The organism is Turicimonas muris (genome assembly GCF_002221595.1).
Classification (GTDB): domain Bacteria; phylum Pseudomonadota; class Gammaproteobacteria; order Burkholderiales; family Burkholderiaceae_F; genus Turicimonas; species Turicimonas muris.
Genome location: NZ_NHMP01000001.1, coordinates 571,764 through 629,080, shown reverse-complemented (window position 1 = coordinate 629,080; position 57,317 = coordinate 571,764). Strand labels below are relative to the sequence as shown.

The window sequence follows — 57,317 nt, the reverse complement described above, 5'->3', positions numbered from 1 at the left end:
TGGGAGGTGCATTTGTTTTCCTTATTATTCGGCTTTTTCGGTTTTTAGTATTAAACAATTGTAGTTCCGATTCGAATAATTCGGACAAAATCCTCCAAGCTGTTTCATCAGCCGCTTGAAATATAGAATTCTAAGAAAAAGTCGATGAGAAACGAGCAACACAACTGCATCCAGAAAAATCAACTCCTCCTAGTCAGCCGATCGTAAGGAAAGATAAGCCGAAAAGATGTCAACCGTTGATTATTTTTATGATGACACTTCCTGCCACTTCACAAATTGCTTTTTCTCGATGGAATAAACGGGTACTGCTCTTATCTTTTCTTTTGAGACGGCCTCATCCCCATAATGTCTGCTGAGCATTTGAGCAACACCTTCTCTCAGCTTTTCTTTGGAGCTCTCTTCCCCTCGATCAATCTTAAGTTCTAGAATCCAGTGTCTTTCACCGGCTCTGACTTCTAAATCACTTCTTCCAAAGGCATTGTGATGCTCTATCTTCGGCTCAAGACCTGCACCAGCCATATACACCTGAACATAGGCTCGCAGGGAGGCCTCGTCTCTTACCGGATATTTGTAATAATCAATTGAAGAAAAAAGGCGGTTAAGAATGTGGAACAAAGATTCTGTATTTTCCTCACTTAGAACCTTCACAATAGGACCGGCTCCCACTTGGCCTGCAACTCTACCGCTCAAAAGTCTTTCCAAATATAGCCTGGCCATGGCACGGCGCACTTCAAGATTTGGATAATCGAGGTAAACCGTATCTCCGTACTCAACGGACTTGATTGTTAAATAGCCAGCCTGCACTAACAATCCCAAATCTGAAACAGTTTGGATATCGGCTGAACCAGACAATTCCGAAAGAGAAATTGTCTTCTCCCGACTATATTCTTCCGGATGTCGTAAGGCGTGAGACTTCAGATATTCCACTAATACGGAAGGCTTTCCTCCGCTTTCAAACCAATAATCAACCAGACCGTTCTCAGGATAAGAAAAGAAATTCAGCAATAACCACGGAGCAAAAACATGTTTGCTTGCTGTTCTTTCAAAACAAAAACCGTCGTATTGCCGAGTAAGTTTTTCCAATAATTCTTTGTCGCTGATATTCAACGTTGATGCCGCCTCATGTAAATAAGGTAAGAAATACCGTTGAATTTCGTCATGCGTATAACCTAACAACGTTCCAAATCCAACATCCAGCGTTAGATCTTTAAGGTTGTTCAGCTCAGAGAAAATGCTCGTCTTATTGAACTTCGTATTACCGGTAATAAAAACAAAACGCAGCGAACTGTCATTTGCCTTAATGACCGAATAAAACTCTGCCAAAAGACTTCTGATCTGCTCAAATAGAATGGGATCATTCAGGCACGACGTTAAAGGAGCATCGTATTCATCGATGAGAATGACTAGAGAAGAAGGTTCCTGTTCTTCCATCCAAGAAGACAATTGTCTGAAGAGAGAAAGTTCGGAAGATTTATATTCGAAACCCAAAGATGAAAATTTATCAATAATCAGGCCCGTAAGATCTTTACAAAATTTATTTAATCCGAAAAGAGGCTTGATCTCAGAGAAGTCCAATCTAACGATCTTGTACTCCTTGTGCTCTTTCCAGAGTTTCTCAATCGCCAGACCTTCAAAGTACTTGACTCCATATTTGAATAAAGCTTCGAATGTAGAAATAAGCAAAGATTTACCAAATCTTCTCGGACGAGAAAAAAAAATACTTTCTTCTTACCGAGGCAATTTTGTAGACCAGGTCAGTTTTGTCGACATAAAGCTGGTCCGCCATTCTCAAGGCTATGAAATCAGATGTTCCTAGCGGTAAATCTTTTATTTTTCTCTCGTCCATCGTCGCATCTCTGAATTGGCTTTATCTTTTCATTTTAGTTGAGGTTTGCCAAAAGAACCATCAACCAACAACTAGCTTGGAACTTCCTTTCTTATAGGAATTCCTCAAGACTACTGAGAAAAAGATTCCCACTTCAGAAAGTCCATTTTTTTTCCTTTCGGCAATACGCAAGTCGCATAACGCTCAAAATAGTCAAGAACAGAAAAATTCTGAAAAGATTCTTCTTACAAGGCACTTTTTGGATTAATAATTATTTTGCAGCCAAAATTTTTTAGGAGAAATAAATTGCAAAGACGCAGTCTTTTTAAATTCGCGGGTTCTTCCCTCGGGGCCATGTTATTCGGCTCTGCAATGGATGCAACCGTTGCTGCAGAACCGGAGTTCACTCCTCCGACAGCCAAGAAACCTATGCTGTTGTGCTTCAATGAAAACCCTCTCGGTCTGAGCGATGGTGCTAAAAAAGCTATCGAAGAATCTACATCACGAGCCTCACGTTATCCGTTTGCTCAAGTAGGCGCTATTAAAAAAGAATTGGCCCAATACATGGGTACTCAGCCGGATAACCTTCTTCTTACTCACGGCTCGGCAGAAGCGATTCGTGCTTCCGTCGAAGCCTACAACGTTCCGGGCAAAACCGTTTTTGTATACCCGGAATTGACTTACAGCGATGGTGCCGACGTTGCCAAGCGCAATCATATTCCGGTTAAGACAGTTAAGATGGGTCCGAACTGGAGCATCGATCTTGCCGCTCTCCGCAAACTTGCTGCTCAGCAGGCTAAGAGCAAGCATGTGATTGTCTATATCGTCAATCCGAACAACCCGACATCGACTATCGTCAACACACAAGCTTTGTTCGACTGGATCAAAACTAAACCAAAAAATACTTTCTTCATCTTGGATGAAGCATACGCAGAATTCGTTAACGATCCGTCCTTCAAGTCCGCCGGAGAATTGATTAAAGAAGGCTACAACAACCTGGTTGTTCTCAAGACATTCTCTAAAATCTTTGCAATGGCGGGCATGCGCTTAGGTTTTGCATATGCAGCCCCGGCAGTTATCGACAATATCGAAAACCATGTTGCCTATGAAGTTATGATGAACCAGGCGACACTTGCCGCCGCCACCGCAGAATTAAAAGACAAAGAATTCTTGGCTAAATCTAAGGCAATGAATGACGAATCCAGGAAGATTCTTCTTGCAACATTGGATGAACTTCACATTCCTTACCTGCCAAGCGAAACAAACTTCGTATTCATGGACTTGAAGGTTCCTCTGAAACCGTTTGCCGACCGCATGAAAGAAGAACACATCCTTGTGGGGCGGCCCTTCCCGCCAGCCACACAGTGGTGCCGTGTTTCTTTAGGTACGCCGGACGAAATGAAATACTTCGTTCAGAAGCTTAAAGAATTCCGTCAGAAAGGCTTCATTTAATTCCTTCTGATCGAGTAGAGGGTTGGGTTGCCCCGTCCCCCTCTCACAGCACCCACCGTACGGGTCCGTAGTGGGCGCTTCATTAACGAATCGCCATAAAGCGGAGAGAATATAACCCTAATCTGGCGAAACGGGCGTTCTTGATGGTCAGGTTCATGTGAGCCTGGCCCGAGTTCCACCATGCACCTCTGCCATTTACCGAACTTTTCCAGGCGGTCTCCGGGTCCAGACCTAGTTTGATCAGGTTCCGTTCTCTTGTCTTCGGTCTCTTCCAAGCAATCCAGATAAGTTTACGGAGATGGTGGCGAATTCTTTCGTCCATTTCACTCCAGTACTGCTTCCTGGTATCAAGACGATAGTAGTTCCTCCAACCCCTGAGGACAGGAGTTATTCTTTCTATCGTCGTCTTTAGGGAAGTTCCCCTTGCTGAGTGTAAGCTTCCCACGGCTCTTATCGAGCCATGGGAAGCTTACTTAGGAAGATTTTTGTCCTTCTTCTAAGGAAAGACTGAAAGAACTACTGCCTCCGAAAAAAACTAGGAGGCAGTTTTTTGATTGAAGAACTCTCTACGAAAAAAGATATTGGTTACTTAGCTCTGAGTTCTAAGCTTTTACTTAGCCTTTATACATTTAAATATGACTTCAGATTTAGCGTAATTAAAGCGTCCGTCATCTTTTACCGTAAACTGAACCTTTTCAAATTGTTGTTGACGCTCCTCACAAAAAATTTCAGCTTTCTTAATCAACTTATTGGTAAGAAATTGACCGGACCATTCAGTTTCATAGATTACAGATATTCTGAAACTGCCGTCTTGCAGCTCTTCAATAACCGGCTCCGGAGGAACTGTGGCACACGAGGTAAGCAGGAAAAAACCACATGCCAAAATGATTGTCAACAATGTACTTCTCATATTCACCTCCTTAATCCTATTCCATTGGTACCATTTGGACTTCAACCTTGGCTGGCATAAGTTCATGCATCCTTCTCATCTTCGGATCGACACTAATCCAACCGGGAATAAATACATTCAACGTATTTCCAAAGACGTACCAGGAAGTGTTCTTCGATTTCACTACTAAGTCCTGTGGCTGGAAGCCTCCTTTTTCCAGATGAATGTCATAAACACAGCCTTCAAAATACCCATGATCCTTATTTAATTCCACCTTGGCCGGTGTGTATCCTTCAAAAACTTTGTTGCCTTTATCATCAGTAATGGTGATAGAGCAAGTTTCAGGATTGGTAAGTACTTCAAGCTCTTGAGTCTCATGAGTCACTATGGAAGAACATCCGGCAAGAAGACCCGAACAAAACAAAGCTGAGATAGTCAAAATTTTTAATTTTTTCATAGACCATTTCAAGAGCCGGAGCTTTCCTCCGGCCCTCCCTTTTTTTAGAACAAGTATTCAAAACCTATATCGACTCGGTAATCAGTTTTAAGTTTGGAAGCAAAGCTTCTCTTCACGTAGAAGTGAGCAAACTTATCTTTCTTTTCAGAGAACGTATAGGTTCCGCCAGCGGAGACTTCTCCCCAAGTTTCTTTGAGATTGAATCTAGAACGGTTGGATGTACCATCATCAAGTTTGTAGGTGGTATCAAGTTTTCCGGCAAACTCTCGTAAGCCGTCGACTTTTACAAACGCCGAACCTTTCTTAGCTTCATATCCCAAAGCCACGCCAACTCGGCCGATTAAGCTATTAAGAGCCTTATGCTTAACGTTAACTTGGTTATTAGTTCTGAAACTTGAACCAAAGATTCTTCCGTAAACAATTTGCAACTGCGGATCTAGGTACCAGTCCTTCTTATCTCTAATGTAATGCTTGTTGCCGTACTCAGCGCTTAATGTATAGCCCCAAGTATGATCGCGGCCTTTGGTGTTGAGAAGCCTATCGCTGCTCCATGCCGAGAATTTGTTGGAGAAGCGGCTGACCTTACCTACCAAGTCAAGATATCCGCCATTAGAAAACTTTCTGACACCGTAAAGCCACCAGCTGGCCATCCAGTTATCGGCAGTTCCACCTCGGCTTAACTTCAGATCGCCTTCAGTGTAAGAAAGGCCGGTTCCATATATCCATTCGATGGATTTTTCACGTTTGCACGGGAAATTTTCTCCGTCTTTTTCTCTACAGCGATACTTATCAGAAAATTCATAGTAATTTCTATCTAAGCCGATTTGAATTCCACGGTAATTATCTTTGAAAGAATAACCGTTATGGCTGAACCTGTTGCGTCCGGCATATCCTCTGGCCCACAAACCTTCCAACTCGTTATTATCTCTAATCTCACCCAGTCTCTGATGGAGAGTATCAATCTCTTGGCGCCATGTGAAATAGTGGCTTAGAGAGACGGATTCAATAGACTTCATGGTTGGAGTTGGTTTTGGCTTCGGCTGAGGAATAGGAGTAGCCGGAATCAAAGGAATAGGATGTGTGAATCCAGGTTCCAAAGGCTTCCAAGGAATAGTCGGCGTCAGGTCAATGATCTCGCCGCGATACTTAACATCGGCAGGAACTCCTAGGGTTGTGTATTCAGCCAGGTCAGTAGCTGTTTCACCAACCAAAGAAACATCCTCGAAATACCATTGGGCTCTGTATGCTTCATTGACCACACCTTCTGGCAGGTAAACCCAACCGGCAGCCTTAGCAAACTGAGCATTCGGATCTTTCGGATCCCAGCGTCTTATGATTGGGTCACCATTGTCATCCTTCAATTCATTGCCGTCTTCATCGGTCAACTTATGCCATGTCGTGCCTTGAGATAAACCGAAGTAGCCCTCCTTGTAGTCATCTTTGATCATGATGGCTCCCTGGCTTCCCATGTTCTCAATGCCTTCGTTAGCGAAAATGCTGTTAGCGGCACTTCTGAGGAGCCAGAATATATTTGCCAGCTTCGCGTCATCTCTAGCACCGGGATATCCGGGATAATGGCTTTCACCTTCGCATTTACCTCCGCTGCACAAATTATCGGAGTTAATTAAGACGCCGGTGTTCTTGCCGTTTTCATAAACATATGCCTTAACCACCAAATCTAATTTCGATGCATTGGAACGATCGGCGGCGATAGGATTTCCATCGGCTGTGTCAATATGATTGAGAAAAACGTAAGGAGCTTGTCCAGTCTTTCCGCCTACGGCCCAATATTTCGCATACGGTCCATTAATTCCGTATGGATATTTGTAGTCGTTGTAAGGCTGCGGAGTCTCAGGTTCTTTATCATCGCCTTCGGAAGGATCTGTCGGGTTAGTCGGATCAGTTGGGTCAGTAGTACCGGAATCTCCGGAATCGCCAGTACCATCCGCTGCACGTCTTAAAACCGAATAATTCACTGCCAGATTCAATGTTGTTTCCGAAGTGTTTCCGAAACTTGTCATTCTTGATGAAGGAGTTTCAGGCGCCGGATTAGGTTCGTCAGGGTTTGGAGTATCCGGATTGTCGGGCTGTTTCGGATCTTCTCCGGAATCATCGCCCGGATCCTTCGGGTCTTCTTCGTTCGGATCTTTTATATTGGGCTTGTTGGCTTCATCTACGTGTTTTTCGCTTAAATATGCAGCTTCGAAACGGATTACACCGTTACCCGAAAACATTCCTAAGTCCCGGATCTTATTGCTGTTAGTAAAGCGAATGGTGTATGGATCAGCTCCGTGTCCGAGTCGCAAACGAGTATTGATGGTATCGCTCGGATTGGTTTTGGCATCGTATTGAACAGTGATCCCCTGACCTTCTGCCAAAGTCAAGACAGAACCGTATTCACTTGGTTTAAGCCAAAGTTCAGACCTTCCATAGGAAACGAGTTTTCCGGTAGTGGCATGAATAGGCTCCATAACTTGAAGTGAATTATCTACAAAATTGAAGGGACCTTCCAGTAAGGTGACGCTCTCTGTATAAAACTTGTCATCGTATAAGAACGGCCGAATTCTCAGTCCTACGGGAGACTGTTTTGCTGTAGAAGATACCCTCACTCCCAGTTCATCATTATCTTCGTTGTATAAAGAAAGGGAACGTATTGTCTGTTTACCGCCTTTATTGTGAATTGCAATTGCTTGTCCCGATTTAGAATTAACAGAAATTGAATCAGTAATACCGACAATTTGTGACCCATAGAAATCCCAATTGCCCACCTGTGACCAATTCTCAATACCATAGGCAAAGAAGAGAGGACTACGGGCCTCGCTGTTTTTAACGATTATCTTATCTACGCTTTTTATTTCTTGGATGGAAGACCTAACATCATTTACACCAGTGGCTATTCCAGCATAGGTTCCGTAAATCGTCCCTATTTTATCTACCATCTGGTTTCCACCGCGTTGAGCGAAAACTCCAATCCAAAAAGGAACCAATTCTGTTCCTATTTGACCAATTTCTCCTTCAAAAATTTGTTCTGCAAATTGTGCCTTACTGTTAGCAGAGTTAAAAAGTCCTAAGGCCACACCTCTTCCAGAGCTAGAAGTCGTTAACTCTCCAACATAACCTTTAATCAATTGTCTAGCGTCATATGCGTAAAAAGCTGCGCTAGTCTGGTAAAGCTTTTGCGTATTAAACGTTAAATCAGGAAGGGTACCTACTCCAGCCGATATTGAATCTACAAATAAATTAATATGTTGTTCTGTAATTTTTTTTGATTCAAAAGAGCCCTCATACGAAGTGCTAGAAAAAACTGTTCCATTTGAAGAAATAAGAGTCTCCGCTTTGAGATTTATCATTTGGATTGTTGGTCCAGAGGCAGTGCTTATATTCTTAGCTGAAAAAAGTCCCACCCTACTTACTCCTTTCGCATTTGACAATTTAGTACCCCTGACTTGAGTAACTGCTTCAAGATTGATAATTTGATTATTTCCTGAGGTGGAGAAAAATAATCCATTTGTTAACTCTCCTGTTAAAGAGTTCACATTACCTAAAGAATAGTTACCTGTGATGGTTTCATCTAATGTTAAATCGGACGAGTCACTTTCTGTCGTAGCTGCAATTGTTAAAGGCAAATATCCGACACAACTCAAGGATAATAAAATCGCAAAATAACACTGAGAAAAATTTGAGGGAATTTTCTCCTTGATATCAGACGGTTCTGAAAATTTATCTCGGAGACTTAGGTTCGAAAAAGAATTTAAATTCTGTTGTTCATTTAAATCAAAGAACTGAGAATACTGTCTCTGAACAAATGTAAGAAAAGACCTATTTAAGCGTTGAATAAACGATTGGGGGGGGGTAGCTTTAGAATAATATCACTGCGGTCTTCATGCAAATGAATTTTTGGCCCTTTTTTAAGAAGAGGAGTCATTATTACCTCATTGATTTTAAGAAATATGATTTTGCATATACTAACAATTAACACCTTCTACCGAAATCAGGGTTTTGTAGCACTTGTTGCTACAAAACCAATGACGATTAAAGCAAACCGCAAACTCCCAACAGAAGGTCTACTCCTCTTCAGGCGAAAGTCGTTTTTTTGAAGTTTGAATACCTATGAATGCTCCTGTCCACACTCTCAAAAGTCCAATTTTTTCTTTAATGGCACTAAGGATATTTACGCTCACAATATGCACTCAGAGAGTTGCAGAACAATCATCTAGCTAAAATCTTACAAATTGTTAAATACTCTCCGAGAATACTGTGAACGCTATAGACCGTTTCTTCAAAATCACAGAAAGAAGCTTCACCGTTAAAACAGAATTTCTAGGTGCCGTTTCTGCTTATCTAGCGATTTGTTATCTCTTCATTGTCGTCCCGGGAATGCTGAAAGATGCCGGTATGCCGCTTGCAGATGTAACCGTTGCCGTCATTTGGACATCCATCCTTGGGACACTGATGATCGCTTTCATCGTCAACTATCCGATTGTAGTAGCACCCGGACTCGGCATCAGTGCTTACTTTGCCTATTACGTCTGCGGATTTCTGGGGCTTAGTTGGCAGGCAGCCTGTGCTGCCGTCATTGTTTCCGGATTAGTGTTCTTCCTATTAACCGTAGCACGCATCCGACAATCCATTATTAAAGCCATTCCTTTGGATTTAAAACTTGCTATTGTGGCCGGTATCGGTGCCTTTATTGCTATCATCGGTTTAAAGAATGCCGGGATCGTGGTTGCCAATCCTGCAACCTTAATCGGACTTGGAGATTTAACAAAACCGGAAGCCTATCTGACAATTCTCGGTATTCTGACAGCGGCAGTTCTCTCTGCAAAAGGCGTTCGCTTAGCGATGCTGATAGCCATTCTTTTAGTTGCTGCTCTCGGAGTTATTTATCTTAGGCGCTACACCGTTGGACGGCTTGCAAGACCTATTCTCCAACAACTTCAAATTCTTCCCGACTGAAACCATCTTCCAATTCGATTTCAAGAGCATGATGACAATCGGCATCGTCGGTGTTTTGTTCTCCATTACGATGGTCGACCTCTTTGACAATATGTCCACGTTGATTGGATTGTCATTCAGAGCAGGCTTCATGCAGAAAAATGGCCACATTCCAAATCTCGACAAGGCCTTAATCAGCGACTCCGTGGCCACTATCGGCGCCGACATGATTGGTACTTCAACTGCTACGGCCATCTTAGAAAGTGCCGTTGGTATCGAATCCAGAGCCAGAACCGGTCTGTGCGCATTATTTTTGAGACTCTTCTGCTTCCTGACCTTGTTTATTACACCGATTTTGACGTTGGTTCCGGCTTTTGCAACCTCTTGCGTTTTAGCTATCTGATGCTTCAAGAAAGCGTAACACGCATCAATTTCAAAGAGATCTCGACCGATGTTCCATACTTCTTAACAATCTTCATGATGCCGTTTACATTCAACATCGCAACAGGTCTTGGATTCGGCGTCATTAGTTTTGTGATTCTCAAAGTCTTATCCGGCAAGCGCCAGGAAATTACGCTCACGATGGCAATTATTGCCTTGGTATTCTTAGCCGTTCTGCTCACTAATTAAATCAACTTATATGAGACCTGTCGAAGCAGGTCTCATAATCAAAACTTTTAGCCCAAAGAAATAATCCCGTCTACAGATTTCCAAAAAACTCCCGTCTTCATGGAAGCATTTGAATCACGTGAATATGCTCCAAATTGGCATTTGCACTGAGAGAGAAATTCTGTACTCCTATCGTATGACATGCTCTGGTACACTGGGGACCTCAGATGTTGTTCATTCGTCTGAGCCTTTTAGAAGTGGCCTTGGAGAACCAACCAAAACTGTTTGTTTAACTTAACTTTTCCTCGGCGATTGAGCGGCTGCCAAAGCTCAGCCGCTCAATAAATCTTCCAAATTCACCACCCTTTGCTGTAGATCATTTCTATCAGAGATCTATTTGAAAATAACTGCAAGTCCTTACAGCGGCGGCTTTCTTTGATTAACTTTCGGAACAGTTTTTTGAGGTTTGACGACAAAATTTCTGACCCAGTAGATTCGCTCACTTATTTCGGCAGAATTCCGTCAGTTACAGTGTGACCTCTTCAAATGCCGCATATGAAGCTCAGCGCTATAAGCAAATAAAAAAAGGCGGCTCGAATCTCCCATCCATTAATATCGAGCAGCCTGAAAGACAAACTAATTTGTTTTAGACCTGAGCCTCCAGATCTTTAGGCATTTCTAAACTGTCAACCTTGGCAGGCTGTCCTTTCATCTTCTGCATCAGGACAACAACACCGAAGAGTGCGATACCGGCTGCATAGCCCCAGTATCTTTGGCTGTAATCCATGAAGAAGCCTGTTAATGTTGCCGGGAACATCATGATGACGGTAACCACAAGCAGTAATGCACGTTCAATGATGTTGGCACGGGTCAGAACCCAACCTTGTGTAGCACAGGTAAAGGCAATCATGCCGATAGAAGTCATACCGAAGATAAAGAGTCCTTCAGTCCAGGTATCAATACCAAGCAAGAGGATGTCGGAGTTGAACAGGAAGAATACCGGAATGATCACCGTACGAATGTCATATAAGAAGCCCTGCACGCCCACGGCAATCGGATTTTCCTTAGCAATCGCCGCACCTGCATATGCTGCCAATCCAACCGGAGGGGTATCGTCGGCCAAAATCCCGAAGTAGAAACAGAACAAGTGAGCAGCGATCAGAGGAATAACGATTTCCTGACCATGAAGAGACATCCCCGTAGCCAATTCAACAATCACAGGGGCTGTCAAAGATGCCATTATGATGTAGTTAGCCGTGGTCGGCAAACCCATGCCTAAGAGCAGACTGGCAAGCGCGGTGATAAAGATCATAAGGAAGATGTTGCCCATCGAAAGAGCTTCAACAAAGGAAGTAATCTGCTGTCCTAGACCTAAGGAGACGCAGCCTACGATGATACCGGCAGAAGCGGTTGCTAAAGCAACGCCGGCCATGTTGTTGGCACCGGCAGCCATAGAGCTTAATGCATTCTTTACGCCGAACTTAAAGGCAGCCCACATGTCCGCATTGTGAACCTTAGCAATGACTACAGGTTGGAAAACCATCAGGAAAGCCAGCACTAAGATGGCTCTGAAGACGGACATTTCAGCAGAATGCATTTCCACCACAAGTTCCCAAATGAGAACGAACAGCGGGAGAAGATAATGCAAACCGTTCTTCAGTTCGGTCCAGAATCTGGGAAGCTCAGACTTAGGCAAGCCTTTAAGACCCAACTTGCAGGCTTCAATGTGGGTAATCCACAGCAAACCGACATAAGAGACAAAAGCCGGGACTGCTGCCGCCTTCGCCACCTCGATGTAAGGTACGTTGACATACTCGGCAATAATGAAGGCGGCTGCGCCCATGACCGGAGGAGCCAACTGACCATTAACGGAAGAAGCAACTTCAATAGCCGCCGCTTTTTTAGCCGGATAACCGAGCCGTTTCATTAAAGGAATTGTAAATGTTCCGGTAGTTACGACGTTTGCGATGGATGATCCGGAAACGGTGCCGGAGAGAGCTGAACTGACGACAGCGGCTTTAGCAGCACCGCCTCGATATTGTCCTAACCCGGAAATAGCCAAACGGGTAAAGAAGGCTCCGCCCCCGGCTCTATCGAGCATTGTTCCGAACATCACAAATAAGAACACGACGGTGGCCGACACATGCAGCGGTACACCGTAAATGCCCTGTGTATCCATGGTCATCTGAGAGATGAAGCGCGTTAAAGTCGCACCTTTGAAAGCAATTACGTCGGGCAAGTATGGCCCTAAGAACACATAGGCCATAAAGGCTCCAGCAATAACCGGAAGCGCCGGCCCGAGTACGCGGCGTGTTGCTTCAAGCATAAGAGCAACGAGAGTTACGCCCATAATCAAATCGCGGCCGATCGGCTGACCCGGTCTCTCGGAGATTCCGGCATAGTCAATAACGATATAGAGGGCAGCAATGACGCCGACAAGGCCAATCATCCAGTCAACGATGGTAACTTTTTTCATCGCCAGGAGAATTCGCAAGTCCCAGCGAGATTTAGTTTCCGATTTAAGAGTCGGAAGGTTCAAGTAAATCAAAGACAAAGCAAAAGCCAAGTGAATAGCTTTCACCTGCAAAGAGTCCAAAAGCAGCCAGCTGGCTGTGGACATCTGAAAGAAAGCCCAGCATAACGCAACTACAAAAGTAATCTTGGCGGAAATGCCGGTTTTATCTCCCGCTAATCCTCTGTCTCCGTGTACTACCTCTTCTCGGTACTCTCCCACAATATCTTCGGAAGAATTCTTCCTTGGAGTTAGAACAAAACCAGGAATACCTGCCTGCGGGAGAAGAATTTTCTCATTCTGGCTATTTGACATGAAGATTCCTTTTTATTATTTACGCCTATACCCGGGAGAGCGTCCCGGGCACGGCTAGGTGGTACTTAAGGCTTGATTATTTGACTAAGCCGACTTCTTTGTAGTACTTCAAAGCGCCCGGATGAATTGGAGCGGTCAAACCTTCGAGCATGGACTGTTTAGTCAGACCTGCCAAAGCCGGATGCAGCTTCTTGAAGTCGTCAAGGTTTGTCATGACTTCCTTAGTGATGGCGTAAACGACATCATCAGGTGTATCGGCGGAAGTCACCAGTGTGGCAAGCATGCCGACAGTCTTGACTTTATCCTTGGAGTTAACGGCGTCCGGATACTGAGCCATCGGGATCTCCGTCATAGCGTAGTAAGGAGCGTCTTTGAGCAAATCACCGACTTCAGTAATAGGAACGATGCGAACTTTTCTCTTGCCTGCTGTCGCTTCTTTAATGTTGCCGTTCGGATGGCCGACAGTGTAGAAGAAGCCGTCGATACGACCGTCCTGGAGAACGCGAGGAGCATCGGCCGGTTTAAGTTTTTCATCGCGGAAGTCCTTGCCTGGAACAATACCGGCATATTTGAAGATGTCAGTAGAGTTAACGCGGTTGCCTGAGCCAGGATCGCCTAAGTTAATTGTCTTTCCTTTAACGTCATTGATGGACTTGATTCCGGAATCTTCAGCAGCAACGAATGTGACGGCTTCAGGAGCAAGAGCGAAAACAGCGCGAAGCTTGCTGACGGGCTTACCTTCCCATGGACCTTTGCCGTTGTAAGCAAGGTACTGTGTATCGGCCTGAGCGATACCGAAGTCCAAATCTTTAGAGTCGATAGCGTTGATGTTGAACTTAGAACCGCCGGTAGATTCAACAGAAGCACGGATACCGTATTCTTTTTTCTTGGCGTTGATGATTTTAGCGATAGCACCGCCTGTCGGGTAGTAAACACCGGTAATGCCGCCGGTACCGATTGTGACGAATGTCTGACCGGCAGCTAAGGCAGCAGAGCCGGCGAAAGCAAGTGAAGCAGCAAAAGCAACTGGGAGAAGTTTTTTGATCAGCATTTGAAAAGCCTCCAAATAGAATTGAGAATTTCTGAAAGTGTTTCTTGGCTCTTGACCTTAATTGTTTCTGTCTTGCGTGACTCTCGGGAGATCCGTTTATCACCAAGACGGCGAAAATCTTGATAAGAATTTCGAATAATTTTTATTAAGCAAAAACCGTGCCAAGTTTTTAACGCACTAAATATTCGGTTCGCGAAGTAAAAGCCGGTTCCTCACCAAAAATCAGCATATTTATTTCACCTATTTGGTGCGCCTACTTTTTTATGCACTTTCTTTGTGCATTTTTTTGGTGTTCTAACGTCTTTTTTAGAATAGTCATACAATAGGCAGAAAATCTTTTGGAGATACAGTAATGACTGCGAACATTAAAACCATCAGCGTTAGCGAAGTTTGGAAACTTTTTAATTTAGGGGGCACCGTTTTAGTTGAAGCCCAAAGCGGCGATGATCTCGATATCATGCCTGCCAGCTGGAGCTGCCCGCTCGACTACGACAAATTAAGCGTTGTCATCGACAGCAGCCACTACACCCGCAAATTAGTTGAAAAAGACGGCTATTTCTTATTAGCCTTGCCGACTGCCAAAATCATCGAAAAATTAATGTTCTTAGGCTCCAACTCGAAGAACTCCCTTTCTTCCAAGATTGAGGACAGCAAAATCGAGTTTTACAAAGTCGATGACTGCCGTTTCCCGTTGCCAAAAGGATGTGTCGCCTGGGCAGTGTGCAAAGTTCTTCCTGAAACGGAAATCCAGAAAAAATATGACCTTTTCTTAGGCCAAATCGTTCAAGCCTTCTATGACGAGAGAGTGATTAAAGACGGACATCCGCAATTTGAAAATCTGGATGCTGACTTCAGCATCCTGCCGAACTTCGGGGGCGCCATGTTCTATCGTCTCGGCAAGCGCCTGCCTGTACCAGGGTACGATGACTAATTTTCGTAAACGATATGCCGGCTTCGGCCGGTTTTCTTATATCTCCAGCTATGAACAAATCTCCTGCTCCTTCCGTCTACTTTATCGGTCTTGGTGCCTTAGGCATTCTCTATGCCAAAGCCATTGAAAATGCTTTAGGAAAGCACAGCGTTACTTTTGCCGCTGATAAAAAACGCTGCGAACGCTACAAACAAGAAGAAATTTATTTAAACGATCAAAGATGCTTCTTCAATTTTGTTACGCCGGATGAAAGCAGCGCCCCGGCGGACTTTTTATTTTTTTCCGTAAAAGGAACGGCTTTAGATGACGCCATTAAAACTGCTGCTCCTCTAGTTAATGAGAATACCGTCATTATCTCTTTGCTTAACGGCATTTCCAGCGAAGAGATTTTGAAGAAGGCATTTCCCCAGGCCAATGTACTGTACTGCATCGGGCAAAAAATGGATGCTCTAAAACAAGGTTCGAAGGTTATTTATCGAGATTTAGGTGAACTTTGCATCGGCATTCCGAAAAACAATCAAAACCCTAAATTAGAAGCAGCACTTAGAAGGACAGAAGACTTTTTTGATTCTATTTCTCTGCCGTATGTTTCCGAGGAAGACATTATTCATCGGATGTGGTGCAAGTGGATGCTTAATGTCGGCGTCAATCAAGCCGTCATGATTAATGAAGGAAAATTCAGAACGGTTCATCAAGAAGGTGCTCCGAGAGAGACGATGAAAGCCGCCATGAGAGAGGTTCTTGCACTCAGCCAGAAGAACGGCGTCTGTTTGACTGAGGATGAATATCTCCAATATTTAGGAATTATCGACAAATTGAATCCCGAAGGCATGCCCTCTATGCGACAGGACGGCGTCAACAAACGGCGAAGCGAGGTTGAGATGTTTGCAGGAACTGTTGTTGCATTAGGCAAAGAGCTTGGAGTTCCAACTCCAGTTAATGAGAAAATTCTGCAAAAAGTCCGAGAGATGGAAAGCAACTATTGAGCGGTTTAATCCGAGGTAGAAAATTTCGGTTTTCTACCTCTAGCTCTTAGGTCCGATAAACAAAATCTTGTCTTTCGGCAAAGAGAAAGAAGTCCGAAGCGGAGGAGTTCTGGGAGTGTCCGAAATTTTGTGTCTGTCCCAATTTCATAATGTAGTTTGTTTTCCCGGGAAGGCAGTTCGCTTGTGGAACGTAGTGGAACAAGCGAACTGCCTTCCCGAGGGCTTCGCCCATCCCATCCATTTTATCCTTGTTTGAAGCGATCTCCAAACATCACAACGAACTGGAGCATTGCCTGACGCCATCTAAATACTGATTTGTTCCAGTCTTTGGTGGCATTCTTTATTGCTAAAAATACCAGTTTGTAAACTGAATCATCCGTCGGGAACATTGTTCTGGTTTTGATTACCTTCCTAATCGAACGATTCAACGCTTCAATACTGTTGGTTGTATAGATCAGCTTTCTAATTTCCGGAGGAAAGTTAAACAAGGGAATAACTTGTTCCCATTGATTCAGCCACATCCCCTTGATGACACTGTAGCGTTTACCAAGCGTAGATTCGGCAAAATCTTCAAGTCTGTTTCTTGCCTCCTCCGCATCAGCTGCCCCATATATTCCCTTGAGTTGACTTATCACTCCTTTCAAGTCCTTATAGGAGACAAAAGCCGTTGAATTTCTCAGCAAATGCACAATACAAGTCTGATGTATCGTCTTTGGGTATACGGTTTCTGTGGCCTTTGTCATTCCTTTAAGACCATCTGTTACTGCTATCAAAATGTCATTGCAGCCGCGAGCTTTGATTTCATTGAATACGCTTGTCCAGTATGCGGCCCCTTCATTGTCTGACAGCCACATCCCGAGAACTTCACGGGAGCCGTCGGCTCTAACGGCCAAGGCAAGATACAGGGCTTTGGGCGTAATGGTATTGCCGTTTTTTACTTTTACTCTCAGAGCATCAAAAAAGACCACCGGATAAAAGTCTTGCAGAGGCCGACTCCTCCATGCACGCACGTCCTCTAACACCTCGTCGGTCACTCTGCTTATGAATTCTGCACTTACTCCAACTCCGTAAATTTCCTTCATATGGGCAGAGATCTCACGATTGCTCATACCCCTTGCGTACATGCTGATGATTTTGTCATCCAACCCTTTTAAGTGTCTTTCGTATTTGGGAACGGAGTTCGGTTCAAAACTGCTTAGTCTGTCTCGAGGAACTTCTATACGAACTTGGGCATTGTCGGTGATGACCGTCTTACTGCTTGTCCCATTTCTCTTATTGACCGGCTCAGGTTCATCCTTTGCTTCTTTTGAGACAGGAACAATTTCTCCGTTTTTGAGATGAAAATCCATTTCGCTTTCCAGGCATCTTTCAAGAAACCGTTTCATTACCTCTTGAACCATGCCGGTTACTTCTTCTGAGCTCCAGCCGATTTTGCCTGTGTTAGCTAAGGTTTGATCAATGTACTTCGTTAAAAAAGCGTCGGCCTCACTGAGAGGTTGCTTTACCCTTCTTGCCATCTTTGATTCTCCAATCCCTTGCTTAGAAGTTTAACTACTCTCCAAACAAAGGAAAATTGTTAAATCGGACAAGACACAAAATTGCTTACATACTCCTTCGGTACTTTCAATAAGAGCAACGGTACTCTTAGCAACGCCGGCACTTTAACTGTGACTCAATTCAACCAGTCTGGCGGTTCTGCTTCTAACACAGGAAACCTGACAATTGGCAATGCTGATCTATACGGTTCATTGACTTCAAGTGGAACGTTAGCTCTTACCGGTAATGTCATCAGCAGAGGCAACTTGTCTTCGACAGGAACGCTAAATAACCGTGGCAGCTGGACGGAAACTGATGCATTCACTATTACCGGCAATCTCAACAACACAGGAGCAATCAACTTCCAGAATGGTTTTACTTTTGCTTCTAACGGAAAGCTGAATTCCTCGGGCACTATTCAAACCAACAATGCCTCAAATATCTTTGACTCTTTAGGCAGCCAAGGCCAGACAACATTGACGACTGTCAGCCTGGATGCCCAATTGCCGGAAGAAGCGAAGACTGCATTGACTGACTTATTCCGTCATTACGTTCCCGGAACTGTTGCTCAGAATTTGGTTGACCACGCCAAATTTACCGGCGGAAAACTAATCGTTAGCGGAGTAAATCTGACGCAGACGCAGGCAGCTGATTTGACAAAAGCATTCAAATCAAAGTTTTTTCTCCTTCCAACAGAAATTTCCGCCAGCACTTTTCCACAAGAGTGCTAACTGAAGTTTCTGTATTTCTTTCAGGAGAAAACCTATGAGCCAGAACAATTCGCTATCTGTCAGAGACGAATTAGAAGAGATCCGAGTGGGATCCAAGACGTATTCCATAGATCTGCTCGGGGCGATTTTCATAAATAAAAAGAAAGTCAGGCTCAAGATGCAACTCCCGACAGCCTGCCCAATTTCCAATAAGGAGATGGTCTTTGACAGAGGCGGGAAGTGGTTGCTCAGACATCAACAATCGAACTATCTCTTTGAAAAGAGTCAAATCCTTATGTCTTTTTTTCGCAAGTTTTATGTCCTTTTTCAACCTAGAGGATGCGACAAACTCTTTCATGAGTTAAATATCCATCTCTTTAAAAAAAGCCTCTGGATTTTTGTACTTGGTTCCGCCTCCTGCCTCCACTTCCTTAATAGCAGTTATGGTCTCCTTGTTAGGAATATGCGCTCTGAATGGCATTCCTTGTTCTGCAACCGCTTGACTCAAAAATGTTCTGACAGCTTCGGAAAGGCTCATACCCATCTTTTCAAAGAGAACCGAAGCTTGTTCTTTCAAGTCTTGTGTCAGCCGAACTTGAATCTGGGTGTCTGTAACTGTACTCATAGTTTTAATGTAGTTAATTTGTCATAACACTGTAATTGTATATTAAAAATCATGAACAAAATTTATAAAAAGATTTGGAATAAGGCTAGAGGGTGCTTTGTTGCAGTATCCGAAGCAGTGTCTTCTGCCTGCCAAAGAGCAGGAAAACCAACCATAATCGGAATTTCAAGTTTACTTCTGCCTCTAACTACTCATGCCGCAGTCACCTTGGAAGGAAATCATAGCTTCGATGAGATGATTTACTCCAAGCATCACATTATGGCTTCGGATTACATAGTTACAGGTGATCTAACCGTAGGCAATGGATCATATGGATCGGTAGTTTGGACCTCAAAGGACTATACCAACAACAATCAAGTCCTGACTGTTCAAGGCAATCTTCATATTGATAATGGCGGCAAATTAACTGTAAGTCATAACGGGGATGGCGGAGCTCAATTAAACGGAACCGTAAACGTTGGTGGCAATTTAAATGTTAGCGGTGAATTAGCTTTAGGCAGCGGAAATGAAGGCGACAAAGATTCAAGCATTTCCAATCTCAACGTGGGCAATACTTGGAAAATAACCCAAACAGGTTTTGTTGATGTTCATCGCGATTACCGTAATACGCATATCAATGTGTATTCCAAAACAATTGATTCTGAAGGAATTCTAGATCTAACGAGAATCAAAGACGGATCAATAAGTACAGAAAATCTTTTTGTACGTGGCGGTACTTTTAATCAAACAAATAACATCCAAACCTATGCTTCCAATTCATTATCAGTTTTAGGAGGCACCCTTTCTAACGAATCTTCGCTGGTAGTAGGAGGAAAGAGCGGTCAATTTTCTGTTGGTAATTCGCTTACTTTAGGGGGCGGTAATTTAACCAACAGAAATTTATTAACTCAGATAGCTGGAAATATCAACATAACAGGCGGCAGTTATGACTTCGGTACGTTGAATAAGAGTAACGACTCTCTTACCAATGCTGGCACTTTAGAAATTACTCAATTTAATCAGTCAGGAGGTTCTGCTTCTAACACCGGGAACCTGAGCCTGGGCAATGCTGATTTATACGGCTCATTGACCTCCAGCGGAACGTTAAATTTTACCGGTAATGTCATCAGCAGAGGAAACTTGTCTTCGGCAGGAACGCTAAATAACCGTGGCAGCTGGACGGAAACTAATGCATTCACTATTGCCGGCAATCTCAACAACACCGGAGCAATCAACTTCCAGAATGGTTTTACTTTTGCTTCTAACGGAAAACTGAATTCATCCGGCACTATTCAAACAAATAACGCTTCCAACGTATTTGACTCCTTAGGAAGCCAAGGTCAGACAGCATTAACAACCGTCAGTATAAATGCGCAATTTCCGGAAGAAACAAAAACGGCACTGACTGATTTATTCCGTCACTATGTTCCCGGAAGCGTTGCTCAGAATCTGATTGTCCACGCCAAATTTACCGGCGGAAAAGTCATCGTTACCGGCGTCAATCTGACGCAGACGCAGGCAGCCGATTTGATGGAAGCATTCAAATCAAAGTTTGTTGTCTTTGAGTTTTATAGACTTTCTTCTTTTTCTTCCTCCCGGAGAACCAAATGAGCGAATCAGAAAATGTACTGTCCCTTCCTTCCTGCCGATCAAATTTATTTAATCCGGCTGATTCATATGTAAAAACTTTGGGATCGAAACGTTCTCAGACAACCGTAGAAAATTGTGTTCAAAACATTGCAAAAATCTTGGGGCACTCTTCCTATGACAGAGTTGAATGGTCCAAACTTAGAAGGAGTCACTGGCAAAAAATTTTGGGTGCTCTTGAAGAGAAAGGGTGCTCACCTTCAACTAAAAATCTTTACTTAACTGTGTTTAAAGAAGTGGCTAAGGAGGCATGGTCTAATGATTTGCTTCCGCAGTCGGCTTATCTGAAAATCAGTAGTCTGAAAAGTTTGAAATTTGAAAGACTTCCCAAGGGCCGCAGTTTAGACTTGGAAGAAGGAAGAAGGCTCTTAGAGTCTTGTTTCAACGGCACCACAAAAGGCTTCCGTGACCGAGCCATTTTTGCCGTAATGATGGGCTGCGGGCTGCGCAGGGCCGAAGTCGTCTCCTTGAAACTTGCGAACTGGAATTGTATTGATAGAAGTTTTTCTTTTATCGGCAAAGGAAACAAAGAGAGGCGGGTTTATCTACCAAAGAATTTAGATAAGTACATTGATGAGTGGCTTATAAAAAGAGGACTGGAAGCCGGAACTTTTTTCCCAGGAGTGTCCGAAATTTTGTGTCTGTCCCAATTTCATAATGTAGTTTGTTTTCCCGGGAAGGCAGTTCGCTTGTGGAACGTAGTGGAACAAGCGAACTGCCTTCCCGAGGGCTTCGCCCATCCCATCCATTTTATCCTTGTTTGAAGCGATCTCCAAACATCACAACGAACTGGAGCATTGCCTGACGCCATCTAAATACTGATTTGTTCCAGTCTTTGGTGGCATTCTTTATTGCTAAAAATACCAGTTTGTAAACTGAATCATCCCTCGGGAACATTGTTCTGGTTTTGATTACCTTCCTAATCGAACGATTCAACGCTTCAATACTGTTGGTTGTATAGATCAGCTTTCTAATTTCCGGAGGAAAGTTAAACAAGGGAATAACTTGTTCCCATTGATTCAGCCACATCCCCTTGATGACACTGTAGCGTTTACCAAGCGTAGATTCGGCAAAATCTTCAAGTCTGTTTCTTGCCTCCTCCGCATCAGCTGCCCCATATATTCCCTTGAGTTGACTCAGCACTCCTTTCAAGTCCTTATAGGAGACAAAAGCCGTTGAATTTCTCAGCAAATGCACAATACGAGTCTGATGTATCGTCTTTGGGTATACGGTTTCTATGGCCTTTGTCATTCCTTTAAGACCATCTGTTACTGCTATCAAAATGTCATTGCAGCCGCGAGCTTTGATTTCATTGAATACGCTTGTCCAGTATGCGGCCCCTTCATTGTCTGACAGCCACATCCCGAGAACTTCACGGGAGCCGTCGGCTCTAACGGCCAAGGCAAGATACAGGGCTTTGGGCGTAATGGTATTGCCGTTTTTTACTTTTACTCTCAGAGCATCAAAAAAGACCACCGGATAAAAGTCTTGCAGAGGCCGACTCCTCCATGCACGCACGTCCTCTAACACCTCGTCGGTCACTCTGCTTATGAATTCTGCACTTACTCCAACTCCGTAAATTTCCTTCATATGGGCAGAGATCTCACGATTGCTCATACCCCTTGCGTACATGCTGATGATTTTGTCATCCAACCCTTTTAAGTGTCTTTCGTATTTGGGAACGGAGATCGGTTCAAAACTGCTTAGTCTGTCTCGAGGAACTTCTATACGAACTTGGGCATTGTCGGTGATGACCGTCTTACTGCTTGTCCCATTTCTCTTATTGACCGGCTCAGGTTCATCCTTTGCTTCTTTTGAGACAGGAACAATTTCTCCGTTTTTGAGATGAAAATCCATTTCGCTTTCCAGGCATCTTTCAAGAAACCGTTTCATTACCTCTTGAACCATGCCGCTTACTTCTTCTGAGCTCCAGCCGATTTTGCCAGTGTTAGCTAAGGTTTGATCAATGTACTTCGTTAAAAAAGCGTCGGCCTCACTGAGAGGTTGCTTTACTCTTCTTGCCATCTTTGATTCTCCAATCCCTTGCTTAGAAGTTTAACTACTCTCCAAACAAAGGAAAATTGTTAAATCGGACAAGACACAAAATTGCTTACATACTCTTCAACTCTGTTCTCAACTCTTTAAATTTTTCTGATGTTCAAACGGCAATGGACAATTATGAGAAGATCGTAGAACAGTGCGAACTTAACTTAATAGAGAAAAAAACTTGTGGCTATAGCTTCTACGAAGAAAATCCTTCCTGTTCAGTCGGTGAAACAATCAAAATAATTCTTAAAGACTGTAAGCTCTCTTCTTAGGAACTCTATTTTTTGTCTTGAGCGGCTCATGTCCCTAGCTTAGATAAATTTTTCTTAAATCTTCGTTCTCCTTTTGTTACTGAACTTGCCGTTCTCCTTTATATTTAATTCTGATAGTGCCTTTTGAGTTTTTACAGCGAGAAGGCTCTATCAGGTTGGTGTGTCGACATTAAGATCTTTAACAGTTTTTCCGAGTAAAGCCTGTTTTATACAAAGAAATCAAATTTCCCAGGTTTTTATATTGCCTACATTTTCTTGGATTTCCAAATTGCCAAACTAGATTTCTAGTTTTACTAGGTCTTATAGAAATTGTGATTAGTTGTGTTTAACATCAAGAGAGAAAGGGAGTGGCTTATGCGCATCCGCTTTCCTGCGAGGTACCACATTATGGGAGAAAAGCGGGATAGAAAAAGTGATTTTTGCGGATCAGTTTTTCAACTTTTCAAAATTGTTGAAATGTAAACAGCCCATGCCTTTTAATAACTTTAACCCTTACTTTTTTAACAAAGCATCACTACCGAGGAGCATATATGGACCCCAAACATTTAGAGGAGATGATTTCATACAGACGAAAGTTTCATCAATTTCCAGAGGAAGGTTGGACCGAGTTTGAAACCACTTACTTCATCGTCAGTAAATTAAAACAGATGGGATACGAAACCATCTTGACAGGGAAACAAATAATCAATCCTCAGACAGTAATGGGAAGAGATAAAGCCAAGGTTCGAGAAGCAATCGATAGATCAGTAAAAGACGGAGTTCCTCTTGATTTCATTGAATCTTGTGATGGATACACAGGTGCTATTGCGATTTTGGATACAGGACGAGAGGGCCCAACAACTGCATTTAGATTTGATATTGACGGATTACTCGTGATGGAATCCGAAGATCCAAACCATTTGCCGGTAAAGTTTGGATTCGCATCAAAACGCCCTGGGAGGATGCACGCATGCGGGCACGACGGGCACGCCGCTCTCGGACTAGCTATTGCAAAATGGTTGATTCAACACAAGGAAGAACTGAAAGGTACATTTAAAATTATTTTCCAACCGGCCGAAGAAGGCGTCCGCGGTGCTGCAGCCATCGTTGGGTCTGGAATCCTTGATGATGTGAACTTTATCGTCGGCTCGCATTGTGGAGGACTTGCTAAACTAGGCCAAATGGCATTAGTGCACGGGGGCGTTCTAGCAAGTATTAAATACGACATTAGCTTTAAAGGCACACCTTCTCATGCCGGAAGCAACCCGCATCTCGGGCACAGCGCTCTTATGGCAGCCTGCGCAACAGCCATGATGCTAGTAGGAATTCCTCGTCACGGAAACGGAGTATCTCGCGTGGCTGTAGGCACCCTTCACGCCGGAGAAGGCAGAAATATCACACCTGTACACGCCAAGATCGAATGCGAGATTCGAGGACAGACCGAAGAGGTTCTCAACTATCTTTCCGAGAATGTTGAAAAAATAGTTAAAGGAAATTCCGTCTCTTATCCCGTCTTTTATGCCTACGAATTAAAAAAGGGCCTGTGAGGCCCCGTCAGCTCTAGTTTCTCTTTTTCTTAATTTTCTAAACTTATTGTAGTAGAAGAGAATAAATCTTTGACAGAAGTGTAGAGTCGCATTTTCTTCCTCAAAGCGCTTGGGTCTTCGTAAGTATTTGGAGGCGTCAAGCCAACTAGATTCATAATGTTTCGTACTGTAGAGTCAAAGCCAGCGGTGCCGTAAAACTCAATCCCGGAGGTTGGATTAATCAATGATATCGTGGCTCGGTTCAGTCCTCTGATAATTCCATCGGTCGTGGCCGGAGTATTATTTGCCCGAAGTTTATATTCCAAATAACGATGGACGCATAAAGCTAAAAAGCAGATTAGGAAGTGTCCGCGCACATGATCCGGCAGCCGTAAATATACTGGTCTTGCCTCAAAAGTACTTTTTAAATGGCGGAAACTATCTTCAATTCTCCATAAGTTTTTATAGATTCTTACCACTTCTGAAGCAGGTGAACTCAATGATGTTTCGATAACATGAATTCCATCAAATTGCTCCTGTGCTGCAATTAGTGATTCATTTATTCTTGCAGTCTCCAAATCCATATCTAAGAGAATAAAACTTCTTCCTCCTCTTTTGAATGAGGTCTTGATCTTAGAAGGTTTTCCAACTAGCTCCTGAGCTTTCTTGATTAACCTTTCTCGGTCTTTTCTGTCTTTTCTGGCTCTCGCATCGGTCCAGGTAACGATGAGTCTGCGTTTTAATTGGCTATTTACGTATTTCCCAGATTTCGTTTTTGTATGGTTTAAGTTTTTCTCAAGTTGCTTTTCTTTCTCTTTGTCACCGTCTTCAAAGACGTATTCCGGCGACTCGTAGCTGATAGGACCGTTCAATTGAATTTCTTTGTACCAGCCGAAGTCTAAGATTTCCCCGTCTTCGGAGACTTTCTGTATTGGAACTCTGCCTTCCTCAGAGAGAACTTCTCTTTGTATATCGCTGCTTGCGCCTCTTATCTTGGAGGCTAGAACGTAGTTATCTCCGAGTTTTATCAGAGCGTCGATATTAGCTTGGCTGTTCAGACCTCTATCGGCAACTACCGTGAAGCTTTTAACATTAAATTTCTTCTTTAGTTCACTAACAAAGGGCACCATAGTAGCCCCCTCAGCCTGATTGCCTCTGTAGAGACCATAGTCGAGGGGCAAGCCTTGTTTGTCCGTAGCTAATCCCATAACTACTTGGACTTCATTAAATTTCTTGTCCTTGGAATAGCCAAAATCTCTTAGCGCATCTTGATCGGTACTCTCAAAGGCATATGTAGTTATGTCATAAAGACAAATCGAAGTATCCCTGTCGGGAACCAGCTTGCTGATTTGACGATTCCAGTATCGGATGATGTCGCTTTTATTCGCACAGAGTACATCCAGAGCTTTGTAGATTTGATTTAGATTATCAAACTCCATGCCAAGATAACGCTCGGGTCCTTCGATTGAGGAACGTCTCTTGGAGGACGGGGCAAGAATTCTGAGCAAAATTAGTTCCTTGGCAATTTCTGCTAAGTCATACTTGAAAGAGCCTTTCGTTGCAATGTAATCGAACTTAGCATCCAATTTAAGTTCATCATAGAGGCGGCGCAAGATAAGATAGCCGGCACTACGAGTACAAAAAACGGCACTAGGATCCAAAGTTTGTCGTTGAAGAAGCTCGGATAAATCTTTAGAAAGTAACTCAAGAGAAGTGGGAGTGGAAAGCAGTTTCCTACCCTCACAGTTGAGGTTCATCCGGTCAACCTCTTCTTGGATCTTTTGTAGTGCCGCAGGGTCTTTAGCTAAGAGGTCTTTTTTCTTTCCAAAGCGTTTAATGATTTCTCGAACGGGATGTTTGACACCTGGCTTTCGAATAGAACACTCGATATAAACACTAGAACTGTCTTTGTTAGAACTAAACCCCAACCTATAACGCATAGGACCCCCAAGATTTATCATTAAGCTAATTATACTACAGTTAATACATATTATTAGAAAATAAATTTAGGCAAAAATAAAGAACCCATCGGGGTTCAAAACGGATCAGACTAAATAAAAAGTATTAAAGACAGGGGAGTATCTCGCGTGGCTGTAGGCACCCTTCACGCCGGAGAAGGCAGAAATATCACACCTGTACACGCCAAGATCGAATGCGAGATTCGAGGACAGACCGAAGAGGTTCTCAACTATCTTTCCGAGAATGTTGAAAAAATAGTTAAAGGAAATTCCGTCTCTTATGATGTCGAATCCAAAATCGAACGAGCCGGTTACTCGACCACATTAATAGAATGTCCTGATTTACTTGAAGAGTTAAGAGATGTAGGCAAGCAAATACCGGAAGTAAAGGAAATTATTGATCTTAATGCCCCTGTGGGCGGAGAGGACTTCACCCTTATGATTAAGCGGGTGGTAGAGAAAGGAGGTCAAGGAGCCCTCTTCAGATGGGGATGCAATCATCGTGGCCATCACAAAGGAGATTTTGATCTTCAAGATACTGAATCGATGCCAATGGGCTTTGAAGTGTTCACCCGTTTTGCTCAAAAGAAGAACGGAGTCTAAAAGTTTCCTAGTTTTCGGCCAGATTATCTAAAAAATCCTGGCCGAAAACTTTAACGAGTCGCTCTTCGCATTTGCATTGAATATCTTTCTGTTGATCCGCATACCATGTTGCAAACTCTCTAAAATATCTCAGCTTCCAATCTTCTCTTCGGCATACAACATAATTAGGTACAGAGGGACGATGCCAGCCATCAAGAATAGGCACCAGTGTCCCTGCTTCCAGCTCATCGATGCAACAAAACAGAGGAAGAGAAGGACAAACTCCAAGCCCCTGAAGAGCAGCGGTTTTTGAAAATTCGACGTTCGAGCATCGTATCCGATCAGTGACTGTCATAGTCCAAAGACGATCCTTCTTTTTAAATGGATAAGACAGGTGCGAAGTGAAACGATCTATAAAACCGTTGCTAAACACATAATGATTAGTTAGATCTTTAGGATGGTCCAACGGCCCGCTCTCTTTTAGATAATTGGGGGAAGCAACTGGAATAAAAATCATTCTTCCACGGGATAAAAAGACGCAATTAGGCAGATTAATTTCACCGGAGATAGCGATGAGATCTGCTTTTCTATCAAGAAAGTCCTGAATGTCTATGGGAGAAACAAAGTTAAATCTTAGATTGGGATGTTCTCTTTGGTAGTTAAATGCTAGGGCGGCAGCGTACCTTCTATAGCTGTTCCCCTGCATCACTCGGATGATGGCACCATTTTCATTTTGTTTATCGGAAATAAAGGCAGAAATTTTTTTTCTGTGATTTACTATCTCTCGCGCATTGTCATAAATTTCTACCGCATCAACTGTGGGAGCAAACGGCCTTGATCTGCGATCAAATAAACATCTCCCTATTTTTTTCTCTAGAACGGAAATTTTCTTCGAAACGGTCGGAGCGTCGACATTGAGCTCTTGAGCAGTTAACCCGATAGAACCTGTTTTATACAAAGAGACAAAAATCTCCCAGCTTTCTATATCGTCTGCCATTGTCTAAGTTTTCCAAATTGCCAAACTAGATTTCCAATTTTACTAGATATTATAGAAATTGTTATTAGTTGTGTTTAACATTAATTCAAGATCTTGGATAACGGAGATAAGGGATGGCAGATCTAGTCATACGCGGCGGGAAAATTATTGATCCTAAGAATCATTTTTTTGGCATCGCAGATATTTTCATCGAAGACGGAAAAGTTATAGAGATCTCGAACTTTTCCTCGACATCAACAAAGCAAGAATTGAATGCAGAGGGGAAAATAGTTATCCCCGGAATTATTGACATGCATACTCACATGAGGACGTTATTTGGACATCCACATGCTCAACGTATGGTTGCGCTCGCCGGCGTATGCACGGCTTTTGATTTAGCCGGCCCTATCGATAACATTCTTGACAGCATTGAAAAAAGCGGCGCCGGAATAAACATGGCGATATTGGAGGCAGCGAGCTATCCTCAGAGCCTTAGTACAAATCGTCCAGAAAAATCTCAACGAATCGAATTCATCAGACAATGTTTAGAGAAAGGGGCGTTAGGCATAAAGCTTCTGGGCGGCCATTTTCCTATGGATGTGGATATTTCTCAGGCATTTATTGAGGATTGCAGCGAAGAGAGTGCCTGGGTAGCATGGCATGTCGGAAATACTCTTCACGGCTCTAATATTAAAGGGCTCAGAGATGCGGTCGATGCTGCCGCCAAACACTTTCTTCATATTGCCCACGTTAACAGTTACTGCAGAGCCCAAATTAGCGACGAAATCTCCGAAGCATTAGAAGCCATTGAGTTGTTAAAAAGAAGTCCCAATCTGTTTTCAGAGTCATATCTGTCAGACTTAAACGGGACGCGGCTTATTATCGAAAACGGCGTCCCTCTGAGCAAAGTTACCATCACGTGTCTGCGAAAAAAAGGATACGAGCCCACTTATGAAGGAATGAAGAAATGCATCCTCGACGGTGAGGTTGGGGTTCTGAAAGATAACGGTATAGTCGGCGAGCTAGTTAGCGGCTCAGAAGGAGTGGAGTATTGGGAGTCCGTGGGGACGAAAGTTGCAGGTTCTTTTTCTGTGAATCCTTCTGCTAGCAGATTCCTTTTGGCTACTGCCAGGAGAAACAACGGAACTTTTGTCGTTGATTCCTTCTCAACTGACGGAGGCTGTTATCCGCGAAATGTCATTGTGGAAAAAGGTTTGCTCTTGGTTAAGTTTGGAGCCCTCTCTCTGCCTGAGTTCGTTGTTAAATCAAGCCTGAACGCCGCCAATGCTCTTGGATTGCCTAATAAAGGTCATTTGGGCATAGGAGCTGACGCCGACATCACCGTTCTCGATTTAGAAAAAGAAAAAGCCTTTGCCACAGTAACAAACGGAGAAGTGATCATGAAGGACGGCCGTGTTTTCGGGAAAGGTACGAGACTTATCTGTGATGAAAGAGGAAAAGATTATCTAAGTAAAAGAAAAATTCCGTTCTCGATTGCCGAGAGGATTTCTCTTCAAAGAATTGAGAATCGTTTTATCCCATAGAAAAAAAAAATACTTACACCCAAAGGAGATTGCTTATGTTTGGAATTATATGTGTCCTTCTCGGCGTCATATTGGTCGGATTTCTTATTGTCAAAAGATATTATGCGCCGTGGTCGCTGTTTTTAGTCGGTATTATTTTATTGGCCGTGATGGCAACGATTTCTCCCGAACCCTTACTTCACGGGGCAAAATCAGCAACAAAAAGTGCTTTTTTTGATGTAATCCAATATTTCACGAATCAATCTAAAAGCATCTTGGTTGGGTTAGGTCTCAACATCATGATTATTTCCGGTTTCGCTGATTATTTGGACAAGATCGGAGCAACTCGGTCGATGGTTGAGATAGCCGCGAAGCCCTTAAGTTATGTAAAGTCTCCTTATCTTCTACTGGCGTTAGCCTATGCGTTAGGGCAATTAATTAACGTATTTATTCCTTCTGCAGTGGGCTTAGGGGTCTTGATGATGCTGATGGTTTATCCGCTTCTCATCTCTGTAGGATGCTCCAATGTGGCAGCCGTAGCTTGCATTATTACAATGTCAGCCCTTGATTTAGGACCCGCTTCAGCTAACTCAATCCTCACAGCAAAACTTGCCTCGATTTCTCCGATGGAGTACTTTGTTGACGGACAAATTCCTGTGGCTATCGTTACAGTTATAGCAGTAGCAGCAACTCACTTCTTTTACCAGAAATTCATGGATAAAAGAGATCTTGCCTCGGGCAAATTAACAGCGAAAGACTTTGAATTGCACAGTGAATTTGAAGTCAAGGACGAGCGAAAGTCCGCTCCTAAGATTTACGCACTCTTCCCCGTCCTTCCTATTGTTTTGCTCTTCATTTTCTCCAAGTTTGTGTACAGCGGATACAGAGTAGAGTTGGCTACTGCCATGATGACATGTACCCTGTTTTCATTCTTAGTTGATTGCCTCTACACGCGTAATTTCAGAAAATCATGTGAAAATATAAAGTCTTTCTTCTCGGGCATGGGAAGAGTGTTCGCCTCTACCGTATCCTTGATTATCTGCGCAGGCGTCTTTGCTGACGGCCTGAAAGCCACAGGAGGCATTACTACAATTATTAACGCTGCAGCCTCAATGGAAGGAACCGGTGGAATGATTATGCTGCTAGTCATGTGCGGCATTATGATTCTGGCTTCCTTTGTTACCGGATCCGGAAATGCGGCATTCTTCGCATTCTCTTCCCTTCTTCCGACAGCCGCCAAGTCTGTTGGATGGGATATCCTCGTAATGGCTTGTCCTGTTCAACTGGTTGCCGGGATTGCTCGTTCTATGTCTCCAATTGCCGGCGTTACGATTTCCGTCGCAAAAATTGCGAATGTTTCGCCCTTTGCAGCGGTAGCAAGAACAATTCCTCCAATGATTGTTGGCACAATGGTTTCAATAGCTGCCTCTTTTGTCTTCCTTTAACTTTTAAGATTGAGGACATGGGAGCCGACGGGCGTAAGTCCGGCTCCCATGATTTGATCTTCTTAAATCTCAGAGCACCTTGTCCTGCTTTGAATCTTGGAGAATTTAGAACGCTTGAGGTACCCATTCAAGGCTCACCGGCAAATGCCGCTACACCTTATTTTGGTATCAATACGATTGAAGCATTAAACAAGTTTCTTTTCCGGATTGACTTTCCGGGGGATTGGATTAAAGTTTTCAAATCAAAGGAGCGTTGAAGATGTCAAAGAAAAAAGTTCTTATTCTTGATTGCGGATGCCAAAATTTTGACCAAGGCGGAAAGCTCAATCATTACTACTCTGATTTAGCAATGAAAGAGCTTGAGAAGATGGGCCACGAAGTTCAGATCTCACTCATCGGCGGTTCATGGGAAATTGCTGCCGAAGTTGAAAAAATTCAATGGGCCAATGTAATAATCGTTCAAACCCCCGGCTGGTGGATGAGTACACCCTGGCAATTCAAGAAATATCAAGACGAAGTTTTTGTTCAGCCGGGAATTGTCGGTACCGACGGCCGCCATCACGGCGATCCCTCCGTTGGTTATGGTACGGGCGGCATTCTTACCGATAAGAAGTACATGCTGAGCTCAACATGGAATGCTCCAAAAGCTGCCTTTGATGAGAAAGATGATTTCTTCGGCGGCGTTGGGATCGACGGCGTTTTCTTACCGGTTCATAAAGCGTTCCAATTCTTAGGAATGAAGCCTCTTCCAAGCTTCATGGCTAATGATGTATTGAAGAATCCTACGCTGGAAGAAGATACAAAACGCTTTAAGGAGCATTTAAAAAAGGTCTTTGGTTAATGTGATCTAAGGCCAACAACCTTTCATCGGGAAAACGCCGTTCAGTTGGACCTCTCGGCGTTTTTTCTTTTGAGCATGATTGTTTAGAATTTCCCGTCCAAATCGAACTTCCCGGCCTCTCCTGGCTTCTCCAATTTCAGACATCCAGGCGCTGGTACATTATCAGAATTCACTACTAACTGACTCAACTCGACGGAAGCCAGAGCTCACTCTTATCTTCTGCGGCCTTCCCGGAGATCTCATTAACCCCAAGCAACGAAGAATTGACTACAATTATTGGGTAATTCAATGGAGAAGAAATGGTGATGAGTAAGCTTCCTTTGCCGCTATTTGCGTCAGCAGGTTCGCTGAACACTCAACCTCTTCAAAAAGTTTTCAAAAGAACGACTGCTACCTACAAGTTCCTCTGGTTCTTAGCCATCTTAGATTTGGTTAAAGAATCGGAACCAACAGCCTCCCGTAATCTAGTATTTTCCACTCAAGACATCTGCGCCAGAATGGTCGCAAAATCTTGGCTCCCGACTCAGCACTTTAAATTGTCTTTCGGGTGTTGGGATAGTATTACTAAAGTCATTGAGGCGCTGAAAAATCCTGTGAACGGTTTTCCATTCAGCGTGAAGTACAAGGAAGCTGAGGCCCTAAAGGCTCTTCAGATATTCGCCAAACTTAATCCTAAAAACTTTCAAAAAATTATTTTTAATCCATTGATTCAGGAAGTGTCCTTTCGTTTTTTGAATGCTTGGCATTCGAAAAACGCAAGCACTCTGACAGAATCTATTAGAGGTGCTACACACGGTGATCCCTATTCTTTTCCCAACGGAAATTGGAATTCCATTGAAGTACCAAGCCAATGGGCAGCGTTTTTTCGAGAGAATTATTCGCTCCTGAAAGACTTTACCTATTGGAACTTCGCTGACTTCCTCCAAGCCAGAAATACAGCGGTACCGGGCCTCGTTAAAAAATTTGAACTTCCAGCTTCCAGATTAAGTCTTGATTCGCAGAGAAAATTTTGGCTTTCTTACCTGAATTCAGAACAAGTTACTACGGACATCTATGGTCACGACTTCACCGCCGACAGTTTTGCTCTGGATCACTACTTACCGTGGACGTTCGTCGTCCACAATCAAATCTGGAACTTAACTCCAATAGAGAAGAGTCTCAACTCCTCGAAAAGCGATTTGATTCCTGATGAAACTTTTGTTGCTCCCTTAGCGCGTCAGCATCAAAGTCTTGTTAAATACCACTACCGCACAGACCCGAACAAATCTAAAGATTTCTTTGAGGAGTATGAAAATTTCTTTGGAATAAGCATTGCGGATTTTGTTTCGGCTTCTGATACATTCATTATCGACAAGTACAAGGAGCATGTCGATCCTTTGGCTAAAACGGCAATAAACATGGGATTCCAATTATGGCAATAGACGTTAATAATCCATGTCTTTTCTGTAATCTGCCGAAAAATCTTCCGATTCAAGCGGAAAATGATTTGGCATTTGCCGTCTATGACGGTTTTCCGGTAAGTCCGGCGCATGTGTTGGTAATACCAAAACGGCATGTGGCTAATTACTTCGATTTAACTTCTGACGAGCTCGCAGCGATCCAAGATCTGCTTGTTATCATGAAAAAACAAGTTGATGAAAAATTTCATCCAGACGGATACAACGTGGGAGTTAATGTAGGAGAGCCTGCAGGGCAGTCAGTTTTTCATGTCCATGTACATCTGATCCCGAGATACAAAGGAGACGTCGCAAATCCTCGCGGCGGCGTTCGAGGCGTCATACCTTCAAAACAAAAGTATTGAAGGTACAGAACTTATGCCTTCAAGTTTAGGTACCTGGTTCTGTCTTTTCCCAAAATCTTCGACAGCTTATCTTTTGTTACTTGACCTAGGATACAACGCCAGTTCCACAAGATTTTTATCAGGATCTCTGAGGTAGATAGAGGTCATAGTACCTCTTCTCCCATGTCTTTCAACAGGACAGGAAACAACGTTCAAGCCTTGGATCCTGAGTTCTTCTTCAATTTTTTGCAATGACTTATCTGTCGAGATTTCAATGCAAAAATCTCCGGTTCCTGGCTCGGCCAAAACTGCCTTTGGTTCTAATTCATGACCTTTGATATGAAGATTGATTTTGAAAGCAGGCGCAAGAATTTCATATCTTGCACCGTCTTTACGAACTTCAAATCCCAATTTTGAATAGAAAGCCTCCATCTCGTTGGGTTGAGCCGTGGTAAGAACAAAGTGGTCCAGAGATTGCAGAGAAAAAAGCTTGTCCATTTCTTTACAGATATGAAAAAGGACTGCGGAGAAGTCTTTTTAAGAAGATCCTCGAGCAGTCCCGGCTCTTTAAAAAAGAATTATTCCATGGCGGTTGGAGCCTTATCTAAGCCGAATGCTTTATGAAGAGCTCTAACGGCAAGCTCCATGTCTTTTTCGTCAACAACGATAGATGTGCGGATTTCGGAAGTAGAAATCATCTTGATGTTGATGTTTTCTTCTGCCAATACTTTGAACATCTTAGCTGCGACACCGGCATGACTTCTCATACCGATACCAACGCAAGAAATCTTAGCGATGGAAGCGTCAGTAAGGATGCCGTCTTCTTCAAGGTACGGGCTAACTTCGCTTTCAATAACGCGGATAGCTTTATCAAGATCGTTGCGGTTAACTGTGAAGCTGAAGTCGGTTAAGCCGTTCTTAGCGGCGTTCTGAACGATCATGTCAACTTCGATGTTTGCTTCAGCAACACTTCCTAAAATCTTATAAGCGATGCCGGGGATATCAGGTACGTGCGGGAGTGTGATTTTTGCTTCATCGCGGCTGAATGCGATGCCGGAAACAACAACTTTTTCCATTTTCGGATCTTCCTCAAAAGTGATTAGGGTGCCAGAGTTTGCTTCTTCTTCGACTGGAATATCAGGATCTGTAAGGCTAGAGAGAACTCTAGTCGGAACCTTGTACTTACCAGCGAATTCAACGCTTCGAATTTGAAGAACTTTAGAGCCTAAAGAAGCCATTTCAAGAATTTCTTCAAAAGCCACTACATCCATTCTTCTTGCATCACTAACCACGCGCGGGTCAGTTGTGTAAATACCGTCTACATCGGTAAAGATTAAGCATTCGTCAGCTTTCAAAGCAGCTGCGATAGCAACAGCGGAAGTATCGGAACCGCCGCGGCCCAATGTAGTAATGTTTCCCTCTTCATCGCAGCCTTGGAAACCGGCGACGATAACGGCATTGCCTTCTTCCAGATCAGAAAGAATACGGTGAGCATCGATTTCTTTAATTCTGGCTTTTGTGAAAGCGCTGTCGGTCAAAACTTTAACTTGCGGACCTGTGTAGCTTTTAGCTTTTTTACCGATAGCCTTGAGAGCCATGGAAAGAAGACCGATGGTAACCTGTTCACCGGTAGAGGCCACAACGTCCAGCTCTCTAGGGTCAGGATTTTTTTGAATTTCCTTTGCCAAACCAATCAGGCGGTTAGTTTCTCCGCTCATTGCAGAGACAACAACGACAACCTGATGTCCGGCGTTTTGCCATTTAGCGATTCTTCGTGCGACATTCTTGATACGCTCAACGCTGCCCACAGAAGTACCGCCGTATTTTTGAACAATCAATGCCATTTCTTTTGATCTCGATGGGTTAAAAACAAGTCCTTCCAACTTTCGTCAATGTTTAGACTTCAGTAATAATTTATAGGATTTTTTACAGATTATTGCCATTTGCTTGTATTAATTGATGAAGAGCTTATGGATTAAGAGGAGCAATCCCAAAAATAGGCAACATAAATCCACTAAGCAGAACAAGATAATCCCCGTCTTCAACCACTTGGAAACAGAAGACGTAATACTTACAACGATAGAAGAGACGGCATAGACGAAATTCCAAAGATAAAAGCCGGCAGCAGCTACCAAGAGAAGAATCCCTGCCCAAAAATCAGAGGGTGTAGCGTACCGAACGAGAGCAAGAACGGCTACGACAACCATTGCCCAACAAATGCTGCCAAGAATCAGTCTCTTGACGAATACCTTATACAAATAAGATGCAGCGAGTATTGAATTATCTGACATAGTTTTGTTTCTTTAGAATAATTTGATTGTTAGCCGGATCTTTGAGCAAAACAGCTCTAACTGCCTCGCCTCCCGGGATAAGAATTTCGATTAATTCGTTATGTAGTCCTTTAGCATGTAACTGACAGCTTAAGGCCAAAATATTGCTTTCCGTTGCGATATCGAAGTAAAAAGAGCATGGTTTGGAGTCTTCGAACGGCTGAGGGCCGGATGTTCTTTGCATAACTCGAAGCCTCATGCCGCAGAGCTTAATATCTAAGCCGTCTTCGGCAGCTTTGATTTCCGCACCCAGCTTACGGTAAAACATCGCGAAATGATCCACATCCTCAACCCAAACGATATTGCCCAGGAATTCTTTAAATTCGAATAAGTCCTGAATTGATTGGGTAAGACGGCTGGCAAGAACCGCTTTCGTTCCCGCAAGAACAATATCGCCCTGCTTTAAGTTAGGGCGTTTTTGGAGATACTCATCATTTAGAACAATCTTGTCTCCGATGACTTTACCCACAGGAATTCTGTAAAGCGGTTTAGACCGCTTATTAACAGGATCCCAAACGTTCTTGTATTCGTAGACGTACCTGCTTGTACGCACCTTCTGAACGACAAAGTTAACTTGCGAGATGTCTTCTTCCACAGCGTTATTTAAAAATATTGTTTACTGTTATCTAAGTACGATGAAATCTTCTGCAACCGCAAAGACAATTTCAGCTTAGAAAATTAAGAGCTGACGCTGTTTTTCCGGTTACAAAACAGAAATCATTATTAACATTTATTCACTATATCACCGTCGAAGCACTGTCAAGAACAGCAGCTCATTAAGTCGGGCGTTTTGAAAAAAATTACGAGCGGATGACATGGAGTCAACGGAATTTTTACTTTTTCGAAGAAGCTTAAAAATTAATTTGCCGGCCCGATTTGTTATGTATCTCCATCAAACGATGTCAAGAGATTAGTTCCGGCAATTTCATTCCTGTTTTTAGTGTCCGGAACACCTCGGAGTTATCGTAACCGCATAGAAAATCAAAGGTTTCGAAAAACAATGCTTCCAACTCTTCAACCATAGGTTTAAGCATCGGGCGATCGGTTGCAATGAAAAGACGCTTTTTAAGACCCGGATCGTCTATCTTTCGGACAGAAAGAAGAGAAGTATCGTCTCCAAGGAGAATGTTTAACGGCGGAAGAATTGTCCAGCCTAATCCGTTTTCGACTGCTCTTATGACCGACCTCGTATTCTCTAACTCGTAACTGACTGTCGAGTTCAGACCAATTCTTCTCAGGAAACTTTGGGCTTTGCGCCGATCGGCAGAGTTGGAACGGTAAGAAATAAAAGGAAGTTCCACTCCTCTGAAGGCATCTTTTTCAAAATTCCGCAACTCTTTGCAAAATCTATTATTACAGACGACAAAATAGGATTCTTTCAAAATCAGATGCCGTATTCGGGCCGGACGATCCGAAATGTCGGGAGCTATCGCAATGTCAAGCAGACCATTTTCAAAGTCTTCCAGAATTTGAGGTATCAAGCCGGTTTGTACTTCCAGCGATTGAAGCTTCGGAATCAAAAACTGCTCTAACTTATCCGAAAAAAATCCATTAACTACTTCCGACAAACCTATTCTTAAAGACTTCACTTCTCGGTTTTCTTGGAGATTGAGTGAATTCTGCATCAGCCGTGCCTCTTCGACAAAACGACGCGCACAACGCAGAACTTCTCTCCCCGCTCCCGTTAAGACCAAAGGGCGCGAACCTCTTTCAAGCAACGGCCTGCCTAATTTTTCCTCCAATTTCTCCACGGTTTGTGATACGGCCGACTGCGACACTCCTAATTCTTTGGATGCCGCAGTAAAACTTCCACGCTCGGCAACCTTAATGAAGGTCAAAAATGCTGATGGCTGAAGGTCTTGTAAGTTCATATTCCGAGATTCAGTTATGGGATTTGATAAGCGATGCTTTTGGTTCTTGGGATTCAAAGAAGCAAAGTTTAAATTTTCTAAAAAAACTGATGAGTAAACTTAATTATGGCCTCTTTGATCACAATAATTTTGCCTCAATTTCTATTAATCCTTTTCGGAACAAGTTTGCGGAGGTTCAAACCTTTTTCCGCCTCTTTTTGGTCTGGTTTGGAAGCGCTGGTATTTTACGTCCTCTTTCCGCCCCTCCTCTTTAACTCCGTCTACGAAAGTAAGTTCAACCTCGAGACCTCAGCGCGGTTTCTTTGCGTTGCCGTCTCCTGCATGCTGGGCGCCGTATTACTCTCCTGGCTAGTCAATCAATTCTACAAAGAATCTTCTTGGACAAAATGGTCGGTTTTTCATTGCGGTTTTAGATTCAATACCTATATAGGATTTGCCATCTGCCAGCCGCTTCTAGGCAACGAGGGTTTTGCACTCCTTTCCTTGCTCATTGCCATTTGGGTTCCGATAAGCAACACGATCGCCGTTATGACGCTTTCCTTTGCAACTAACTCGGAACCAAGTTTTAATGCTTTCAATCGATTAAAGGATGTTGCAAAAAATCCTCTTATTATCGCCACTGTTACCGGATTACTATTCAACCTCTTGAGTATTCCATTGCCTCAAATCATCAATATTTTTATCGGTTACTTAAGCAGTGCGGCTCTGGCGTTAGGACTGTTGTGCATCGGTGCCGGATTAACATTCGAAGACGTAAAAAAATATAGGAACCTCATTGGCTGGTGCACTTTGGAGAGATTGGTTTTGGTTCCATGCTTGGCTATTTCTCTTGCTTTCTTCCTATTGCCAAATCCAATTGAAGCTTGCGTGCTGATTCTATTTGCGGCTCTTCCAACTGCTCAAAGCTGTTATGTTATGACCTCAAAAATGAAAGGAAACGGTGCTGCAGTTGCCGATCTCACAAGCTCTCAAACGCTGCTCTCTATGCTGACTTTACCGGTGTGGACCTTACTGATGAAAAACTATTTTTTATCTTGAACAAATAGGCGGTCAAGCTTAATGAAAGCTTTTTAAGCTGGCTTGCGGTCTTATTTTCATCGATGTCTCTTGCTTTACTTAAAAAACATAATACTTAGAGGCCTAGTTCAAAATCATGCGTCTCAGAGACGAACGGTGCAATTCTTCCTAATTTGGGAAGGGTAATTTTTCTTGGTATTAATACTGAGATACACTTAGCTTGTTAACAAATGGGATTCACCCATAATCTATAAAAGGAGACAACCATGGGATGCAATTGCTGCTGCTCTACAGACAAAGAAAAAGACAAGAAACCTGAAGAAAAACCGGTAGACCCGAAAGTTGAAGAAGCAAAAGAACTTAAAGAAGCTACAGTAGAAGCTGTTGAAGCCGGTACATACGAACAAGAATAATCTCACACAAGATTTATTCAGACACGCCGCAGAATCTATTTAAGATTTTGCGGCGCTCTCTTTTCTTGCATCTGCAAAGATATGGACATTATTTAACAATTTCTAAACTTGAAGTTTGAGAAGCTGTCGAAAAACAACGACCAAAAATCCGTTTTCTTCTTTACTTGCGAGAGAGCCTTCTTTGGACGAAGATCTATTCGATGGAGCAAAAACTTTCTTTATCAATGAGATAAAAGCAAAGGACAGCTTTCGTCTTCTGTTCTGTTCGCGGCAAACGAAAAATGCAAACTTTTGAAGCCGGTTCAAGATTAGGTGTTATCAAAAAGGTCCCTAAAAATTAAACAATTAATCAAATCTCCCCACTAGAACTTTCCACGATCCCAAATAATTGGCATACAAATTGCTTAATCCTTTATAGGAAGCAAACCTGATATTTGTCGTGATTAGTCCCACAAGGACTCTGCAGGCCAGCTTCTCAATCAAAAATTAGTAATACGCACCAAAAAATTATTCAAGTTGGTGAATTATCTGCACCTCTTTAGTGCACTTTGCACCAAATCTGTTCAATCTTAAGGAAAAGAAATGAAAGATCTTCTGATGTTGAAAGGCGCAAAAACCTTAGTCGATGTCGCCACAAAAGTTCAGACCGGCGAACAAGTTCTGATCGTTACAGACTATGCAAAAACTGATATTGCAAAGGCTGTAGCATCCGTCGCCTGCGACCGAGGCGGCGAAGTCATGGTGATGTCTATGAAGCCTAGAAAACGTGCAGGAGAAGAGCCTCCGGCAGCCGTTGCAGCGGCCATGAAAAAAGCCGACGTTGTTATTGTTCCGGTCAGCTATTCCATCACACACACTCATGCGGTTAAAGACGCGGCGGCAGCTGGCGCACGCATTATCGTCATGACCGATTTCACTCCTGAAGTCATGATGCACGGCGGCATTGAGGCGAATTTTGACCAAATTAAACCGACTTGCATTGCCGTTGCAAAAGCCTTGGAAGACGCAAACGAGATTCATGTGACCTCTCCGGGAGGTACGGACCTCACGTTCAAGACCGGAGGAAGACGCGGGAACGCTTTGTATTGCGTTGTAGAAAAAGGTCAATTCTCTACTATTCCGACTATTGAAGCCAACACAACGCCTATTGAAGGAACTGCAGAAGGCGTCATCGTTTGCGATGCGTCCATTCCTTATCTTGGCATCGGCTTAGTTGACGAACCGGTAATCTGCAAAGTAGAAAAAGGCTTTATTACCGACATCAAAGGCGGCAGAGCTGCAGAAATCCTTAAAAAGGATCTTGCCAGCCACGGCGATAAAAACAGCTACAACATTGCAGAGCTTGGGATCGGCCTCAATCCCAAATGCAGGATGTGCGGAATCATGCTCGAAGACGAAGGGGTCCTCGGCACGTGCCATATCGGCATCGGTACAAGCCTGACATTGGGGGGCGTAACAAAAGCTCCGTGCCATTACGACCTCATCATGTGGCATCCGACCATTGTGGCTGACGGCAAAGTCATTTTCGACAAAGACAAACCTCTCATTTAACTAAATCTTCACCTATACCGTAACTCTTCAAGGACTATACAAATGAAACGCAGAACAATTACCGCAAGCCTCTTGGCTGCTTCTCTTCTTTCTTTGACTTGCTTCGAGTCAGTTTCCGTGGCTGCGGATGCTTATCCTGCCAAACCAATCTTAACCATCGTGCCGTTTGGTGCCGGCGGCGGAAACGACATTCTTCTGCGCGTCATGGGCAAGTATGCTCAGAAGCATCTTGGGCAGACTTTGACAATTGACAACAAACCTGGCGCCGGCGGTCAAATCGGTTGGACACTGCTGGCTAAAGCTAAACCGGACGGATATACTATCGGCGCGGCCTCCCTGCCCTCCATGATCATGATCAAAGAACTGCGCAAGAACGTACCTTTTGCGATGGATGATTTTGATTTTATTGCAGCGGTACAAACCGACCCGATTGTTTGGGTCGTTAAGGACGACAGCCCATTCAAATCAGCCGCAGACGTTGTTAAAGCAGCTAAAACAAAAGTATTAAATGTTGCCGGAGACGGTCCTCAGTCCAATGTTCAGCTACAGCATCTTCTTGCAGAAAAAGACGGCGGATTTAAGACAAACTTTGTGCCGTTTAACGGCTCCGGAAAAGCATTGACTGCCTTAATGGGCGGCAAAGTAGATTTATGTGCTTCCACGCTTTCTGCCGCGGATAAACAGCTTGCCAACGGCTTAAGAATACTGGTGGTATTCTCCGATCAGAAAGTCGGTAACATTCCGACAGCTGCCGAAGCCTTCGGAAAACCAATTGCTCCGGTCGGAGCTGCCATCCGCGGCATCTGCGCACCTAAAGGCTTGCCGGCTGATGCCAAAGCCAAACTTGAAGCCGGCATCAAGAAGATCTGCGAAGACCCGGAATTCTTAGCTGAGGCGAAGAAAATGAAACTTGATATCGGGTTCAAAGGCTCCAAAGAAACACAAGCTATCGTGAACCAAACATCCAAGCTTGTCGCTGAAAACAAAGAGTTGTTTTAACACAGTGTGAGACGAAGTCATGGAAGCAAAAGAAATCAAGAAAGAGTGCACTTTGGCGGTTCTGCTTTTAGCAACTGGCGGTTTAGTTCTATGGCAAGCGTATAGCTACGAGCCGGAATCACGACAATTTCCGGTATTCCTCGGCTGGCTGTTCATGCTTTTCTCCGCCATTAACTTTGTTCGAGTAGTTCCGTTATTCAGCAAGCTTTCTTTGATTTCCGACAAGTTCGAGAAGAAAAGCTTCCTTCCTCTTCTCGTTCTTGCTTTCGTGAGTCTTTACACCTTATCGATTCCTTGGATCGGCTACTATCCGGCCACCTGTCTATTTCTTTTAATATTCATGCTGACATTCGGCTATTGGAAGAAAAGCGCAAAACAGTACTTGCTGGCGGCAGCTGTCTTCCTAGGCATCGTCTATCTGTTTTTCTCGGTTGTGCTCGGCACTCGTCTTCCGATGGGCGAGCTCTTCGGTCTGTAGGAGGCCGCCATGAATTTCTCTGTCATTGCTTCTTCTTTGGGACAGGCCTTTGAGCCAGGCATGCTTGTCATGGTTCTTGTCGGCACAGTTCTCGGCGTCATTGTCGGGTCTTTGCCGGGCTTAACAAGCACGATGGGAGTTGCGCTCCTAGTTCCGTTTACCTTCGGCATGAATCCTGCCATGGGCTTAGCCTTATTAGGCGCAATTTATGCCTCATCGAGCTATGCCGGCTCCATCAGTGCCATTTTGCTGAACATTCCCGGAACCCCATCGAACTGCTGCACGCTGCTTGACGGTTACCCGATGACCAAGAAAGGTCAAGCCTCAAGAGCTATAGCTCTTTCGACCATCGGGTCAGCGATCGGAGGTTTGATTTCCGTCTTTGCTCTTCTTTTTCTTGCTCCTCCTTTAGCCATTCTAGCTTTAGAGTTCGGACCGCAAGAATACTTCGTCATGGCGCTCTTCGGGGTTGCCATTATTGCGACTCTTTCTGAAAAAAATTTAATCAAAGGCGTTATTGCCGGCATCTTCGGTTTACTCCTTTCTATTGTCGGCATGCATCCGATTACGGGAGAAGCACGATTTACTTTTGATTTACCGGAATTGTTTAACGGACTATCTTTGGTGACGGCTCTTATTGGTCTGTACTCTCTTCCGGAAGTGGTGAGCATGCTCAAAGAAAAAGGAGCCGCCGCTTCAAGCGGAAAAGTAGAAGTATCAGGGATATTTTCTTCGATGAAGGAGCTTTTGCACTACAAGATGCTGACTCTCAGAGCGTCTATCATCGGCATCATCATCGGAATTGTTCCCGGTGCAGGTCAGTCGATTGCTTCGTTCATCGCCTATGACGATGCCAGAAAAAGCTCAAAAAAACCAGAAGAATTCGGGACCGGATGTCCTGAAGGCGTGATTGCCTCCGAAGTCTCTAATAACGCCGTCGTCGGAGGCTCTTTAGTTCCCGCCTTCACCTTAGGCATCCCGGGTAATGCTGTTTCCGCAGTATTAATCTCCGGCCTGATGATTCATGGAATTCAGCCGGGACCGAGCTTATTTGCAGATAATTCGGAAATCGTCTACAGCTTCATTTTCAGTTTATTCATTGCCAACATTGCCTTCATACCAATCGGCATTTTCTGCGCCAAATACTGCGTCAAGCTGCTTCAAATGCCTAAAGAAATCATGGCAGCTTTGGTAATTGGTTTGTCAGTTATTGGTTCCTATGCCGTCAACGGTTCCATGGTAGAGGTTTGGGTCATGATTGCGTTCGGTGCCTTGGGCAACTTCATGAAGTACTTCAATTTGCCCCGCGAGCCGTTAGTTCTGGGACTCGTTCTCGGCACCATGGCTGAGAGCGAACTGGCAAGGGCTTTAGCTCTGGTCCAAGGAGACATTTTCAGATTAACAACCGGCATCATGACAAGTCCAATCTGCCTCATCATGATCGGTTTGATTCTGTATTCCGTTATGCATTCTTTGTTGAAGAGAAGAAAGGCTATTAAAGCCGCTGCAACTAAAGAGACGTTGGCAGAGGCCGTTTAACCTATTGAATCTTTATTAGATCATTTGTACTACGGGAGGAGGCACATTCCCGACTTTTTCCTCCTCCTTTTTTTCTTTACTTAGCTTCTGCCTCAAAGGATGTCCCGCACTCATCTTTAGCACTTAAAATCGGTGAAGCCGACAAGGGCCACTCAATCTCTAAGGTCGGATCATTCCAGAGGATAGTCTTCTCATCCTGCGGATAGTAGTATTCGGTGCATTTGTAGTTAAACAGCGCTTCGTCAGAGCAAACAAGAAATCCGTGAGCTAGCCCGGGCGGAATCCAAAGCTGTTCGAAATTTTCTGCTGAAAGATAGGTACCGGCCCACTGACCGAAAGTTGGAGAATATTTGCGAAAATCCACGACTACGTCGAAAATTTTTCCTTTGAGCAGAGTAATTAATTTACCTTGCGGATGTTCTTTCTGGAAATGCAAGCCTCTTAGTACATTCTTGGAAGAAATAGAAAGATTATCTTGAACAAATTCTGTTGGAACGCCGAATTCTTCGTATCTTTTCTTTTGCCAAGTCTCCAGAAAAAGACCGCGGTTATCTTTGTAGATTTTTGGAGTCAGCTTCAGCACGCCTTTGATAGGAAGTTCTTCAACTTGCATTTTTAGTCCTTTTGTTCGAGAGGTTTTGAGCTATCGAAATCTTGGTATTGCTGATGAAGCCATTTGCGATAATCCTCATCCATGATCTGCCTTGTCCATTCCGAATTGTCCAAATACCACAGAACGGTCTTTCTTAAAGCTTCCGAGAAACAGTGTCTCGGCCTCCAACCTAGTTCCTTTTTTATCTTGGCCGAATCAATGGCATATCTGAAATCATGCCCCGGTCTATCGGCGACAAACTTTATCTGCGTGCCGTAGGAAGTTCCATCTGACTTAGGCTTAACTTCGTCAAGTATTTTGTAAATCGACTGGACGATCTCAAGGTTAGATTTTTCGCATTCGCCTCCAATGTTGTAGGCCTCCCCTATCCTTCCTCCGGAGAGAATGAGATCCAACGCCGCGCAATGGTCTTCTACGTAAATCCAATCGCGAATATTTAAGCCGGTTCCATAAATCGGCAGCGGCTTATTTGAAACGGCATTCAAGACCATTAACGGAATTAGCTTTTCCGGATACTGCCTTGGCCCGTAATTATTTGAGCAATTCGAAATTAACGTTGGAAGACCATAAGTTTTGAAATAAGACCTCACGAAAAAATCTGAAGAAGCTTTTGAGGCGGAATAAGGACTGTTCGGGGCATAAGAAGAGTTTTCTGTGAAAGGAGCCGAATTTTTATCGAGCGAGCCGTAGACTTCGTCAGTAGAAATATGAAGGAATCGAAAATCTTTCCTAACTTCGGGTTTCAGTCCCTGCCACCAATCTTTTGTCGTTCTAAGAAGTTGTTCAGTTCCCAAGACATTGGTTCTAACAAAATCCTCGGCACTGTGAATAGAACGATCAACATGGCTTTCCGCTGCAAAGTTCACGATTGCATCCGGATGGAATTCTTTGAGACAACGTGCAACCACCTCTGCATCGCCAATATCACCGTGAACAAAAGAGAAATCTGCAGAATGCAAGACCTGCTCCAAATTAACAAGATGACCGGCATAGGTGAGGTTATCCAGAACCAGGACTCGTTCCCCTGCGGTTATTTGCCGGGAAACAAAGCAAGAGCCGATAAATCCTGCTCCTCCTGTCACTAATAAGTTCCGACTCATTTATTCAGCGTTCCTTTCCGCAACTTCTTGTGTTCTACGTACAAAATAATCCTCTTCGCAGACTATTCCTGCTTTCATTCAAAGCGTATTTATCCTACAAAGTCGGAACTCAGTCAAATTAACAGAAGAACAATGCCTTTATCTTTAGAGAAGCATGAGCAATGTAAAAACTTACTGCTTCTTTATCCGATTCAGCACTCATTTACCTTTTTGCGTAGACCTATCAATGTTCTCTACAACAAGACATCAAAAAAGAAAAATTTTCGTAAAGATTTAGAGAGCAGATATGCTGTTTTACAGCGCTGTTCTTACTTATTTATCGATAAATCAATATTCTTTATAAATAAATATACATTTATATATTCAAATATTTATCAATAAATCCAATAACAATATTGTTCAAAAACCCCACAGGAAAATAACAAATTTATCGATAAAAGCAACATTTTAAAATTTCCTTATCGCAGTTAGTTTTCTTTGAATTGGAAACTTTTTAATTTACCAAGGAGGACTGTTATGTCTAACAAGATGTGGGGCGGAAGGTTTTCGGAAGTCCCTGCAAAATTTGTCGAAGAGTTTGGTGCCGTTATTAAAGTTGAAACCAGACTCTGCCCGTATGATATCCAAGGAAGCCTTGCTCACGTAACAATGCTTGGTGAAACAGGCATTATTGCTCAAGAAGATGTTGAGAAAATTAAAGCCGGCCTTCACCAAGTAGGTCAAGAGATTAAAGACGGGAAGTTCCAATTCAATGCTGAAGACGAAGATATTCATATGGCAATTGAAAAGAGACTGACTGAGTTGATTGGCTCAGCCGGTGGAAGACTTCATACCGGCAGAAGCAGAAACGATCAATGCTGTGTAGACAGCTATCTCTACTTCCGTGATGCCGCCAAAGAATGCCAGAAGCTCTTACTGGAAATCCAGAAAAGCCTTTATGAACAAGCTGAGAAAAATTTCGGCACTATTCAGCCTGGATTTACTCATCTTCAAGTTGCCCAACCAGTGTTAACCAGCCATTGGCTGATGGCATATTTTTGGATGTTCAAGAGAGACTTTGACAGACTTCAAAGCTTCTTAGACCGCTTAGTCGAATGTCCTTTAGGCGCAGCCGCCTTAGCAGGCACTGATTTTCCTATCGACCGTTGGTCTACCGCAAAACAATTAGGTTTTGAAAAACCCACCGAAAACAGCATCGATACCGTAGCCGACAGAGACTATTGCATTGAATTTGCTTCTATCGCTGCCTTGAGTTACATGCATATGTCGCGTCTATGCGAAGAAATTATCATTTTTGCCAGTCAAGAATATAAGTTCATTGAGCTCTCGGATGATTTCACAACCGGCTCTTCCATCATGCCGCAGAAAAAGAATTGTGACTTTGCCGAGCTCATCAAGGGAAGAACCGGTCGTATGTACGGTTATCTCCAGGCAATGCTGACCATGATGAAAGGCATTCCGCTTGCCTATGACAAAGACATGCAGGAAGACAAGTTCTTGTCTTACGAAACCATCGATTTGTGGCAAAACACCATGAAGGTAATGGCTCCGATGATCCGTAAGATGAAGATCAATGCCAAACGCACTTATCAAGCCGCGTCTCATGGATTCTCCACCGCTACGGACATGGCTGATTATTTGGTTAAGAAAGGCATGCCTTTCAGAGATGCTCATCGAGTTGTGGGTCAAACTGTTAGGTATTGCGTTGAAAAAGATAAAACTTTCGATGACTTAACGTTGGAAGAATTTCAACAGCAATCCAATTTGTTTACTGAAGATATCTTTAAAGAAATTTCTTTGGAGCATTCCGTTGGCGCCCGCAAATCCTACGGAGGAACTTCGCCGGAAGCTGTCAAAGTCCAGCTCGAACATGCCGAAGAATTCTTGGATAAAGTCCATCAAAAACTCGGATAAATAACTTAATCAACTAGTGGAAGAACTCTTGTCTTAGTTCTGGTGTAGACCATGAGAAAGCAATTCAACGTACGGGACATTACGTCCAACACAATTGGAGCGGGCATTCTTTTTTCATTGCTTAGTGCAATAACTTACGGCCTTAATCCTGTGTTTGCAAAACTTGGATATGCTTCCCAGCTTCAAGGCATAGAAATACTGCATGGCCGTTTCATCTTTGCAGTTATTGCTCTTGCGTTGATAGGCCCGTTCCTTCAGCCAAGGTTCTTCCGCTTCAGCAAATCGTTAATTAAAAGTTCACTCTTTATCGGACTAGGCATTCTTCTGCCGCTAAACCTTCTATATGTTTACGCGCTGAAAGATATTCCCGCCTCCATGATGAGTTTGATAACTTACGTTTATCCGCTGATCATTCTTAGCGTAAACAGCGTGGTTTTTCACAAGCAAATTCAAGCCAGTCAACTAATTTCCATCATCTTTATCCTGCTGGCTTGTGTTTGTATTTTTTCAGATGCTTTTGAATTGCACATCACGCTTACAGCGCTAGCTATAGGATTCTTATCGACAGTGATGTATGCGGTTTACTTGCTGTCTCTTCAGCAGCTGGCGGTCAATGTTTCCGCATATCAAATTACTTTTCTAACTCTTTTATTTGCAACAATCGGTCTTTCCTTTTTCCACAATCCTCTCAACATTTTGGATTTCAACGGAACCCAACTCGCAGTAACCGGAGGATACGGACTCATTTCAACAGTCTTTTCTACCATTTTTGTTTCCAGAGCGGTACAGCTTTTAGGAGCAACTCAGGCCGGAATCTTCTGCTCGTTTGAACCCATTTTCACAATTAGTTTTGCCGCTTTGCTGCTTGGCGAGCAAATACCCACATTCAGAATCGTAGGAATGATTCTGTTAATCATGGGCATTGTGATACCGAACAGGAAAGAGCTTTTTAACATTTTTAATCTCAAAACCTCTTTATAGGAGAAGCATGATGGACATGATGTTTTGGATGGAATTAGCCGTCGTCATTATCGCCATCTTCATTGGTGCCAAATGGGGCGGAGCCGGTCTGGGTGCAGGCGGCGGCATCGGCCTTGCCGTATTAGTATTCGTATTCGGAATGAAACCAGGTGCGCCACCGGTCAGTGTTTTGTTAATCATCACCGCCGTCATTACCTGTGCTTCAATCCTGCAGGGCTCCGGAGGTCTGGATTTTCTGGTCAGTATTGCAGAAAAACTTCTGAGGCGTAATCCGAAGAACATTACCTTCATGGGCCCCTTGGTCTGCTATTTATTCACTCTTTTCTGTGGAACAGCCTATGTTGCTTTCTCCGTGTACCCGGTAATCGCTGAAGTTGCAATCGGCGCTAGAGTAAGACCGGAACGGCCGTTAACCATGTCAGTCATCGGAGCACAATCCGGCATCACAGGATCTCCGATGTCTGCCGCTACCGGCGCCATGATTGCTCTCTTAGCTGTTAAAGGAGTTACACCGCTTCAAATTTTTGCCGTTTCCATCCCGGCCTGCTTAATCGGAGTATTAATCGGCTGTGCATTCATGTTCAAGAAAGGGAAAGAATTAGCCGATGACCCTGAATTCCAACGCCGAGTAATGAGTGGTGAGTTCCAGGATAAAGAAATCAGCACTGACAGCAAGAGTTTTTCTCCCAACGCAAAACGAGGTGTCGTAGTATTCGCATTGGGCATCTTGGCCGTTGTCTTCTTCGGCTCTTTCCCGAATTTGCTTCCTTCTTGGGAAACCGCAGGAAAAGTGTCCAGACTCTCCATTCCAAATATGGTTCAAATCGTGATGCTCTGCTGTGCAGGTCTCATCATGGTCATTGCTAACGTTGAGCCTAAAAAACTGGCTGACGGTTCCGTTTTCAGATCCGGTTTGATCGGTATGGTTGCGGTTTATGGAGTGTCTTGGCTGACAGCGACATTCTTTAATTTCTATAAACCGATGTTTGTCTCTGAGTTCGGAAACATGATTGCCTCTGCACCGATCCTCTTCGCAGTCGCTCTCTTCATTCTTTCCGGCGTTCTCTTTTCTCAAGGAGCCACAGTAACAGCATTAGTTCCCATGGGCATCGGTCTAGGCATCGCTCCTGCTGATTTGGTCTGGATGTTCCCGGCGGTAAGCGGATACTTTGTCATTCCTGCCGGCGGCGCAATTATCGGCTGCGTAGCCTTTGACAGAACCGGAACCACACAAATCGGCAAATTCGTATTCAATCACAGCTACATGCTTCCAGGCATTGTTACAACTTTAAGTCAGTTGGTGATTGGTTACGTCATCGCTAAGTTTGTTTTCTAAGAAAAACGATACAGGGCCGATAGCTTAAAGCATCGGTCCTTTTTCGTGTTTAGAATACGAACAAGGAGAAAGCCATGCCCTTGACAACTACATCAGAAGAATTCTTAAAAGTCCAGAGTTATCTTTTTCGGAATCATCCTGAACCGGGAGACAAAGTTGCCGGCGAAGACGAACTTATAGAAGCGCTTGGCCTTACTCGTTATAAAACCAGACAAGCACTCGATCTACTGGTTCAAATGGGGGTATTAGATCGTCAAAAAAAACGAGGAACTTTCTTCAAACGTCAAGCCACCCATGACATGACGCAGAATATTCTGGAGCAACTGAAGCTCGCAGGGTTCGATGAATTGGAGTTCAACGAAGCACGACTTATGATTGAACTTTCGGTTATTCCTTTTGTTATTCAAAGACTCACACCTGCCATACAGGCTCAGATGAGATCTTTAGCTCAAAGCATCAGAACTCATGCATCTGAACCTACAAAAGCTGACGCCTACTTAATGGAGTTCCATCTGTTAATGCTAAGGAGCTGCGGCAACCGTGTCATGGAAGTCTTCGCCGGAGTGGTACGAACCTACTTTCAGTCAACTCAACATTTAATTAAAGATTTGCCCAAAGAGTATTACGAAAAACGAGCCGAACTTTGTGATTCCCTGCTTGCAGCCCTAAACAAGAAGAGTGTTGAGGAGTCCTGCAAAATTCTCAAAGCCATGATTGAAGGCAAGCCTTCCTCTCTCTAACACACCCAAGAAAAAAGGCCGGTCACAAAAATGCTCGCCGACCTTTAGTTAGATCATTGAATTAATTTTTAGCAGCTTCTTCTCCGGCAATTTTGCCATAGACAGTTGCCATTACCAGGCCTGAGATTCCGCCGCCGCCCAAACCTGACTGATAAGCCAGGTGACCTGTTACGTCTCCTGCAGCATAGAGCCCCTTAATCGGAACGCCAGCCTCATTAAGAACTTGTGCTTTCTTATTAATTTCAAGGCCTGAATAGGAAGTATAGATCTGAGGTTCACACTCAAAGGCGTAATAAGGCGCCGTATCTATGGTCTGCAATAATTTAGTTCTTCCATACTCACTATCTTTTCCTTTAGCAACATCCTCGTTATAAATCCTTATGGTTTTTTCCAAATTTTTGTAGGAAATTCCCTCGGCTTCAGCCAATTCTTTTGTCGTTGAATATTCCCGACTTTGACACCAGATTCATCAAGAAATCTGCGGGAACCTAGGCTCCATCGAGGTTCCCAGACTTTATAAAAATTACGTCTGTGTAGCTAAAGTTTTTGCAATCGGCAAATGTAATTTCCTTCTTAGAGAAGACGGAGTTTCCACTCGATTGAGAGCGTCCAGCCCAAATACGGTGGACATTCGGTCGAACAACCCAGCCTCATACAGTCTTAAATAAAGAGGCACCTGAGGGTTAATATCATCGTAAACAACACTGGCGGTTTTGATGCTCTCAAGCATCTTGTCGTGTGTGATTTCTTCTTTGCCTAACTCCCTTTTAAGCATGAAGAGCATGTATTTTTCAATGACCAGGCTTATAAAACAACTAAGGAAGTGTCCATAAATGTGAGGATCCGTCCACACGAAGCACTGACGTGTTTCCAGATGAGTTTTTGAGACTCTAAAACAATCTTCAATTTGCCAGAGTTTTCGATAAATACTGGTTGCTTCATGAGGCGAAATTTCAAGATTCGTACAAATAACGTAATAACCGTCCCACTTGGCCTGTTCTTCAATTTTGTCCCAATTTATACGAGGAGAACCGGTCCCTTTAGGGATCGTAATAAGGGATTTATACCCGCAGCTTCGAAGTCTGTTTGGATCATCGACCGCCTTCTTTGCCTTCTCAATGGCTCTGTCTCTATCGGCCTTATCTTTAGCCGCTCTTGCCGGGCTGTAAGAGACGATCCAATTTAGTTCCATGGTGCCTAGAACCTTTGGGCCCCGGTACCGGCGATGAGTAGTCGGACTTTCTTTCCTCTCGTGCAGTTCCTGAGTCACATTCAGTGTTTTATATTGACACTTAACCTCTCCGTCGTCTTTGCAAATAAACTCCTCCCAGTTGTCGGGATCCAGAATTTGAGTCTTTATTTGCGCCGCAGAGTTTTTAAACTTCTGAGCAATAACGAAGTCGCAGCCAATTTCTTTGAGAGCAAATAGGTTCTCAGCACAATTCAAGCCACGGTCAGCAACCACAATCAGCTGTTTGAGATGATAGGTATTTTTTATTTTCTTAATCAACGGCACCATCGTCCCGAATTCACTGGTGTTGCCTGCAAGGAGTTCATAGTCAATGGGGATGCCGTTCTCATCCATAACAAGTCCAAGCACGACCTGAACCTCGTTAACCTTATGATCTTTGCTTAGACCGAAATCCTTGTATTCAGAGACACTGTGGCTCTCAAAACTGTAGGTGGTCACATCGTAAAAGGCAGCCGTGACAGTCCTTTTTGTTCTTTTCTGGATTTCTTTATTTAAATGTCTGACGATGGTTTTCTTATCTTCTTGAAGCACATCGAGAACTTTATACAAATCTTCAAGATGATCGACTTGGCCGTGATCAATGATGCTATGAGCACGGTTATTAAAGCTTTTCAACTTACTTGAGGGATTTAAGAACCTCTGCTCAGTCAGAAGGTAAGCAGTCTGGTCATAGGGATATTGGATTTTTCTGCCTTTTTGAAGATGGCGGAACATCTCCGGCATTTTTAAATCTAACCACACCTTCCTTATAAGAGCCGAGCCAACATTGAGGCTCTTGAAATTGCCCGGTTTCTCGTTAAGACCTTTAGCAGAATCAGCCAACTTATCCATTCTTCTTTTGGCTTGATTTTCAAGTTCCAGAGATTTGTTCTGAGCTTCTAGAGCATTCTCCTTAGCAATGCGTTCTTTGAGTCTTTCCACATACTGAGGATCTTTTTCTAAAGCGGCATCAAGTCTGCCGTGGTTTTCAATTATTCGAGAACGAGGTTGTCCTTTTTCATTTCGATAACTCGAATAGACACGGATGTATTGATGATTTTTAACTTTAACCACTGAAACATGCAAAGGCATTTTTCCGACTCCGACTACTGTAAGGATATTATACCTGAATTTTTTAAAACACGCTACTTTTACGCTACAAAGACGGTAAATTTTTTTGCAGAGGAACCCAGAGCGCGTCTGGTCTCATCTGCAAAAATAGGTGTCAAACTCGGGAGGCCGGCCACAAAAATGCTCGCCGACCTTTAGTTAGATCATTGAATTAATTTTTAGCAGCTTCTTCTCCGGCAATTTTGCCATAGACAGTTGCCATTACCAGGCCTGAGATTCCGCCGCCGCCCAAACCTGACTGATAAGCCAGGTGACCTGTTACGTCTCCTGCAGCATAGAGCCCCTTAATCGGAACGCCAGCCTCATTAAGAACTTGTGCTTTCTTATTAATTTCAAGGCCTGAATAGGAAGTATAGATCTGAGGTTCACACTCAAAGGCGTAATAAGGCGCCGTATCTATGGTCTGCAATAATTTAGTTCTTCCATACTCACTATCTTTTCCTTTAGCAACATCCTCGTTATAAATCCTTATGGTTTTTTCCAAATTTTTGTAGGAAATTCCCTCGGCTTCAGCCAATTCTTTTGTCGTTGAATATTTATTAACTTTCTGCTTTTCAAACCAGATTTTTAAACTTGTATCTTTATATTTATCAACGGACTTCGAATCCAAGATCCAATAAGCAAGTTTGAACTTCTTCTCTACCATCTTATGGTTGACCGCCAAGTATCCGCGTGTCTCATCCTGGAATCTTTCGCCTTCCTTATTAACCACGATCAAAGGAACTTCAACAAGCGGCTGACCGATAGAAACATTGCTATGTGTACCAACAAAAAGCATATTCATACCGAATCCATAATGTTCCACGATAACATTGGCACCGATCGCTACAGCAGCCTTAATGCCTTCTCCGACATTAAGTTTTGAACCGTGGGATTTAACGCCTTTGAGGTAAGGATGATACTTCTCAACCATTTCAGGGCCGTTCGCAAAACCTCCGGTCGCCAACACTACTCCGTTCTTAGCATAAAGAGCAAATTTTTCACCTCCTCTTTTTTCTAGAATCGCTCCTACTACCGCAGCATCCCTCTTATCACTGTCAGTAATCAAAGAGACTAACTTAGTATTAACAACAATATTTACTCCCAATTCTTCAGCTTTCTTTTGAAGACTCTTAATTGCTTGCGGAGAGCCTACTCTATAACCTGGAGCAAAATAATGAACACGTTTTCTGTTTCCGATAGCTTGAGCCGGCTGATCAGTAAATTTAACGCCCAAACTCTCCAGCCAATCCAAATCTTTTGGTCCTTTTTCATATACTTGCCGAGCAACTTCGGGATTCCGTTTCAAGAAGCGATTCAGTTTCAGTCCTCTTTCCAGAGAATCCTCCCAGTTGATTTCTACAGAGTCGTCTATTCCGGCTTTTTCTTGAATTTTTGTTCCGCCGATCCAATAGCCCGAGCCAGAGAGAATTGAGTGACCTCCCAGAAAACCGCCCTTCTCAACTAACGTGACTTCTTTGGCTCCGTTCTGTTTTGCAGAAATGGCGGCGCACAGTCCAGCCATTCCGCCTCCCAAAACTAAAACTCCGGTTTTAGTTTCTCCAGCTATTGCTAATAAGGGAGAGTAAGAAAAGGCTGCGATTGAAAGCCCAGAGCAGAGTTGTATGAAAGTTCTTCTTTGCATAGCTTTTGTCTCCTTTGGTAAATTGAATTCCAGAATAGTCTGCTAGGATTAACGAAACAACAAGATGAATGCAGCTTATCCTGCAGATTTACAGGTTAGAAAAGATGAAAATCCAGCAAAAGACTTCCTACAAACACAATCTTTTCCTGCTCAAAATATTAGAAAGTATTGCTCGCACCGGTTCTTTGACCAATGCCTGCATTGAAAACGACTGCGAGCCCACTACTGTATCCAGACTTCTTTCCGGTTTAGAAAAAGAGTTAGGGGTGGCCCTACTTAATAGAAGTAAAAAACCAGTTCAGCTCTCTTACTTTACAGTCAGTCACCTACCGCTGATTAGAAGGATTATTAGACTTACGGATGAGCTGTATGCCTCTGCTGAACAAGCACAAAAGACGGAAAAAAGGACTATTCGATTCAGCCTGACCACAAGCTCCCTCAGTCATCCTATTCTTGCTCAAATAGAAGAATTCTCTCTTCTCTACCCTGATATTAAAGTCGAGGTAATCCCTGATCGGGCCCATAAAGCTGTCCTTACCGGAGAAGTTGATGTAGCTATCGTTCCCTACATTCCGGAAGAGGACAATCTTGAAGTACGCACTATTGGAGCTTGCCTTAACCTATTGGTTGCTTCCCCAGAGTACCTTGCCAAAAGAGGTGAGCCCAAAAAAGTCACGGACTTAAAAGAAGAAGGGCATACGTTATTACTAAAAAGAAAAGAGTTTTATCCCGAGGCAGAAGCTCTCTACTTCAAGAATCAAACATACGACTTGTTTTCGGGTCACTGGTATGAACAATTAAATAACGGCAAAATTCTAAGCCTTAACAAAGTCAATAGTCCCGGGAAGATAGAAAAAGTCTACGTAGGAGATCAAAATGGATATATTGGCGCCAAAACCGGTACCGGAATCGCAGTGGATTTACCTCTCAGTTTCATTGAAAAGGAACTTCTCTCAGGAGAACTCGTTCCCGTTTTAAAAGGTTGGAGAAGAAAACCGTGGATTCGAAACTTGGTCTCCCGCAAAGACAATTCAGAGTGGCCAGAACTTCAAACATTCATCAAATGGTTCAAAGCCAATGAAGCAGGAGAAGCTAGGAGAAGATGGACAAGCATTTATCGGGAACTATCTGTCCCTAGGGAAGCCTATTCCTTTGATCTGTATCAAGATATTTCTTAAACTATTTTCGCAGACTCCATAGGTCTATACCACTTCCGACCATTTAACGAATTCTCGTTTTTCTACAGAAAATACTGCTGCCATTCGTTTCAATTCAAGACGGTCTTCGGATGAGCCGTAACCTCGTTCCACCATTTGGAATTCCGCTTCTATTAGCTTCTTCTCCCTATCTTTGGTAAGCAAGATGACCTGTCACGTCTCCGGCTCGTAGAGCTTCTCTTTTTCTTAGGAGAAAAAATTAATTTATTTCGTCGCAATTGGCGGTTTAACCTGCAATGCTCTGCTAATTCGAAAAATAGTCTCAAATGTGAGACGACCATCAGGTCTCAAAGGCTTGTAAAGGCATTGGCGAATCAAGCCTGTTTCTTTGGCGAGAACTGTCATACCTTTGGCTTTAACCAGCTCATAAAGGCATCTTCCTACCAGAGAGCCATCACCGGGATCTTCTTGAATACAAGCCATGTAAAAGGCACCTAGATCCGTTTCTCGATTGATAAGGTAATCTTGAATATAGAGCTCTTTACCAAGTTTAGTTGTCATTATTGTTGCTCCTTAGTCAAATTCCTCAGGAAGATTTTCCAAGGTTCTTTGCCATATCAATATCTCTTTGTTGAGTTTTTTGTTGCCTCCGCACAAAAGAATAACAACCACATTCATGCGTATAGTGTAATAAATACGGTAACCGTACCCAAAATCAATTTTTGTTTCAGAAACACCTTCTCCAAGAGATCTAATTTGTAAGACCTATCTTCACTTCATAATTGTCTTGTACGTGATGGACAAGATCTTTGAGGAAACCGAGCCTTATCAGAGGGCCAATGATTGGATGCGCAAAAAATTTTTCTGGAAAAGATAACTGTGTACTATCTTGTGCCATCTACCAGCTTTTCTTTTAACGTTTGTTCTTGATAGAGCTGAGCCACCGCTGCTCTTACTTCAAGGTTCGGATAGCCGACATAGACAGTAGTTCCTTGTATTCTTTTCAGCGTCAGATATCCTGTTTGTGTTAGAAGCTCAACATCCGACAAATTCTCAATATCCGAAGGTTCGCTCAAGGTACTTAAAGCAATAGATTTTCCACCGTCATAATCCTCGGCCCGTCTAAGTGCGTGAGAGTTTAGAAATTTAACTATAACGGTTGGTTTACCGAGACCTTCTAACCAATAATCCTTCAAACCTCGTTCCGGAGCAAAGAAAAAATGCAGTAATGACCATGGAGCAAATACTTTTTGTTTTGCCGTTTCCTCAAAACAAAAGCCATCGTAGTGCTCCGTCAATTCTTTAAAAAGCTTTTCTTTCTCAATTCCAAGCTTTTTAGACGCACATGACAGATACTCAGAAAAATAGTCTTGCACCTCTTCATGTGTATAACCTAGCAAGGAACCAAACACCGGTGACAGCGAAATGTCCGATAAGTTATTCAGATCGGAAAATACAGTCATCTTATTGAAAGTGGTTAAGCCGGTTATAAATAAGAACCTGAAAGCCGCATCGTTAGCCTTGATAACCGAATAGAACTCAGAAAGTTTTTGCCGCACCTTCTCAAACAGCTTAGGCTCATCCAAACACGCTGACAACGGCGCATCATATTCATCTATTAACAGTACAAGAGAACAGCTCGGTAGAGTCTTCAACCAAGTCGAAATTTGAGTAGAACAAAGAATAGTTTTACTTTCCGTGTAAGAAAATCCAACTGATGAGAAATTGCCTATTAAGAGAGAATCCAACTCAGCATTAAACTTTTGAATTGAGGAAAAGTTTTTTATTTCTGAAAAATCCAACCGGACGACCTGATATTTCTTTTCATCCTTCCAAAGCTTCGAAATTTTTAAACCTTCGAAGTCTCTCAGCCCGTACTTGAATAAGGATTCGAACGTAGAAATT

General features: G+C 43.3%; 56 protein-coding genes (2 of these 56 cut by a window edge). 29 read left to right on the top strand and 27 right to left on the bottom strand.

The window, feature by feature from the left end:
* The 3 genes from ADH67_RS02900 to ADH67_RS13605 form a co-directional block, all read right to left on the bottom strand.
* Positions 1-12: the 5' portion of a response regulator gene (locus tag ADH67_RS02900; RefSeq protein WP_066591451.1), read on the bottom strand. 2,631 nt of this gene lie to the left of the window's left edge; the window shows 12 of its 2,643 coding nt (coding positions 1-12); it begins with the start codon at positions 10-12; the stop codon falls past the left edge of the window.
* A gap of 234 nt (positions 13-246) precedes the next feature.
* The gene (locus tag ADH67_RS13610; protein WP_255202357.1) at positions 247-1,683 is read right to left on the bottom strand and encodes an AAA family ATPase; all 1,437 of its coding nucleotides are present in this window, start codon (positions 1,681-1,683) and stop codon (positions 247-249) included.
* Between the two features lie 4 nt (positions 1,684-1,687).
* Positions 1,688-1,786, bottom strand: coding sequence for a hypothetical protein (locus tag ADH67_RS13605; protein ID WP_255202360.1), 99 nt, complete (start codon positions 1,784-1,786; stop codon positions 1,688-1,690).
* A 345-nt stretch (positions 1,787-2,131) separates the two neighbouring features.
* Here ADH67_RS13605 and ADH67_RS02890 point away from each other — a divergent pair, with 345 nt between their 5' ends.
* Positions 2,132-3,277 carry a pyridoxal phosphate-dependent aminotransferase gene (locus ADH67_RS02890; protein WP_236578461.1) on the top strand — a complete coding sequence of 382 codons (1,146 nt, stop codon included), beginning with the start codon at positions 2,132-2,134 and terminating at the stop codon, positions 3,275-3,277.
* Between the two features lie 82 nt (positions 3,278-3,359).
* On the opposite strand, the gene ADH67_RS02885 is transcribed toward ADH67_RS02890, so the two are convergent.
* The 4 genes from ADH67_RS02885 to ADH67_RS02870 form a co-directional block, all read right to left on the bottom strand.
* Complete coding sequence (locus tag ADH67_RS02885; RefSeq protein WP_236578460.1) at positions 3,360-3,722, bottom strand: group II intron maturase-specific domain-containing protein; 363 nt, start codon at positions 3,720-3,722, stop codon at positions 3,360-3,362.
* Between the two features lie 165 nt (positions 3,723-3,887).
* Positions 3,888-4,187: a hypothetical protein gene (locus tag ADH67_RS02880; RefSeq protein WP_066591443.1), complete on the bottom strand. Its 300-nt coding sequence runs from the start codon at positions 4,185-4,187 to the stop codon at positions 3,888-3,890.
* Positions 4,188-4,203: 16 nt separating this feature from the next.
* Positions 4,204-4,623 carry a hypothetical protein gene (locus ADH67_RS02875; RefSeq protein WP_066591442.1) on the bottom strand — a complete coding sequence of 140 codons (420 nt, stop codon included), beginning with the start codon at positions 4,621-4,623 and terminating at the stop codon, positions 4,204-4,206.
* A gap of 44 nt (positions 4,624-4,667) precedes the next feature.
* Positions 4,668-7,973 (bottom strand): autotransporter outer membrane beta-barrel domain-containing protein, encoded by a 3,306-nt coding sequence (locus ADH67_RS02870; protein WP_158212617.1) that lies wholly within the window; start codon positions 7,971-7,973, stop codon positions 4,668-4,670.
* A 907-nt stretch (positions 7,974-8,880) separates the two neighbouring features.
* On the opposite strand from ADH67_RS02870, the gene ADH67_RS13320 reads away from it, so the two are divergent.
* Genes ADH67_RS13320 through ADH67_RS13310 form a run of 3 tightly spaced genes read left to right on the top strand, consistent with a single transcriptional unit; the run spans position 8,881 to position 10,188 of the window.
* Positions 8,881-9,579 carry an NCS2 family permease gene (locus tag ADH67_RS13320; protein WP_201415706.1) on the top strand — a complete coding sequence of 233 codons (699 nt, stop codon included), beginning with the start codon at positions 8,881-8,883 and terminating at the stop codon, positions 9,577-9,579.
* Positions 9,527-9,961, top strand: a complete 435-nt coding sequence (locus ADH67_RS13315) for a hypothetical protein (protein ID WP_217983927.1) — start codon at positions 9,527-9,529, stop codon at positions 9,959-9,961. Before ADH67_RS13320 ends, ADH67_RS13315 begins: the two co-directional genes overlap by 53 nt.
* Positions 9,961-10,188, top strand: coding sequence for a hypothetical protein (locus ADH67_RS13310; protein ID WP_201415704.1), 228 nt, complete (start codon positions 9,961-9,963; stop codon positions 10,186-10,188). Before ADH67_RS13315 ends, ADH67_RS13310 begins: the two co-directional genes overlap by 1 nt.
* 625 nt (positions 10,189-10,813) lie before the next feature.
* Here the strand turns inward: ADH67_RS13310 and ADH67_RS02860 are convergent.
* Together ADH67_RS02860 and ADH67_RS02855 are read right to left on the bottom strand one after the other, a co-directional pair.
* Positions 10,814-12,994 (bottom strand): TRAP transporter permease, encoded by a 2,181-nt coding sequence (locus tag ADH67_RS02860; RefSeq protein ID WP_066591439.1) that lies wholly within the window; start codon positions 12,992-12,994, stop codon positions 10,814-10,816.
* Positions 12,995-13,070: 76 nt separating this feature from the next.
* Positions 13,071-14,045, bottom strand: a complete 975-nt coding sequence (locus ADH67_RS02855) for a TAXI family TRAP transporter solute-binding subunit (protein ID WP_066591436.1) — start codon at positions 14,043-14,045, stop codon at positions 13,071-13,073.
* Positions 14,046-14,397: 352 nt separating this feature from the next.
* On the opposite strand from ADH67_RS02855, the gene ADH67_RS02850 reads away from it, so the two are divergent.
* On the top strand, positions 14,398-14,976 hold the full coding sequence (locus ADH67_RS02850; RefSeq protein ID WP_066591433.1) for a flavin reductase: 579 nt from the start codon (positions 14,398-14,400) through the stop codon (positions 14,974-14,976).
* Positions 14,977-14,990: 14 nt separating this feature from the next.
* On the top strand, positions 14,991-15,962 hold the full coding sequence (locus tag ADH67_RS02845; RefSeq protein WP_084081432.1) for a ketopantoate reductase family protein: 972 nt from the start codon (positions 14,991-14,993) through the stop codon (positions 15,960-15,962).
* A 242-nt stretch (positions 15,963-16,204) separates the two neighbouring features.
* Here ADH67_RS02845 and ADH67_RS02835 read toward each other — a convergent pair whose 3' ends face one another.
* Positions 16,205-17,479, bottom strand: coding sequence for an IS256 family transposase (locus tag ADH67_RS02835; RefSeq protein WP_066591429.1), 1,275 nt, complete (start codon positions 17,477-17,479; stop codon positions 16,205-16,207).
* Between the two features lie 81 nt (positions 17,480-17,560).
* Here ADH67_RS02835 and ADH67_RS02830 point away from each other — a divergent pair, with 81 nt between their 5' ends.
* Positions 17,561-18,229, top strand: coding sequence for a hypothetical protein (locus ADH67_RS02830; RefSeq protein ID WP_066591428.1), 669 nt, complete (start codon positions 17,561-17,563; stop codon positions 18,227-18,229).
* A gap of 70 nt (positions 18,230-18,299) precedes the next feature.
* Here the strand turns inward: ADH67_RS02830 and ADH67_RS13745 are convergent, their stop codons facing one another.
* Both ADH67_RS13745 and ADH67_RS02820 read right to left on the bottom strand, forming a co-directional pair.
* On the bottom strand, positions 18,300-18,566 hold the full coding sequence (locus tag ADH67_RS13745; RefSeq protein WP_066591427.1) for a type II toxin-antitoxin system RelE/ParE family toxin: 267 nt from the start codon (positions 18,564-18,566) through the stop codon (positions 18,300-18,302).
* A 3-nt stretch (positions 18,567-18,569) separates the two neighbouring features.
* Positions 18,570-18,833, bottom strand: coding sequence for a type II toxin-antitoxin system RelB/DinJ family antitoxin (locus tag ADH67_RS02820; RefSeq protein WP_066591426.1), 264 nt, complete (start codon positions 18,831-18,833; stop codon positions 18,570-18,572).
* Between the two features lie 51 nt (positions 18,834-18,884).
* Between ADH67_RS02820 and ADH67_RS02815 the strand changes: the two genes are divergently transcribed.
* Together ADH67_RS02815 and ADH67_RS02810 are read left to right on the top strand one after the other, a co-directional pair.
* Positions 18,885-20,423, top strand: coding sequence for an ESPR domain-containing protein (locus ADH67_RS02815; RefSeq protein ID WP_066591425.1), 1,539 nt, complete (start codon positions 18,885-18,887; stop codon positions 20,421-20,423).
* Complete coding sequence (locus ADH67_RS02810) at positions 20,420-21,223, top strand: tyrosine-type recombinase/integrase (protein ID WP_066591423.1); 804 nt, start codon at positions 20,420-20,422, stop codon at positions 21,221-21,223. The genes ADH67_RS02815 and ADH67_RS02810 overlap by 4 nt, the downstream gene beginning before the upstream one ends.
* On the opposite strand, the gene ADH67_RS02805 is transcribed toward ADH67_RS02810, so the two are convergent.
* Positions 21,210-22,484 carry an IS256 family transposase gene (locus ADH67_RS02805; RefSeq protein WP_089275696.1) on the bottom strand — a complete coding sequence of 425 codons (1,275 nt, stop codon included), beginning with the start codon at positions 22,482-22,484 and terminating at the stop codon, positions 21,210-21,212. The two genes, ADH67_RS02810 and ADH67_RS02805, sit on opposite strands and share 14 nt — an antisense overlap.
* 823 nt (positions 22,485-23,307) lie before the next feature.
* On the opposite strand from ADH67_RS02805, the gene ADH67_RS02795 reads away from it, so the two are divergent.
* On the top strand, positions 23,308-24,303 hold the full coding sequence (locus ADH67_RS02795; protein ID WP_066591419.1) for an amidohydrolase: 996 nt from the start codon (positions 23,308-23,310) through the stop codon (positions 24,301-24,303).
* A 29-nt stretch (positions 24,304-24,332) separates the two neighbouring features.
* Here ADH67_RS02795 and ADH67_RS02790 read toward each other — a convergent pair whose 3' ends face one another.
* The gene (locus ADH67_RS02790; protein WP_158212616.1) at positions 24,333-26,222 is read right to left on the bottom strand and encodes an IS1634 family transposase; all 1,890 of its coding nucleotides are present in this window, start codon (positions 26,220-26,222) and stop codon (positions 24,333-24,335) included.
* Positions 26,223-26,369: 147 nt separating this feature from the next.
* Between ADH67_RS02790 and ADH67_RS02785 the strand changes: the two genes are divergently transcribed.
* Positions 26,370-26,843, top strand: a complete 474-nt coding sequence (locus ADH67_RS02785) for a zinc-binding metallopeptidase family protein (protein WP_066591417.1) — start codon at positions 26,370-26,372, stop codon at positions 26,841-26,843.
* A 7-nt stretch (positions 26,844-26,850) separates the two neighbouring features.
* Here ADH67_RS02785 and ADH67_RS02780 read toward each other — a convergent pair whose 3' ends face one another.
* Positions 26,851-27,819, bottom strand: a complete 969-nt coding sequence (locus ADH67_RS02780; RefSeq protein ID WP_066591416.1) for a LysR family transcriptional regulator — start codon at positions 27,817-27,819, stop codon at positions 26,851-26,853.
* Between the two features lie 113 nt (positions 27,820-27,932).
* Here ADH67_RS02780 and ADH67_RS02775 point away from each other — a divergent pair, with 113 nt between their 5' ends.
* From ADH67_RS02775 to ADH67_RS02750, 6 genes are all read left to right on the top strand, one after another.
* On the top strand, positions 27,933-29,342 hold the full coding sequence (locus tag ADH67_RS02775; protein ID WP_066591414.1) for an amidohydrolase family protein: 1,410 nt from the start codon (positions 27,933-27,935) through the stop codon (positions 29,340-29,342).
* Between the two features lie 35 nt (positions 29,343-29,377).
* Entirely contained in the window at positions 29,378-30,766 is a 1,389-nt protein-coding gene (gene dcuC / locus ADH67_RS02770) for a C4-dicarboxylate transporter DcuC (RefSeq protein WP_066591412.1), read from the top strand.
* 17 nt (positions 30,767-30,783) lie between these two features.
* The gene (locus ADH67_RS02765; RefSeq protein ID WP_066591410.1) at positions 30,784-31,023 is read left to right on the top strand and encodes a hypothetical protein; all 240 of its coding nucleotides are present in this window, start codon (positions 30,784-30,786) and stop codon (positions 31,021-31,023) included.
* 2 nt (positions 31,024-31,025) lie between these two features.
* The gene (locus tag ADH67_RS02760; RefSeq protein ID WP_066591408.1) at positions 31,026-31,607 is read left to right on the top strand and encodes an NAD(P)H-dependent oxidoreductase; all 582 of its coding nucleotides are present in this window, start codon (positions 31,026-31,028) and stop codon (positions 31,605-31,607) included.
* A 305-nt stretch (positions 31,608-31,912) separates the two neighbouring features.
* Positions 31,913-33,028 carry an HNH endonuclease domain-containing protein gene (locus ADH67_RS02755; protein WP_158212615.1) on the top strand — a complete coding sequence of 372 codons (1,116 nt, stop codon included), beginning with the start codon at positions 31,913-31,915 and terminating at the stop codon, positions 33,026-33,028.
* On the top strand, positions 33,019-33,408 hold the full coding sequence (locus ADH67_RS02750; RefSeq protein ID WP_084081428.1) for an HIT family protein: 390 nt from the start codon (positions 33,019-33,021) through the stop codon (positions 33,406-33,408). Before ADH67_RS02755 ends, ADH67_RS02750 begins: the two co-directional genes overlap by 10 nt.
* A gap of 66 nt (positions 33,409-33,474) precedes the next feature.
* On the opposite strand, the gene ADH67_RS02745 is transcribed toward ADH67_RS02750, so the two are convergent.
* From ADH67_RS02745 to ADH67_RS02725, 5 genes are all read right to left on the bottom strand, one after another.
* On the bottom strand, positions 33,475-33,885 hold the full coding sequence (locus ADH67_RS02745) for a VOC family protein (RefSeq protein WP_066591404.1): 411 nt from the start codon (positions 33,883-33,885) through the stop codon (positions 33,475-33,477).
* Positions 33,886-33,965: 80 nt separating this feature from the next.
* Complete coding sequence (locus ADH67_RS02740; RefSeq protein WP_066591403.1) at positions 33,966-35,231, bottom strand: aspartate kinase; 1,266 nt, start codon at positions 35,229-35,231, stop codon at positions 33,966-33,968.
* 108 nt (positions 35,232-35,339) lie between these two features.
* Positions 35,340-35,678 (bottom strand): hypothetical protein, encoded by a 339-nt coding sequence (locus ADH67_RS02735; protein WP_066591401.1) that lies wholly within the window; start codon positions 35,676-35,678, stop codon positions 35,340-35,342.
* Positions 35,668-36,312, bottom strand: coding sequence for a hypothetical protein (locus tag ADH67_RS02730; RefSeq protein WP_066591398.1), 645 nt, complete (start codon positions 36,310-36,312; stop codon positions 35,668-35,670). Before ADH67_RS02730 ends, ADH67_RS02735 begins: the two co-directional genes overlap by 11 nt.
* A gap of 307 nt (positions 36,313-36,619) precedes the next feature.
* Positions 36,620-37,588 carry a LysR family transcriptional regulator gene (locus ADH67_RS02725; RefSeq protein ID WP_066591396.1) on the bottom strand — a complete coding sequence of 323 codons (969 nt, stop codon included), beginning with the start codon at positions 37,586-37,588 and terminating at the stop codon, positions 36,620-36,622.
* Between ADH67_RS02725 and ADH67_RS13395 the strand changes: the two genes are divergently transcribed.
* From ADH67_RS13395 to ADH67_RS02695, 7 genes are all read left to right on the top strand, one after another.
* The gene (locus tag ADH67_RS13395) at positions 37,564-37,842 is read left to right on the top strand and encodes a hypothetical protein (protein WP_236578459.1); all 279 of its coding nucleotides are present in this window, start codon (positions 37,564-37,566) and stop codon (positions 37,840-37,842) included. The two genes, ADH67_RS02725 and ADH67_RS13395, sit on opposite strands and share 25 nt — an antisense overlap.
* Positions 37,843-37,909: 67 nt before the next feature.
* Positions 37,910-38,626 carry an AEC family transporter gene (locus tag ADH67_RS02720; protein WP_236578458.1) on the top strand — a complete coding sequence of 239 codons (717 nt, stop codon included), beginning with the start codon at positions 37,910-37,912 and terminating at the stop codon, positions 38,624-38,626.
* Positions 38,627-38,871: 245 nt separating this feature from the next.
* Positions 38,872-39,018, top strand: a complete 147-nt coding sequence (locus ADH67_RS13235) for a hypothetical protein (protein ID WP_157108093.1) — start codon at positions 38,872-38,874, stop codon at positions 39,016-39,018.
* 582 nt (positions 39,019-39,600) lie between these two features.
* On the top strand, positions 39,601-40,569 hold the full coding sequence (locus tag ADH67_RS02710) for an aminopeptidase (RefSeq protein ID WP_066591391.1): 969 nt from the start codon (positions 39,601-39,603) through the stop codon (positions 40,567-40,569).
* Positions 40,570-40,611: 42 nt separating this feature from the next.
* Positions 40,612-41,568 carry a tripartite tricarboxylate transporter substrate binding protein gene (locus ADH67_RS02705; protein ID WP_066591389.1) on the top strand — a complete coding sequence of 319 codons (957 nt, stop codon included), beginning with the start codon at positions 40,612-40,614 and terminating at the stop codon, positions 41,566-41,568.
* Between the two features lie 19 nt (positions 41,569-41,587).
* Positions 41,588-42,046, top strand: a complete 459-nt coding sequence (locus ADH67_RS02700; protein WP_066591387.1) for a tripartite tricarboxylate transporter TctB family protein — start codon at positions 41,588-41,590, stop codon at positions 42,044-42,046.
* Positions 42,047-42,055: 9 nt separating this feature from the next.
* Positions 42,056-43,585, top strand: a complete 1,530-nt coding sequence (locus tag ADH67_RS02695) for a tripartite tricarboxylate transporter permease (RefSeq protein WP_066591385.1) — start codon at positions 42,056-42,058, stop codon at positions 43,583-43,585.
* 76 nt (positions 43,586-43,661) lie between these two features.
* Here ADH67_RS02695 and rfbC read toward each other — a convergent pair whose 3' ends face one another.
* Together rfbC and rfbB are read right to left on the bottom strand one after the other, a co-directional pair.
* Complete coding sequence (rfbC, locus tag ADH67_RS02690) at positions 43,662-44,198, bottom strand: dTDP-4-dehydrorhamnose 3,5-epimerase (protein WP_066591384.1); 537 nt, start codon at positions 44,196-44,198, stop codon at positions 43,662-43,664.
* 2 nt (positions 44,199-44,200) lie between these two features.
* Positions 44,201-45,298, bottom strand: a complete 1,098-nt coding sequence (rfbB, locus tag ADH67_RS02685; RefSeq protein ID WP_066591381.1) for a dTDP-glucose 4,6-dehydratase — start codon at positions 45,296-45,298, stop codon at positions 44,201-44,203.
* Between the two features lie 516 nt (positions 45,299-45,814).
* Here rfbB and argH point away from each other — a divergent pair.
* From argH to ADH67_RS02665, 4 genes are all read left to right on the top strand, one after another.
* Positions 45,815-47,212 carry an argininosuccinate lyase gene (gene argH, locus ADH67_RS02680; RefSeq protein WP_066591379.1) on the top strand — a complete coding sequence of 466 codons (1,398 nt, stop codon included), beginning with the start codon at positions 45,815-45,817 and terminating at the stop codon, positions 47,210-47,212.
* A gap of 51 nt (positions 47,213-47,263) precedes the next feature.
* Complete coding sequence (locus tag ADH67_RS02675) at positions 47,264-48,193, top strand: DMT family transporter (RefSeq protein ID WP_066591378.1); 930 nt, start codon at positions 47,264-47,266, stop codon at positions 48,191-48,193.
* A gap of 10 nt (positions 48,194-48,203) precedes the next feature.
* The gene (locus ADH67_RS02670; RefSeq protein WP_066591374.1) at positions 48,204-49,529 is read left to right on the top strand and encodes an anaerobic C4-dicarboxylate transporter family protein; all 1,326 of its coding nucleotides are present in this window, start codon (positions 48,204-48,206) and stop codon (positions 49,527-49,529) included.
* A gap of 74 nt (positions 49,530-49,603) precedes the next feature.
* Positions 49,604-50,269, top strand: a complete 666-nt coding sequence (locus ADH67_RS02665; protein WP_066591372.1) for a FadR/GntR family transcriptional regulator — start codon at positions 49,604-49,606, stop codon at positions 50,267-50,269.
* A gap of 61 nt (positions 50,270-50,330) precedes the next feature.
* Here ADH67_RS02665 and ADH67_RS02660 read toward each other — a convergent pair whose 3' ends face one another.
* The 3 genes from ADH67_RS02660 to ADH67_RS02645 form a co-directional block, all read right to left on the bottom strand.
* Positions 50,331-50,696: an FAD-binding protein gene (locus tag ADH67_RS02660; protein ID WP_066591369.1), complete on the bottom strand. Its 366-nt coding sequence runs from the start codon at positions 50,694-50,696 to the stop codon at positions 50,331-50,333.
* 96 nt (positions 50,697-50,792) lie between these two features.
* Positions 50,793-52,592, bottom strand: a complete 1,800-nt coding sequence (locus tag ADH67_RS02655; protein WP_066591215.1) for an IS1634 family transposase — start codon at positions 52,590-52,592, stop codon at positions 50,793-50,795.
* 190 nt (positions 52,593-52,782) lie between these two features.
* Positions 52,783-54,255, bottom strand: a complete 1,473-nt coding sequence (locus ADH67_RS02645) for an FAD-dependent oxidoreductase (RefSeq protein WP_066591367.1) — start codon at positions 54,253-54,255, stop codon at positions 52,783-52,785.
* 104 nt (positions 54,256-54,359) lie between these two features.
* Between ADH67_RS02645 and ADH67_RS02640 the strand changes: the two genes are divergently transcribed.
* Positions 54,360-55,433 (top strand): LysR family transcriptional regulator, encoded by a 1,074-nt coding sequence (locus ADH67_RS02640; protein WP_158212614.1) that lies wholly within the window; start codon positions 54,360-54,362, stop codon positions 55,431-55,433.
* 243 nt (positions 55,434-55,676) lie between these two features.
* Here the strand turns inward: ADH67_RS02640 and ADH67_RS02635 are convergent, their stop codons facing one another.
* Together ADH67_RS02635 and ADH67_RS02630 are read right to left on the bottom strand one after the other, a co-directional pair.
* On the bottom strand, positions 55,677-55,973 hold the full coding sequence (locus ADH67_RS02635) for an addiction module antidote protein (protein WP_066591362.1): 297 nt from the start codon (positions 55,971-55,973) through the stop codon (positions 55,677-55,679).
* A 323-nt stretch (positions 55,974-56,296) separates the two neighbouring features.
* Positions 56,297-57,317: the 3' portion of an AAA family ATPase gene (locus ADH67_RS02630; RefSeq protein ID WP_236578608.1), read on the bottom strand. The gene runs 152 nt beyond the window's last position; the window shows 1,021 of its 1,173 coding nt (coding positions 153-1,173); its start codon lies beyond the right edge, outside the window — the gene reads right to left on this strand; its stop codon occupies positions 56,297-56,299.

Excerpts from the sequence above, each read along its gene's own strand:
- ADH67_RS13605 (WP_255202360.1), bottom strand. The coding sequence starts at position 1,786 with ATGGCGGACCAGCTTTATGTCGACAAAACTGACCTGGTCTACAAAATT.
- ADH67_RS02880 (WP_066591443.1), bottom strand. The coding sequence starts at position 4,187 with ATGAGAAGTACATTGTTGACAATCATTTTGGCATGTGGTTTTTTCCTG.
- ADH67_RS02875 (WP_066591442.1), bottom strand. The coding sequence starts at position 4,623 with ATGAAAAAATTAAAAATTTTGACTATCTCAGCTTTGTTTTGTTCGGGT.
- ADH67_RS02870 (WP_158212617.1), bottom strand. The coding sequence starts at position 7,973 with ATGATAAATCTCAAAGCGGAGACTCTTATTTCTTCAAATGGAACAGTT.
- ADH67_RS13310 (WP_201415704.1), top strand. The coding sequence starts at position 9,961 with ATGCTTCAAGAAAGCGTAACACGCATCAATTTCAAAGAGATCTCGACC.
- ADH67_RS02860 (WP_066591439.1), bottom strand. The coding sequence starts at position 12,994 with ATGTCAAATAGCCAGAATGAGAAAATTCTTCTCCCGCAGGCAGGTATT.
- ADH67_RS02855 (WP_066591436.1), bottom strand. The coding sequence starts at position 14,045 with ATGCTGATCAAAAAACTTCTCCCAGTTGCTTTTGCTGCTTCACTTGCT.
- ADH67_RS02850 (WP_066591433.1), top strand. The coding sequence starts at position 14,398 with ATGACTGCGAACATTAAAACCATCAGCGTTAGCGAAGTTTGGAAACTT.
- ADH67_RS02845 (WP_084081432.1), top strand. The coding sequence starts at position 14,991 with ATGCCGGCTTCGGCCGGTTTTCTTATATCTCCAGCTATGAACAAATCT.
- ADH67_RS02835 (WP_066591429.1), bottom strand. The coding sequence starts at position 17,479 with ATGGCAAGAAGGGTAAAGCAACCTCTCAGTGAGGCCGACGCTTTTTTA.
- ADH67_RS13745 (WP_066591427.1), bottom strand. The coding sequence starts at position 18,566 with ATGAAAGAGTTTGTCGCATCCTCTAGGTTGAAAAAGGACATAAAACTT.
- ADH67_RS02820 (WP_066591426.1), bottom strand. The coding sequence starts at position 18,833 with ATGAGTACAGTTACAGACACCCAGATTCAAGTTCGGCTGACACAAGAC.
- ADH67_RS02815 (WP_066591425.1), top strand. The coding sequence starts at position 18,885 with ATGAACAAAATTTATAAAAAGATTTGGAATAAGGCTAGAGGGTGCTTT.
- ADH67_RS02810 (WP_066591423.1), top strand. The coding sequence starts at position 20,420 with ATGAGCGAATCAGAAAATGTACTGTCCCTTCCTTCCTGCCGATCAAAT.
- ADH67_RS02805 (WP_089275696.1), bottom strand. The coding sequence starts at position 22,484 with ATGGCAAGAAGAGTAAAGCAACCTCTCAGTGAGGCCGACGCTTTTTTA.
- ADH67_RS02795 (WP_066591419.1), top strand. The coding sequence starts at position 23,308 with ATGGACCCCAAACATTTAGAGGAGATGATTTCATACAGACGAAAGTTT.
- ADH67_RS02790 (WP_158212616.1), bottom strand. The coding sequence starts at position 26,222 with ATGCGTTATAGGTTGGGGTTTAGTTCTAACAAAGACAGTTCTAGTGTT.
- ADH67_RS02780 (WP_066591416.1), bottom strand. The coding sequence starts at position 27,819 with ATGGCAGACGATATAGAAAGCTGGGAGATTTTTGTCTCTTTGTATAAA.
- ADH67_RS02775 (WP_066591414.1), top strand. The coding sequence starts at position 27,933 with ATGGCAGATCTAGTCATACGCGGCGGGAAAATTATTGATCCTAAGAAT.
- dcuC (WP_066591412.1), top strand. The coding sequence starts at position 29,378 with ATGTTTGGAATTATATGTGTCCTTCTCGGCGTCATATTGGTCGGATTT.
- ADH67_RS02765 (WP_066591410.1), top strand. The coding sequence starts at position 30,784 with ATGGGAGCCGACGGGCGTAAGTCCGGCTCCCATGATTTGATCTTCTTA.
- ADH67_RS02760 (WP_066591408.1), top strand. The coding sequence starts at position 31,026 with ATGTCAAAGAAAAAAGTTCTTATTCTTGATTGCGGATGCCAAAATTTT.
- ADH67_RS02755 (WP_158212615.1), top strand. The coding sequence starts at position 31,913 with ATGAGTAAGCTTCCTTTGCCGCTATTTGCGTCAGCAGGTTCGCTGAAC.
- ADH67_RS02750 (WP_084081428.1), top strand. The coding sequence starts at position 33,019 with ATGGCAATAGACGTTAATAATCCATGTCTTTTCTGTAATCTGCCGAAA.
- ADH67_RS02745 (WP_066591404.1), bottom strand. The coding sequence starts at position 33,885 with ATGGACAAGCTTTTTTCTCTGCAATCTCTGGACCACTTTGTTCTTACC.
- ADH67_RS02740 (WP_066591403.1), bottom strand. The coding sequence starts at position 35,231 with ATGGCATTGATTGTTCAAAAATACGGCGGTACTTCTGTGGGCAGCGTT.
- ADH67_RS02735 (WP_066591401.1), bottom strand. The coding sequence starts at position 35,678 with ATGTCAGATAATTCAATACTCGCTGCATCTTATTTGTATAAGGTATTC.
- ADH67_RS13395 (WP_236578459.1), top strand. The coding sequence starts at position 37,564 with ATGGCTGAAGGTCTTGTAAGTTCATATTCCGAGATTCAGTTATGGGAT.
- ADH67_RS02725 (WP_066591396.1), bottom strand. The coding sequence starts at position 37,588 with ATGAACTTACAAGACCTTCAGCCATCAGCATTTTTGACCTTCATTAAG.
- ADH67_RS02720 (WP_236578458.1), top strand. The coding sequence starts at position 37,910 with ATGCTGGGCGCCGTATTACTCTCCTGGCTAGTCAATCAATTCTACAAA.
- ADH67_RS13235 (WP_157108093.1), top strand. The coding sequence starts at position 38,872 with ATGGGATGCAATTGCTGCTGCTCTACAGACAAAGAAAAAGACAAGAAA.
- ADH67_RS02710 (WP_066591391.1), top strand. The coding sequence starts at position 39,601 with ATGAAAGATCTTCTGATGTTGAAAGGCGCAAAAACCTTAGTCGATGTC.
- ADH67_RS02705 (WP_066591389.1), top strand. The coding sequence starts at position 40,612 with ATGAAACGCAGAACAATTACCGCAAGCCTCTTGGCTGCTTCTCTTCTT.
- ADH67_RS02700 (WP_066591387.1), top strand. The coding sequence starts at position 41,588 with ATGGAAGCAAAAGAAATCAAGAAAGAGTGCACTTTGGCGGTTCTGCTT.
- ADH67_RS02695 (WP_066591385.1), top strand. The coding sequence starts at position 42,056 with ATGAATTTCTCTGTCATTGCTTCTTCTTTGGGACAGGCCTTTGAGCCA.
- rfbC (WP_066591384.1), bottom strand. The coding sequence starts at position 44,198 with ATGCAAGTTGAAGAACTTCCTATCAAAGGCGTGCTGAAGCTGACTCCA.
- rfbB (WP_066591381.1), bottom strand. The coding sequence starts at position 45,298 with ATGAGTCGGAACTTATTAGTGACAGGAGGAGCAGGATTTATCGGCTCT.
- argH (WP_066591379.1), top strand. The coding sequence starts at position 45,815 with ATGTCTAACAAGATGTGGGGCGGAAGGTTTTCGGAAGTCCCTGCAAAA.
- ADH67_RS02675 (WP_066591378.1), top strand. The coding sequence starts at position 47,264 with ATGAGAAAGCAATTCAACGTACGGGACATTACGTCCAACACAATTGGA.
- ADH67_RS02670 (WP_066591374.1), top strand. The coding sequence starts at position 48,204 with ATGGACATGATGTTTTGGATGGAATTAGCCGTCGTCATTATCGCCATC.
- ADH67_RS02665 (WP_066591372.1), top strand. The coding sequence starts at position 49,604 with ATGCCCTTGACAACTACATCAGAAGAATTCTTAAAAGTCCAGAGTTAT.
- ADH67_RS02655 (WP_066591215.1), bottom strand. The coding sequence starts at position 52,592 with ATGCCTTTGCATGTTTCAGTGGTTAAAGTTAAAAATCATCAATACATC.
- ADH67_RS02645 (WP_066591367.1), bottom strand. The coding sequence starts at position 54,255 with ATGCAAAGAAGAACTTTCATACAACTCTGCTCTGGGCTTTCAATCGCA.
- ADH67_RS02640 (WP_158212614.1), top strand. The coding sequence starts at position 54,360 with ATGAAAATCCAGCAAAAGACTTCCTACAAACACAATCTTTTCCTGCTC.
- ADH67_RS02635 (WP_066591362.1), bottom strand. The coding sequence starts at position 55,973 with ATGACAACTAAACTTGGTAAAGAGCTCTATATTCAAGATTACCTTATC.